The 57,671-nt window shown below is 37.6% G+C and carries 53 protein-coding genes, 1 tRNA gene and 1 pseudogene (1 of these 55 cut by a window edge); 31 read left to right on the top strand and 24 right to left on the bottom strand.

Features of this window, described 5'->3' with window-relative positions; all coding sequences use genetic code 11:
- Positions 1 to 201, top strand: partial view of a GTPase Era gene (gene era / locus G6N06_RS03670; RefSeq protein WP_163514701.1) — the 3' end only. The gene continues 684 nt to the left of window position 1, outside the view; 201 of the gene's 885 nt are visible here — the last part of the coding sequence; the start codon falls outside the window, past its left edge; it ends in the stop codon at positions 199 to 201.
- A gap of 219 nt (positions 202 to 420) precedes the next feature.
- On the opposite strand, the gene G6N06_RS03665 is transcribed toward era, so the two are convergent.
- Positions 421 to 927 (bottom strand): GTP-binding protein, encoded by a 507-nt coding sequence (locus G6N06_RS03665; protein WP_163514700.1) that lies wholly within the window; start codon positions 925 to 927, stop codon positions 421 to 423.
- A gap of 78 nt (positions 928 to 1,005) precedes the next feature.
- On the opposite strand from G6N06_RS03665, the gene der reads away from it, so the two are divergent.
- Both der and G6N06_RS03655 read left to right on the top strand, forming a co-directional pair.
- Complete coding sequence (der, locus tag G6N06_RS03660) at positions 1,006 to 2,310, top strand: ribosome biogenesis GTPase Der (protein WP_163514699.1); 1,305 nt, start codon at positions 1,006 to 1,008, stop codon at positions 2,308 to 2,310.
- Between the two features lie 93 nt (positions 2,311 to 2,403).
- On the top strand, positions 2,404 to 5,181 hold the full coding sequence (locus G6N06_RS03655; RefSeq protein WP_163514698.1) for an outer membrane beta-barrel protein: 2,778 nt from the start codon (positions 2,404 to 2,406) through the stop codon (positions 5,179 to 5,181).
- A gap of 77 nt (positions 5,182 to 5,258) precedes the next feature.
- Here G6N06_RS03655 and G6N06_RS03650 read toward each other — a convergent pair whose 3' ends face one another.
- The gene (locus G6N06_RS03650) at positions 5,259 to 6,848 is read right to left on the bottom strand and encodes a peptide chain release factor 3 (protein ID WP_163514697.1); all 1,590 of its coding nucleotides are present in this window, start codon (positions 6,846 to 6,848) and stop codon (positions 5,259 to 5,261) included.
- Between the two features lie 126 nt (positions 6,849 to 6,974).
- Here G6N06_RS03650 and idi point away from each other — a divergent pair, with 126 nt between their 5' ends.
- From idi to G6N06_RS03620, 6 genes are all read left to right on the top strand, one after another.
- The gene (gene idi, locus G6N06_RS03645) at positions 6,975 to 7,496 is read left to right on the top strand and encodes an isopentenyl-diphosphate Delta-isomerase (RefSeq protein ID WP_163514696.1); all 522 of its coding nucleotides are present in this window, start codon (positions 6,975 to 6,977) and stop codon (positions 7,494 to 7,496) included.
- 2 nt (positions 7,497 to 7,498) lie between these two features.
- Positions 7,499 to 7,909 (top strand): 6-pyruvoyl trahydropterin synthase family protein, encoded by a 411-nt coding sequence (locus tag G6N06_RS03640; protein ID WP_163514695.1) that lies wholly within the window; start codon positions 7,499 to 7,501, stop codon positions 7,907 to 7,909.
- A gap of 70 nt (positions 7,910 to 7,979) precedes the next feature.
- A complete protein-coding gene (locus tag G6N06_RS03635) occupies positions 7,980 to 8,951 on the top strand; it encodes a type I phosphomannose isomerase catalytic subunit (RefSeq protein ID WP_163514694.1) in 972 nt (323 codons plus the stop codon).
- 75 nt (positions 8,952 to 9,026) lie between these two features.
- A complete protein-coding gene (locus G6N06_RS03630) occupies positions 9,027 to 9,296 on the top strand; it encodes a hypothetical protein (protein WP_163514693.1) in 270 nt (89 codons plus the stop codon).
- Between the two features lie 56 nt (positions 9,297 to 9,352).
- Positions 9,353 to 9,426: transfer RNA gene (locus G6N06_RS03625), tRNA-Thr, on the top strand.
- A gap of 121 nt (positions 9,427 to 9,547) precedes the next feature.
- Entirely contained in the window at positions 9,548 to 10,231 is a 684-nt protein-coding gene (locus G6N06_RS03620; RefSeq protein ID WP_163514692.1) for a M15 family metallopeptidase, read from the top strand.
- A gap of 179 nt (positions 10,232 to 10,410) precedes the next feature.
- Here G6N06_RS03620 and G6N06_RS03615 read toward each other — a convergent pair whose 3' ends face one another.
- The 9 genes and pseudogenes from G6N06_RS03615 to G6N06_RS03580 all read right to left on the bottom strand — a co-directional run bounded on the left by G6N06_RS03615 (position 10,411) and on the right by G6N06_RS03580 (position 19,983).
- Entirely contained in the window at positions 10,411 to 12,246 is a 1,836-nt protein-coding gene (locus tag G6N06_RS03615; RefSeq protein ID WP_240337964.1) for a M1 family metallopeptidase, read from the bottom strand.
- 92 nt (positions 12,247 to 12,338) lie between these two features.
- A complete protein-coding gene (locus tag G6N06_RS03610; RefSeq protein WP_163514690.1) occupies positions 12,339 to 12,698 on the bottom strand; it encodes a DoxX family protein in 360 nt (119 codons plus the stop codon).
- A 5-nt stretch (positions 12,699 to 12,703) separates the two neighbouring features.
- Positions 12,704 to 13,645, bottom strand: coding sequence for a hypothetical protein (locus G6N06_RS03605; RefSeq protein WP_240337963.1), 942 nt, complete (start codon positions 13,643 to 13,645; stop codon positions 12,704 to 12,706).
- A gap of 321 nt (positions 13,646 to 13,966) precedes the next feature.
- A pseudogene (locus G6N06_RS19825) lies at positions 13,967 to 14,050 on the bottom strand (QacE family quaternary ammonium compound efflux SMR transporter); the annotation flags it as partial.
- 74 nt (positions 14,051 to 14,124) lie between these two features.
- Positions 14,125 to 15,366 carry a DEAD/DEAH box helicase gene (locus G6N06_RS03600; RefSeq protein WP_163514689.1) on the bottom strand — a complete coding sequence of 414 codons (1,242 nt, stop codon included), beginning with the start codon at positions 15,364 to 15,366 and terminating at the stop codon, positions 14,125 to 14,127.
- A 65-nt stretch (positions 15,367 to 15,431) separates the two neighbouring features.
- Positions 15,432 to 15,584 carry an SsrA-binding protein gene (locus tag G6N06_RS03595; RefSeq protein WP_163514688.1) on the bottom strand — a complete coding sequence of 51 codons (153 nt, stop codon included), beginning with the start codon at positions 15,582 to 15,584 and terminating at the stop codon, positions 15,432 to 15,434.
- An 887-nt stretch (positions 15,585 to 16,471) separates the two neighbouring features.
- Positions 16,472 to 18,403 carry a M56 family metallopeptidase gene (locus tag G6N06_RS03590; protein ID WP_163514687.1) on the bottom strand — a complete coding sequence of 644 codons (1,932 nt, stop codon included), beginning with the start codon at positions 18,401 to 18,403 and terminating at the stop codon, positions 16,472 to 16,474.
- Between the two features lie 11 nt (positions 18,404 to 18,414).
- Entirely contained in the window at positions 18,415 to 18,801 is a 387-nt protein-coding gene (locus G6N06_RS03585; RefSeq protein WP_163514686.1) for a BlaI/MecI/CopY family transcriptional regulator, read from the bottom strand.
- Between the two features lie 294 nt (positions 18,802 to 19,095).
- Positions 19,096 to 19,983 (bottom strand): hypothetical protein, encoded by an 888-nt coding sequence (locus G6N06_RS03580; RefSeq protein ID WP_163514685.1) that lies wholly within the window; start codon positions 19,981 to 19,983, stop codon positions 19,096 to 19,098.
- A gap of 233 nt (positions 19,984 to 20,216) precedes the next feature.
- On the opposite strand from G6N06_RS03580, the gene G6N06_RS03575 reads away from it, so the two are divergent.
- On the top strand, positions 20,217 to 21,341 hold the full coding sequence (locus G6N06_RS03575) for a DNA-methyltransferase (RefSeq protein ID WP_205334714.1): 1,125 nt from the start codon (positions 20,217 to 20,219) through the stop codon (positions 21,339 to 21,341).
- Here the strand turns inward: G6N06_RS03575 and G6N06_RS03570 are convergent.
- A complete protein-coding gene (locus G6N06_RS03570) occupies positions 21,336 to 21,947 on the bottom strand; it encodes an MjaI family restriction endonuclease (protein ID WP_163514684.1) in 612 nt (203 codons plus the stop codon). The two genes, G6N06_RS03575 and G6N06_RS03570, sit on opposite strands and share 6 nt — an antisense overlap.
- 406 nt (positions 21,948 to 22,353) lie before the next feature.
- On the opposite strand from G6N06_RS03570, the gene G6N06_RS03565 reads away from it, so the two are divergent.
- From G6N06_RS03565 to G6N06_RS03535, 7 genes are all read left to right on the top strand, one after another.
- The gene (locus G6N06_RS03565) at positions 22,354 to 23,307 is read left to right on the top strand and encodes a calcium/sodium antiporter (protein ID WP_163514683.1); all 954 of its coding nucleotides are present in this window, start codon (positions 22,354 to 22,356) and stop codon (positions 23,305 to 23,307) included.
- A gap of 122 nt (positions 23,308 to 23,429) precedes the next feature.
- Positions 23,430 to 25,616, top strand: a complete 2,187-nt coding sequence (locus G6N06_RS03560) for a glutamine synthetase III family protein (protein ID WP_163514682.1) — start codon at positions 23,430 to 23,432, stop codon at positions 25,614 to 25,616.
- Positions 25,617 to 25,868: 252 nt separating this feature from the next.
- The gene (locus tag G6N06_RS03555; RefSeq protein ID WP_163514681.1) at positions 25,869 to 26,021 is read left to right on the top strand and encodes a hypothetical protein; all 153 of its coding nucleotides are present in this window, start codon (positions 25,869 to 25,871) and stop codon (positions 26,019 to 26,021) included.
- 201 nt (positions 26,022 to 26,222) lie between these two features.
- Positions 26,223 to 26,900 (top strand): Curli production assembly/transport component CsgG, encoded by a 678-nt coding sequence (locus tag G6N06_RS03550; RefSeq protein ID WP_163514680.1) that lies wholly within the window; start codon positions 26,223 to 26,225, stop codon positions 26,898 to 26,900.
- Positions 26,901 to 26,936: 36 nt separating this feature from the next.
- Positions 26,937 to 28,115, top strand: coding sequence for an AIR synthase related protein (locus tag G6N06_RS03545; protein WP_163514679.1), 1,179 nt, complete (start codon positions 26,937 to 26,939; stop codon positions 28,113 to 28,115).
- 30 nt (positions 28,116 to 28,145) lie between these two features.
- The gene (locus tag G6N06_RS03540; protein ID WP_163514678.1) at positions 28,146 to 29,096 is read left to right on the top strand and encodes a DUF3078 domain-containing protein; all 951 of its coding nucleotides are present in this window, start codon (positions 28,146 to 28,148) and stop codon (positions 29,094 to 29,096) included.
- A gap of 195 nt (positions 29,097 to 29,291) precedes the next feature.
- Positions 29,292 to 31,844, top strand: coding sequence for an adenosylcobalamin-dependent ribonucleoside-diphosphate reductase (locus G6N06_RS03535; RefSeq protein WP_163514677.1), 2,553 nt, complete (start codon positions 29,292 to 29,294; stop codon positions 31,842 to 31,844).
- Positions 31,845 to 31,987: 143 nt separating this feature from the next.
- On the opposite strand, the gene G6N06_RS03530 is transcribed toward G6N06_RS03535, so the two are convergent.
- Together G6N06_RS03530 and G6N06_RS03525 are read right to left on the bottom strand one after the other, a co-directional pair.
- Positions 31,988 to 32,662 (bottom strand): ATP-binding cassette domain-containing protein, encoded by a 675-nt coding sequence (locus G6N06_RS03530; RefSeq protein ID WP_163514676.1) that lies wholly within the window; start codon positions 32,660 to 32,662, stop codon positions 31,988 to 31,990.
- Complete coding sequence (locus G6N06_RS03525) at positions 32,659 to 32,949, bottom strand: hypothetical protein (protein WP_163514675.1); 291 nt, start codon at positions 32,947 to 32,949, stop codon at positions 32,659 to 32,661. Before G6N06_RS03525 ends, G6N06_RS03530 begins: the two co-directional genes overlap by 4 nt.
- A 169-nt stretch (positions 32,950 to 33,118) precedes the next feature.
- On the opposite strand from G6N06_RS03525, the gene prfA reads away from it, so the two are divergent.
- The 3 genes from prfA (at position 33,119) to G6N06_RS03510 (ending at position 35,977) form a co-directional block, all read left to right on the top strand.
- Complete coding sequence (gene prfA / locus G6N06_RS03520; protein WP_163514674.1) at positions 33,119 to 34,195, top strand: peptide chain release factor 1; 1,077 nt, start codon at positions 33,119 to 33,121, stop codon at positions 34,193 to 34,195.
- Positions 34,196 to 34,229: 34 nt separating this feature from the next.
- Positions 34,230 to 35,048, top strand: a complete 819-nt coding sequence (pyrF, locus tag G6N06_RS03515) for an orotidine-5'-phosphate decarboxylase (RefSeq protein WP_163514673.1) — start codon at positions 34,230 to 34,232, stop codon at positions 35,046 to 35,048.
- Between the two features lie 125 nt (positions 35,049 to 35,173).
- Positions 35,174 to 35,977 carry an ABC transporter substrate-binding protein gene (locus tag G6N06_RS03510; protein WP_163514672.1) on the top strand — a complete coding sequence of 268 codons (804 nt, stop codon included), beginning with the start codon at positions 35,174 to 35,176 and terminating at the stop codon, positions 35,975 to 35,977.
- A 275-nt stretch (positions 35,978 to 36,252) separates the two neighbouring features.
- Here the strand turns inward: G6N06_RS03510 and G6N06_RS03505 are convergent, their stop codons facing one another.
- Complete coding sequence (locus tag G6N06_RS03505) at positions 36,253 to 36,453, bottom strand: Lacal_2735 family protein (protein WP_163514671.1); 201 nt, start codon at positions 36,451 to 36,453, stop codon at positions 36,253 to 36,255.
- Positions 36,454 to 36,607: 154 nt separating this feature from the next.
- Positions 36,608 to 37,321 carry a DUF4197 domain-containing protein gene (locus tag G6N06_RS03500; protein WP_163514670.1) on the bottom strand — a complete coding sequence of 238 codons (714 nt, stop codon included), beginning with the start codon at positions 37,319 to 37,321 and terminating at the stop codon, positions 36,608 to 36,610.
- Between the two features lie 283 nt (positions 37,322 to 37,604).
- Here G6N06_RS03500 and G6N06_RS03495 point away from each other — a divergent pair, with 283 nt between their 5' ends.
- From G6N06_RS03495 to G6N06_RS03485, 5 genes are all read left to right on the top strand, one after another.
- Positions 37,605 to 41,027, top strand: a complete 3,423-nt coding sequence (locus tag G6N06_RS03495; protein ID WP_163514669.1) for a methylmalonyl-CoA mutase family protein — start codon at positions 37,605 to 37,607, stop codon at positions 41,025 to 41,027.
- Between the two features lie 605 nt (positions 41,028 to 41,632).
- Positions 41,633 to 41,764, top strand: a complete 132-nt coding sequence (locus tag G6N06_RS20000; RefSeq protein ID WP_262890096.1) for a hypothetical protein — start codon at positions 41,633 to 41,635, stop codon at positions 41,762 to 41,764.
- Positions 41,765 to 42,017: 253 nt separating this feature from the next.
- Entirely contained in the window at positions 42,018 to 42,284 is a 267-nt protein-coding gene (locus G6N06_RS19820; RefSeq protein ID WP_240337962.1) for a hypothetical protein, read from the top strand.
- The gene (locus tag G6N06_RS19815) at positions 42,285 to 42,575 is read left to right on the top strand and encodes a transposase (protein ID WP_240337961.1); all 291 of its coding nucleotides are present in this window, start codon (positions 42,285 to 42,287) and stop codon (positions 42,573 to 42,575) included. It abuts the gene before it with no gap.
- A gap of 352 nt (positions 42,576 to 42,927) precedes the next feature.
- The gene (locus G6N06_RS03485; protein ID WP_163514668.1) at positions 42,928 to 43,467 is read left to right on the top strand and encodes a sigma-70 family RNA polymerase sigma factor; all 540 of its coding nucleotides are present in this window, start codon (positions 42,928 to 42,930) and stop codon (positions 43,465 to 43,467) included.
- 88 nt (positions 43,468 to 43,555) lie between these two features.
- Here G6N06_RS03485 and G6N06_RS03480 read toward each other — a convergent pair whose 3' ends face one another.
- Positions 43,556 to 43,951 (bottom strand): hypothetical protein, encoded by a 396-nt coding sequence (locus tag G6N06_RS03480; RefSeq protein ID WP_163514667.1) that lies wholly within the window; start codon positions 43,949 to 43,951, stop codon positions 43,556 to 43,558.
- A gap of 117 nt (positions 43,952 to 44,068) precedes the next feature.
- Between G6N06_RS03480 and G6N06_RS03475 the strand changes: the two genes are divergently transcribed.
- A complete protein-coding gene (locus G6N06_RS03475; RefSeq protein ID WP_163514666.1) occupies positions 44,069 to 44,512 on the top strand; it encodes an Lrp/AsnC family transcriptional regulator in 444 nt (147 codons plus the stop codon).
- Positions 44,513 to 44,555: 43 nt separating this feature from the next.
- Here G6N06_RS03475 and G6N06_RS03470 read toward each other — a convergent pair whose 3' ends face one another.
- Genes G6N06_RS03470 through G6N06_RS03460 form a run of 3 tightly spaced genes read right to left on the bottom strand, consistent with a single transcriptional unit; the run spans position 44,556 to position 47,282 of the window.
- A complete protein-coding gene (locus G6N06_RS03470) occupies positions 44,556 to 45,065 on the bottom strand; it encodes a hypothetical protein (protein ID WP_163514665.1) in 510 nt (169 codons plus the stop codon).
- Positions 45,066 to 45,068: 3 nt separating this feature from the next.
- Positions 45,069 to 46,049: a YpdA family putative bacillithiol disulfide reductase gene (locus G6N06_RS03465; protein WP_163514664.1), complete on the bottom strand. Its 981-nt coding sequence runs from the start codon at positions 46,047 to 46,049 to the stop codon at positions 45,069 to 45,071.
- A gap of 3 nt (positions 46,050 to 46,052) precedes the next feature.
- Entirely contained in the window at positions 46,053 to 47,282 is a 1,230-nt protein-coding gene (locus G6N06_RS03460) for an MFS transporter (protein WP_163514663.1), read from the bottom strand.
- Between the two features lie 290 nt (positions 47,283 to 47,572).
- Here G6N06_RS03460 and G6N06_RS03455 point away from each other — a divergent pair, with 290 nt between their 5' ends.
- Entirely contained in the window at positions 47,573 to 48,175 is a 603-nt protein-coding gene (locus tag G6N06_RS03455) for a DUF1684 domain-containing protein (protein ID WP_163514662.1), read from the top strand.
- A gap of 392 nt (positions 48,176 to 48,567) precedes the next feature.
- Here the strand turns inward: G6N06_RS03455 and crcB are convergent, their stop codons facing one another.
- Together crcB and G6N06_RS03445 are read right to left on the bottom strand one after the other, a co-directional pair.
- On the bottom strand, positions 48,568 to 48,936 hold the full coding sequence (crcB, locus tag G6N06_RS03450; RefSeq protein ID WP_163514661.1) for a fluoride efflux transporter CrcB: 369 nt from the start codon (positions 48,934 to 48,936) through the stop codon (positions 48,568 to 48,570).
- The gene (locus G6N06_RS03445; RefSeq protein WP_163514660.1) at positions 48,933 to 49,889 is read right to left on the bottom strand and encodes a GyrI-like domain-containing protein; all 957 of its coding nucleotides are present in this window, start codon (positions 49,887 to 49,889) and stop codon (positions 48,933 to 48,935) included. Before G6N06_RS03445 ends, crcB begins: the two co-directional genes overlap by 4 nt.
- Before the next feature lie 95 nt (positions 49,890 to 49,984).
- Here G6N06_RS03445 and G6N06_RS03440 point away from each other — a divergent pair, with 95 nt between their 5' ends.
- A complete protein-coding gene (locus G6N06_RS03440) occupies positions 49,985 to 52,036 on the top strand; it encodes a dipeptidyl-peptidase 3 family protein (protein WP_163514659.1) in 2,052 nt (683 codons plus the stop codon).
- 194 nt (positions 52,037 to 52,230) lie between these two features.
- Here G6N06_RS03440 and G6N06_RS03435 read toward each other — a convergent pair whose 3' ends face one another.
- Positions 52,231 to 53,322 carry a T9SS type A sorting domain-containing protein gene (locus G6N06_RS03435; RefSeq protein WP_163514658.1) on the bottom strand — a complete coding sequence of 364 codons (1,092 nt, stop codon included), beginning with the start codon at positions 53,320 to 53,322 and terminating at the stop codon, positions 52,231 to 52,233.
- Positions 53,323 to 54,280: 958 nt separating this feature from the next.
- On the opposite strand from G6N06_RS03435, the gene G6N06_RS03430 reads away from it, so the two are divergent.
- Entirely contained in the window at positions 54,281 to 54,667 is a 387-nt protein-coding gene (locus G6N06_RS03430; protein ID WP_163514657.1) for a pyrophosphohydrolase domain-containing protein, read from the top strand.
- An 81-nt stretch (positions 54,668 to 54,748) separates the two neighbouring features.
- On the opposite strand, the gene G6N06_RS03425 is transcribed toward G6N06_RS03430, so the two are convergent.
- Entirely contained in the window at positions 54,749 to 55,816 is a 1,068-nt protein-coding gene (locus G6N06_RS03425) for a branched-chain amino acid aminotransferase (protein WP_163514780.1), read from the bottom strand.
- A gap of 114 nt (positions 55,817 to 55,930) precedes the next feature.
- On the opposite strand from G6N06_RS03425, the gene G6N06_RS03420 reads away from it, so the two are divergent.
- Together G6N06_RS03420 and mnmC2 are read left to right on the top strand one after the other, a co-directional pair.
- On the top strand, positions 55,931 to 56,437 hold the full coding sequence (locus tag G6N06_RS03420) for a DUF4920 domain-containing protein (protein WP_163514656.1): 507 nt from the start codon (positions 55,931 to 55,933) through the stop codon (positions 56,435 to 56,437).
- Positions 56,438 to 56,440: 3 nt separating this feature from the next.
- Positions 56,441 to 57,148 (top strand): tRNA (5-methylaminomethyl-2-thiouridine)(34)-methyltransferase MnmC2, encoded by a 708-nt coding sequence (gene mnmC2, locus G6N06_RS03415; RefSeq protein WP_163514655.1) that lies wholly within the window; start codon positions 56,441 to 56,443, stop codon positions 57,146 to 57,148.
- Positions 57,149 to 57,671: the final 523 nt, after the last annotated feature.

The raw sequence follows: 57,671 nt of genomic DNA, 5'->3' as shown, positions 1-57,671 counted from the left end.
ATTATGGTAGAACGCGAAACACAAAAAGGAATCATCATCGGACACAAAGGTGCTGCGTTGAAAAGAGTAGGCGTAGAGGCCAGAAAGGATCTGGAACTGTTCTTCGGAAAACAAGTCCATTTGGAATTGTACGTTAAGGTCAATAAAAACTGGCGAAGTGACCAGAAGCAGTTGAAACGCTTTGGGTATAACCAGAAGTAGTTTTTTAAGTCTGCTGTAGGCAGTCAGCAGAATTCAGTCTGAGTTTATAGTTAACAGTTGGTAGAGGGTAGTCGGTAGTAGCTATTGAATGGTCAACGTCGATCAATATTAAAATTATCTATCATAGATAGATTTCCAAATACTTTCGATCATTTCTCCGTGTAACTCCGTGCACCTCCGTGAAACTCTGCGTCATAACAAAGCTCTGCGTCATAACTTCTATATCAATCCATTCGTTTTTAGAGTCATCTCCATAAAACCATAAAGTCCATGCATTTCATCTTTTCCTTTCGCTCTTCCGTACCGACCAGCAAAATATAGCACAAACCAAGCCACTACCATTAATAGCATCAGCCCCAAGGGGATTCCATATGGATTTTCTAAGGTCCAATTGGTGTAGGTCCAAATCCCAAAGGCAATAAATAGCCCTGCAACCAAAAAATGTAAAAACATAAACATGGTCCAAATAGTTGGATTAGGTCCAAACAGACCATGGAGTGTGGACGTTTTGTCATTTATCTCATTGATTTCCAAATGCAATTGGGGCGACCAGAACTGTTGTTCATGAGTGGGCAATCGTATAAAAACATGATCGTCAACCCTAACTATTTTATAGGTTTTGCTTGTGGACTTTGCGTCCTCAAATGTTTTTAAGATGATCGCATTGCTATGGTTTAATTCCATTTTAAAACGAGGCCTTAGAACAATTTCGTTTGATAATGACATAGATATAATTTAAAGCACTGAAAAATACTCTATTTTTTTCAGAAAGGAAACACTACCTTTGCAAACAATTTAAAAGTCATGAGTAGTATAGTAGCCATAGTAGGTCGTCCAAATGTAGGAAAATCAACGTTATTCAATCGTTTAATCAAACGGAGGGAAGCTATTGTTGACGCAGTAAGTGGTGTGACCAGAGATAGACATTACGGGAAATCGGAGTGGAATGGTCGGGAGTTTTCTGTGATCGATACAGGAGGATATGTTGTTGGTAGTGATGATGTTTTTGAAATTGAAATTGACAAACAGGTGGAGCTTGCTATTGATGAGGCGGATGTAATTATTTTTGTAGTTGATGTCGAAACCGGAGTGACAGGAATGGACGAAGACGTCGCCAAATTGCTAAGAAAAGTCAATAAGCCCGTTTTTTTGGCTGTCAATAAAGTGGATAATAATAAGCGTGCAGAAAATGCTGTAGAATTTTATTCGTTAGGATTAGGAGAGTATTTTACGATTGCCAGCATCAGCGGTAGTGGTACCGGAGATTTGCTTGATGCGGTAGTGGATGCATTGCCAGAACACGTTGAAGAAGAAGAAAGTGATTTGCCAAGATTTGCGGTTGTAGGCCGTCCAAATGCAGGGAAATCATCTTTTATCAATGCCCTGATTGGCGAAGAACGTTATATCGTCACTGATATTGCAGGGACGACAAGAGACGCCATTGACACAAAATACAACCAATTCGGATTTGAATTTAATTTGGTAGATACTGCGGGAATCCGTCGTAAATCAAAGGTAAAGGAAGATTTGGAGTTTTACTCAGTAATGCGTAGCGTTAGAGCCATTGAGCATTGCGATGTAGTGTTGTTGGTCCACGATGCCACACGAGGGTTCGATGGACAGGTTCAAAATATATTTTGGTTGGCTGAGCGCAACAGAAAAGGCATTGTGATTTTAGTCAATAAATGGGATTTGGTAGAAAAGGAAACCAATACTGTGAGAGATTACGAAAGACAAATTCGCAAAGAGATTGAACCTTTTACGGACGTACCAGTTATATTCATTTCTGCGTTAAATAAACAACGAATTTTTAAGGCTATTGAAACTGCCGTAGAAGTTTATAACAATCGCTCCAAGAAAATAAAAACAAGTAAACTCAACGAGGTGTTGTTGCCAATTATTGAGAATAATCCACCGCCGGCATTAAAAGGGAAATACGTCAAAATTAAGTATATCATGCAATTGCCAACACCACAGCCTCAATTTGCTTTTTTCTGTAATTTGCCTCAATATGTAAAGGAGCCTTACAAGCGTTTTTTAGAAAATAAGCTTCGCGAAGAATTCAACTTTCATGGTGTTCCCATCAGTGTTTATATGCGAAAGAAATAGAATTTAGGTTTTATTTATAGTTTTTTTAAGACTTGTGTTGGATTTGTCGGTTATCTTCGGATTCTGAAAAGCTATTAATCGTCAAATTACCTCATGAAGAAACTTCTGTGTACGTTCGCATTATTGTGGACCTGTATGACCTTTTCCCAAGGTAAACCTTTTAAAATTTCAGGCACTTTGATTTCAGAGGTCGATCAGTCACCACTGGAATCGGCAACCGTTTATCTGGAAACGCTTAAAGATTCTACGTTAGTTACCTATACCATTTCTGATAAGAACGGGGCGTTTGTTCTGGACAATAGGACTTATGAAGACTCCTTAAACTTGATTATTTCCTATATAGGGTTTGAAACGTATACCCGAATTCTCAAAATCGGCAAAGACCCTCTCAACCTGAAAATTATTCCGCTAAAAACGGCTAATGTATTAGATGAAGTGGTTGTGAGATCAAGAGCGCCCATTACCATAAAAAAAGACACCTTGGAATTTAACGTGGCGTCTTTTAAAACCAAAAAAGATGCCAATGTCGAAGATTTATTAAAGGAGCTTCCTGGCGTAGAAGTGGATGAGGATGGCGCAATTAAGGTCAATGGCAAGGAGGTCAATCAGATTTTGGTTAATGGCAAGCCGTTTTTTGGCAATGACCCTACGATTACCACCCGAAATCTGACTAAGGAACTAATTGAAAAAGTTCAGATTACGGACACAAAATCCAAAGCAGAAGCGTTTAGCGGTGAGAAAGGGGACAACCAAAATAAAACGATTAACCTGACCATAAAAGAAGAAAACAATAAGGGTGTTTTTGGGAGGCTAGCTGCGGGTGCAGGAACTGACAATCGTTTTGAGTATGCGGGAATGGTCAATATGTTTGATAATGAACAGCGATTGAGCGTTCTATCTGGAGGTAATAATATCAATTCGTCGGGCTTTAGTTTTGGTGAAATTAGAAGGATGTTTGGGGGTGCAAGAAGTATGTCGGTGAGTAGTGGAGGTTCTTTTACTATTGATGGCCGATCTTTTGGAGGAGGCCAAGGAATTACAACCTCAAATACTGCTGGTGTGAATTATGCCGATGAACTTGGTAAAGACAATGATCTTTCTGCAGATTATTTTTTCTCTGGTAGTAATTCAAAGAATGCGACCGTCACTGAACGGGAGAACTTTTTGCCGGATTCAAGATACTATACGAGTTCTACTTCCAATTCTGTTAATGATACCGATAGTCATAGAGCCAACATGGCTTTTGACATAAAGATCGATTCAACTTTAATGGTCAATGTTAGGCCTTCCTTTAACTTTTCTAAATCCACTAATACTTATGAAAAACAAGAAGCTTCGCGAGGTGAGGACGGTGTTCTCACCAACCAGTCAGAGAGTGCTTCATTTGTTGAAACCTTTGGAAAGAATTTTGGTAATAATCTAAATCTCACAAAGAGGTTTGGTGCTGATGGTGCATTTGTAAGAGTGAATATGAACGCCAATGTGAATGCCACAAATTCTGACGATTATTTAGACTCCGAAACCAATATTTTTGGTGATGATCCTAATGATATTGTAAGAAGGCAATTTACAGATGGTGAAAGGAGTTCCAACAGATTAAATATGGGAGTCACATATCGATTGCCTTTGGAAGCGAAAAAATGGTTTCTTGATTTTAAGTATGGTTTTAGTACAGATAAACGCAAAGATCGTAGAAGCACCTTTGATTTTGATGAAATGTCTCAATCGTATGATAATTTTAATACGGAATTGAGCACCGATTTTATCAACAAGAACCAAACGCAATCTCCCAACCTTAGATTAGTCTATAATTCTGATAAAATGACTTTTAGATTGGGGTCTGGATATACCTATAGAACAATGGAAAATGCTGATAGATTGAGACCGGAATTGAGCTTGAAGGAAAGTTTTAATTTTCTGGACCTAGATGCCAATATGAATTACCGTTTCAGTCCAAAATCCTCGTTTAATTTCAGATATGATTATCAAAATGATGCCCCTGAAATATCTCAATTACAGCCTTTTGAAGATGTTTCGGACCCATTGAACACCATCATTGGAAATCCGAATTTGAAACCATCAACAAGGCATAGTTTGAATTTCGGGTATAATAGTTTTGATTTTCAGAAACGAACCGGGTTTTATATGTATGCCAATGCCAATTTAACTGAAGACAGAGTGGTGTCCATGACCACAGTTGATGATAATTTGGTTAGAAATACGACCTATACCAACGTTGATGGTAATTATTCGATGTTTATGGGTTCAAATTTCAGTAAGGATTTTAAGATAGATTCTTTACAAACCATTAAGTTTCGTGTTGGTTTATCGGGAAATTTAAGTCAACAAGTCAATTTCAATAATGATGTGAAATACGCCGCCACAAGCACCAGACTTAACCCAAATCTCGAAGTGACTTATCGATGGAAGAGTCTTTTTGAAATTCGGCCGAACTATCGTCTCTCCTTTACCAAGACACGTTACGACTTGGATGATTTGGACAATCGAAATTTTATGAGTCACAACTTAGGCATTAGAACGGCAACATTTTTTCCTAAAAATCTCGAATGGCGTAATGATATTAATTATATGTACAATCCTAATGTGGCCCAAGGTTTTCAAAAGAGTGCCTGGTTTTGGAATGCTACTTTGGCATACTCTGTTATGAAGGACAATGGTACGGTGACACTAAAGGTTTATGATCTGTTGAATCAAAACACAAATGCGCGACGCACTACAACCGAAAATTATATCCAGGATTCACAAAGTACCGTCTTGGAACAGTACTTTATGTTAAGTTTTAGCTGGAAATTCAATAGCTTGGGTCCAAAGGGAGAAAGTGGACGGGATGAGGTTTTTTATTTTGACTAAAAGCACGAAGCCTGAAGCACCAAGCAGGTCTTTGGATTGTTTTCTTGGAACTTGGTACTTGATTTACTGTAATTTAATTACTTGTATTCCGAAACGAAATGAAACTTAATGCTCGGATAGGTTTGTTGTGTCATTTGCAATGTAAATTGAGAATCGGCTAAAAACACCAATTGGTCTTGTTTATCCTTTGCCAAATACCGATGTTTTACTCTTAAAAAATCTTTGTACTCCTCATTTTTCGGATCGGTCGGTTCTACCCAGCAGGCTTTGTACACATTTAAATTTTCGTAGGTACATTTAGCGCCATACTCATGTTCCAATCGGTATTGGATGACTTCATATTGTAGGGCACCAACGGTTCCGATGACCTTTCTGCCATTGAGCTCCAAGGTAAATAGTTGTGCCACACCTTCATCCATTAACTGATCGATACCTTTATAAAGCTGTTTTGATTTTAATGGATCAGCATTATTGATGTATCTAAAGTGTTCAGGAGAAAAGCTTGGAATACCTTTGTAATTGATGATCTCACCTTCAGTAAGTGTGTCTCCTATCTTAAAATTACCAGTATCATGTATACCTACAATGTCCCCCGGATATGAGACATCCACAATTTCTTTCTTTTCTGCAAAAAAGGCATTCGGACTGGAGAATTTCACTTTTTTATTGTTTCTAACGTGCAGATACGGTTTGTTGCGTTCAAAAGTGCCCGAAACAATTTTTATAAAGGCCAATCGGTCACGATGGTTCGGATCCATATTGGCGTGAATCTTAAATACAAAGCCTGTGAATTCCTTTTCATCCGGTTGCACCAAGCGTTCTTCGCTTTGTTTAGGTCTTGGTTTTGGGGCAATTTCCACAAAACAGTCCAGTAGTTCCCTAACCCCAAAATTATTTAAGGCAGATCCAAAAAACACCGGTTGTTGCGTTCCGTTTAAATATTCATCTCTATCAAATGTAGGGTAGATACCTTCTACAAGTTCAATTTCTTCACGAAGTGTATCCGCTGCTTTTTTTCCAACGAGAGTGTCTATTTCTTTAGATTCCAAATCGGAAATTTCAATGGTTTCTTCAATGTTCTTTCGATTACTGCCACTAAAGAGATTGATGTTTTTTTCCCATAAATTATAAATACCCTTAAAATCATAGCCCATTCCTATTGGAAAGCTCATAGGGACCACTCTTAAACTAAGTTTTTGCTCTACTTCATCCAACAAATCGAACGCATCTCTTCCTTCACGATCGAGTTTATTGATAAACACAATCATAGGGATATTTCGCATTCTACAAACCTCTACTAATTTTTCGGTTTGTTCTTCCACACCTTTAGCAACATCAATAACGACAATAACACTATCTACAGCGGTTAGGGTTCTAAATGTATCTTCGGCAAAGTCCTTGTGCCCAGGCGTATCCAGAATATTTATTTTCTTGCCTTCATATTCAAAAGCCAATACCGAAGTGGCGACAGAAATTCCACGCTGACGTTCAATTTCCATAAAGTCACTCGTCGCCCCTTTTTTGATTTTGTTGCTCTTTACTGCACCAGCCTCTTGAATGGCACCACCAAATAATAATAGTTTCTCGGTCAGTGTTGTTTTTCCAGCATCTGGATGTGCAATAATACCAAACGTGCGTCGTCTTTCTATTTCTTTCTTAAAACTCATATTCTACTTAAAATGGGATGCAAAGATACTATTATTGAAAGCAAATTCTGTAGAAGAATTAGACCGATTTTAATTTTAAGTTAACAATGGTGCTTTTTATAACTTTTGTTGGTATTTTTGTAAGCTATGACTGAAGAAAGAGTAATTCTCGTTAATGAAAAAGACGAGCAAATTGGCCTCATGCCAAAGATGGAGGCCCATGAGAAAGCGCTTTTACACCGTGCTTTTTCCGTGTTTATTTTTAATAACAAAAATGAGCTGATGTTACAGCAGAGGGCGGCACATAAATACCATTCGCCATTGCTATGGGCAAATACCTGTTGTAGCCACCAACGAGAGGGCGAAACCAATATTCAAGCAGGGAAACGCAGATTGCAGGAAGAAATGGGATTTGTGACCGAATTGGAAGACACCGTGTCATTTATTTACAAAGCACCGTTTGACAATGGTTTGACAGAACATGAGTTTGACCATGTCCTTATCGGTAATTATGAAGACGCGCCCATTATTAATCCTGATGAGGTTGCCGCTTGGAAGTGGATGCCATTAGAGGAAGTAAAAGAAGATATGCTGAAACGGCCAGAGATTTATACAGAATGGTTTAAGATCATTTTTGATAAATTCTACGAACATATAAATAGAGGATAATCATGATTGTTACGGTTAGCAGAAAAGCACATTTCAATGCCGCACACCGGCTTTTTAGAAAGGATTGGAGCGATGAGAAGAATGCTGAGGTTTTTGGTAAATGCAGTAACCCCAATTATCATGGCCATAATTATGAATTGACTGTAAGTGTCACGGGTGGCATTGATCATGAGACCGGATTTGTGATGGATATGAAAGTTTTGAAGGACATCATAAAGGAAGAAATTGAAGATTATTTGGACCATAAGAATTTGAATGTTGAGGTGGAAGAATTCAAAACCTTAAATCCAACAGCCGAAAATATAGCGGTTGTGATCTACGACAAAATTAAACCAAGATTGAAGCCATCGCTTGATCTGACCATAACCTTGTACGAAACACCTCGTAATTTCGTCACCTATTCAGGGATCTGACCCATGAAAACCGAAAGAGAACTTTCCAGGGCATAAGTGCTTATTGGTTTTAAATTAAAATTAAATTATTGTGAAAAACACTCTCTACCCCTTAAAATTCCAACCCATTCTTAAAGATAAAATTTGGGGAGGCAAAAAATTAAAATCCTTATTAAATAAAGATTCTCAATTGCCAAATATAGGTGAGAGCTGGGAAATCAGCGATGTGGAAGGAGATACCTCTGTGGTTTCAAATGGAAACTTGGAAAACCAGTCCTTAAAACATTTGTTGAGCACTTACAAGGCCGATTTGATTGGTGAAAAGAACTATAAGCAATTTGGAAATAAATTTCCATTATTGATCAAGTTTATAGATGCTAAAGAAGATTTGTCCATTCAATTGCATCCTAACGATGAATTGGCGGCAAAACGTCACAACTCCTTCGGTAAAACTGAAATGTGGTATGTGATGCAAGCAGATTCTGGGGCCAACTTGATTGTTGATTTTAATCAGAAAATGACGCCTGAGTTATATCTCGAACATTTAAAAAATAAAACGCTTCCTAAGATTCTCAATTTTGACAAGGTGAAGGCGGGCGATACTTATTTTATTGAAGTAGGACGCGTACACGCCATTGGAGCAGGGGTTTTACTTGCAGAAATCCAGCAGACCAGTGACATTACCTATCGTATTTATGATTGGGACCGGAAAGATGACTTCGGAAATGAACGCGAACTCCATACTGATCTGGCCATAGATGCCATTGGATTTGATATGGAAGACAATTTCAGGGTGTCTTATGAAAAGACATCCAATCAATCGAATCCAATGGTGAGCTGTCAATATTTTACGACCAACTTTTTAAAGGTGGATAAAGCGCTTCAAAAAGAAAACACTTACGATTCCTTCGTTATTTATATTTGTGTGGAAGGAGAGGCTGAAATCAAGACAGCCAACCATTCCGAAGTTGTAAAAAAGGGAGAGACTATCTTGCTTCCTGCGGCACTTCGCTCTTATCAAATCCTTTCCCAAGGAGCCACCTTATTGGAGGTTTATGTGTAGTTAAAATATACCCAATCCATTGTAGAGGGGATGTTATAATTGATTACTTTTGTAAAAATTTTAAAAAATATAAAAATGGCAAATGTTAGAGACCTAAAAAAAGATATTAATTATGTTTTAGGCGATATTATTGAAGCGGCTTATGTATGGGAATATGCAAACACTGGCAAAGACACAAAGAAAACTGAAGCTATTGTTGATGAAGCCATCACTACTTTTGATGAATTGATTGCAAAAGTCAATGAGAAAAATGTAGAAAACAAAAAGGCGCATTTCAAAGCTATCAATGCTGAATTGGAAACTAGAGGACAGGCGCTGATTGAAAAAATCAATGCCTTAGATTAATTTTTTTCAAAAGATTTGCAAATATGATTTTCAAGATTATATTTGCAGTCTCTTAGGCCGATGTAGCTCAGCTGGCTAGAGCAGCTGATTTGTAATCAGCAGGTCGTGGGTTCGAGTCCCTCTATCGGCTCTTAGTAAAACCTCTCTTTTTGAGAGGTTTTTTTGTTTCTCATCTTTAGGGCTTAAAATGCGATTTCTTTTTAAACAGGGGGTCTGTCCATAATGTTTATTTTATTTAACTTAGCATCACTATGAGGAAAAAAATCGGATTGCTTTTAGTGTTGGTTGTAGTAGGTTTTGCATTTGTGAAATCACCAGTAGCGCAATTACCGGAAGGATTTGTCTACGTTAAGGATCATATTCCTGATTTGGAAGTTGAATTGCGATATTTCACCAACAATAACTTTATCGGAATGCCCATTGAAGGCTATAATTCCAACCGATTGATTTTTACTGCTGAAGCCACAGAAGCCTTGAAGAAAGTACAGGAAGATCTCCGAAATCAAAACCTGTGTCTAAAAGTTTACGATGCCTATAGGCCACAGCGTGCGGTGGATCACTTTGTTGCCTGGTCAAAAGACTTGGCGGATACCATAAAAAAGCGTGAATTTTACCCAGAGGTTGAGAAGCAGTTTTTGTTTAGGGACGGGTATATTGCTTCAAAATCGGGACATAGTAGAGGAAGTACCATAGATTTGACCATTATTGATGCTGATACCGGGGAACCTTTAGATATGGGTGGTCCTTACGATTTTTTTGGCGAACTATCTTGGTTGGATTATACCGACCTCACGGAAGCCCAACTGCAGAACCGTCAACTCTTACAAGACATGATGCTCAAATATAATTTTAGAAATTACCCTAAGGAATGGTGGCACTTTACCTTAAGATGGGAGCCATTTCCGGATACTTATTTTGATTTTGTGGTGGAATGAATTTGCAGCAGACCCACCTGTCGGCCGGCAGCTTACGCAGATTTTAGCAGAAAATTCCAAAAAGATAAAGCTTTCTGATGGGAGTAAATGTCGATAGGAGCTTTTGGGGGAAATAAAATGAAATCAATAGTATAAGATTCTGCCTTTTATTCCCGACAAATTTGTTGACGTCTTATAAATTATTTGATCACTTCTTCCTCAGGTTCAAAACCCAGAAGATCATCAATCGTTTTTACAGTGACCGAATGATAATTTGGTCGCGATTTTTCGTAGATCTTCAGTGCATCTTCCATTTTGTTATTTCTTTTAAAAGCTTTAAAAATAGTTTCCACATACCAACGTCGTCCTACTGAAGTCAAAAACTCTTCAATTTTCGCGTCCACATTTTTTCCGTGATAATCATGATTTAAAGCTTGTTCGTACCAAACCATCTGAATATAGGAATTTGAAGAATTGGTGAGGTTCAAAATATCGTCCAAGGTCTTCATTTGTTCCACCGTCATGGTCGCTGGAAAATTTCTGATAAAATGCACCCATTCTTGGGGTGTCCAATCTTTTGTGACTTCCTTATCAAATTTGCTTTCCACTATGAATTCTTGAAGGATATGATCGACATTTTTGAATTTTTCAGAAGTAATGACGGCTTGGTTTTGGGGAATTCCTGGCTGGTTGATCCATTCATCCGTATTAAAACTAATCTTATTTTTTTCTAATAAATTGGTGTTGAGGTAAGTCACAAATTTTTCTGTGGTCATGGTTGAGAATGCATGTTCTTTAAAGTACTGTTTGAGAAAGGCGTCAAATTGATCACGCCCAACAGTTTCTTCCAAGGTTCTTAAAAAGAGATAGCCTTTGTCATAAGCAATACTGTTCATTCCATCGTCTGGATTTTTACCTTTCAAATTGAGCTTGAGTTTGGTGGCATTTGGGGTGTCCTTTAAGTTCGTCAATTCGTCATCTAAATCCTGTCTACTTATCAGTGCAAGCATATCCGCATATTCTTTCCCGTAGAGGGCTTCCATGATGCGCATTTCAAAATATACGGTAAAGCCTTCGTTGATCCAAAAGTCATTCCAAGTGGAATTAGTGACCAGATTACCAGACCACGAATGTGCGAGCTCATGTGCAATCAATGAGGTTAAGCTTTTATCGCCGGCAATTACAGTAGGTGTGGCAAATGTCAATCTCGGATTTTCCATCCCGCCAAAAGGAAAGCTCGGTGGAAGAACAATAACATCAAACTGCTCCCATACATAATCGCCATAAAGACTTTCAGCGGCTGAAACCATTTTCTCCATATCAGAGAATTCATCGAATGCTTTATTATGCATCGATTTTTCAGCATAAACACCAGTGCGTTCGCTAATGGCTTTGTAACTTAAATCGCCCACAGCCAATGCAATTAAATAAGCAGGAATGGCTTGTTTCATTCTAAAATGATACAAACCGTTTTCAGTTTTTTCCTTCGGATTTTCAGCGCTCATAACAGCCATCAAGTCTTTAGGCACTTGAACATTGGCCTCATAGGTCAAACGTATTTGTGGGCTATCCTGAATAGGGATCCAAGTTCTCGTCAAAATGGCTTGACCTTGTGTAAATAGAAAAGGCTTGGTTTTATCGGCGGTTTGTTCTGGCTTTAACCATTGTAAAGCTTCCGTGTCTTTTGTGGTTTTATAGGTGATTTCGATTTTTTTGGTGTCTTTTGTTATGGTAATGGTTAGCGGTTGTCCCAATATTTTGTCGTTGGCTCCCAATGAAAATTCAGTTTCTTTGCCATCGGCCATAACAGATTCAATATCTAGGTGTTTTGAATCTAAGATTATTTGGGTACTGTTATTGGTTACAATATCATAAGTTGCTTTTCCCTTTATGATTTCATTATCAAAATCGACCGAAATATCTAAGTTCAAGTGGTTGATAAACGCATTGTTTGGCCTGGCATAAGAATGTGGTTCTTCTACATAACTGTAAACAACTACTTCTTCTTTTTCTTTAGGTTGTGCACAGCCTGACATAATACATAAGATTAAATAAAATAAAATTTTGGGAGTTTTCATTGCGGTTTAATTCGATTAAGTTATCTAAGATAATATGTTCATGGCTGAAATTAGAGTTGAAAATACCAGAATGCCCAATACATTAATGCAAATTGTAAAGGAATTCGAAGTAACAAGATCCAGAGAGGAATGCCAGCACCTGCTTTTTTACTGGTTAACATATAATAATGTACGATTAAAAACACGACGAGCATCGCTATAATACCTGATATGGCGAGGTTTTTTGTTGACGGAAAACAAAGACCAATTCCTAAGGCAATCTCCGCTATCCCACTAAGGAATACCAGGAGTTTAGGTTTGGGTAAGTATCTTGGCATGATTCGTAAATACATTTTAGGTTTGATAAAATGCATGGTGCCGGCGAAAATATAGATTGCAGCCATTAAGTAAAGATGCCAAGGATAGATCATGAATTTCAGTCTTTATAAGCATTAAAAGTGAGTCCGATACCGTAATTATTTAGTCCTGATTGGAGGAGGGTGGATTGAAAGTTGCTGCCTCTCTCAAATCGGGTCCATTTATTGTCATTGACAAAAACGCGTTTGACATAGGTTTTGTTTTCTGAAATTTTGTCCGTAAACGGAAGGAGCGGTCTGAAATTGGTCGGAATCTTTATAATGCTCCCATCATTGGATTTGATTTCCTTGTATTTTTTGTTGGACAATAATTTGCCCTTATCGTCCGTATAGCCCAAAACTTGTAAGGATACAAATACACCCGATTGCGGAATGAAAATATCTTCATCTGAAACGTCCAAAGTAAATTTGTCGCCATCCTTTTCCGTGACTCTGAAAACAATGGTGCGTAAGCTGATTTCTTTTCCGGGGTGACCGTTTTCATTGTTGTAAAATTTTACCTTGAACAATGTAGAAAAGGGTTTCTTATCGGCATTGGAGCGTTTTCGTTTTTCCCAGTCTTTAGACTCTAAGGTTATTGGGAAATGCACTTTGGTGATTTTTTTCAAAGCCTCGTCCGGATTATTGAAGTAAACTGCAATTTCAGATTCTATAGTGGGCAACCAACATTTGTAATAGTCGTCATCTAAATAAGGTTTGATGTCTTCCACCTTGAATTTCCGATCTATTTTAGCCGAAATTAATACTTCGTCCAAAGCATTAACTTCCGGATACATCAGAAGGGTTTCAGGTAAGTTTGCGGTTGCTACTTTGAGGTCTTTAAAGCCTAATGCAGAAATATAGAGTGTATCAATATCTGGATAAAGTCTTTTTGTAAAGATAAATTGGCCTTCATCGTTTGCAAATAAGCCGTTCCCGTTGTTAAAGGAAACCGTTGCATAAGACACTGGGTAATTCGTTTCTGCATCTTTAATAGTGGTTTGAGCAAAATTTATACTCACACAAAGGAATAATAAATAAAACAATATTGATTTATAACTCATAGGGATTATTGTCATTAGTGCGACGTTCGTTTTTCAAAAATCGTAAATCGTAAGCTATGTCTGCCAGGGGCTATGGTTTACTTCTTTAAAAGATGCTTTTTTAAAGTTCAAGACTTTAAAGATACATTTATTAATAAAAAAAACGGCCAACAAAATGTTAACCGTTTAATGATAGCATAAATATTTACAGATAGCTGATTTTATGAGAACTAAAGTTAAGAAGTCCGCGGGTTCATGTTCATGTCTACACAAGGAGACTAAAAATGCGATATACCTCTATGTGGCAGCAGCGCCCGTTGCATATTTTGCTTTTTCTAAACTTGCCGCAAACCCAACTTCAAATAAGCCACCAATAATCAACATGCCCCAATTCGTAAATTGAAACTTTAACTATAAATTGAAACTTCAATCTCCATGCTTCCGACTTCCCACTTTAATTAATACCAACGTTTCTTTTTGCTTTTCGATCCTTGTCCTTTACGCCCTTTCTTATGCTTACTTCCTGTTTTTTTAGAGGTATGAATAATAGGTTTCGCTTTTGGATCCAAAGGGTAGGGATGATCTTCTTCAACCGGAATCTGTATGTTGATCAATTGCTGAATACTCTTGACATAGGCTTTTTCATCGGCAGAACAGAAAGAATAGGAGTTGCCAAAATGCTCTGCACGTCCCGTTCTTCCAATACGATGCACATAGGTTTCTGGCACGTTTGGCATATCAAAATTGACCACGGCATCCAACTCATTGATGTCAATGCCTCTTGCGGCAACGTCTGTTGCAATAAGAATATTGGCTTCACCATGCTTGAATTTGCCAAGAGCAGCTTGTCGGTCACTTTGGGTTTTATCACCATGAAAACTCTCTACCTTATATCCATTTTTAATGAGGGTTTGCTCGAGTTTTTCAACCCCAAATTTGGTTCGTCTAAAAATAAGAATATTGCCTTTGATTGTATTGCGCAACAAATGGAGGCACAATTCTATTTTGTGCTGTTTTGGAACATAATACAATACTTGGCTCACGTTTTTTGCCACAGACGACGTGGGTGTTACTTCCACCCGTTCTGGCGACTTTAAAATGGAGTTCGCCAGTTGTTCTACCTTGAAAGGCATGGTTGCTGAAAATAGTAAAATTTGCTTTTCATCAGGACACAGACGTTCAATTTTTGAAACCTCATCGATGAAACCCATATCGAGCATTAGGTCGGCTTCATCTAAAACCAAAATTTCTATATGGTCCAAATTGATCTGGTCCTGTTTGTGTAAATCAAGCAAGCGCCCGGGCGTGGCAATAACAATGTCGACACCTTTTTTAAGAAGGTCAATTTGTGGATCAATGGAGGCACCACCAAAAATCACCATGGTTTTTAAATTGGTATAGGCACTGTAAATCTTAAAGTTTTGGGCAATTTGTATGGCCAATTCCCGCGTCGGACTGATGATCAAGGCCCTGATTTTTTTTGCTTTTTTTGCTTCATCTTGATGGTCAAAAAGAAGTTGCAAAATGGGAAGTGCAAATGCAGCGGTTTTTCCCGTGCCTGTTTGCGCAGAGGCGATGACATCTTTTTTGGCCAAAACCAATGGGATGGTTTTTTCTTGTACTAAGGTGGGGATTTGGTATCCGGATTCGGCTACTGCTTTTAAGATGGGTTTATTGAGTTGTAAGTCCTTAAATGACATTGATGATTATTTTCTGCAAAGATAGCAGAAAATAGAGTTGGAATTTGGGGATTGGAGCTATGGTTTTAATCTAATGCGTTTTTGGTAACAAATACACGCCAACCAATGATGGCCATTTGAAGTTTGGAAGCTTTGGAAAGATCAAGCTGGCGTTTTGAATAGCTTGGAAGTAGTGTTTTATTGATCTTTGCCAATAACTTGAAAAAACTTCGCTTCATAATGTTCTAATTATAACGTGGATGATTTGTGTCGCATCTGTAACAAATATAGAGATAAAAGTCTTAAAGTAATTAAAATAACCACGATGCTATAAAAACTAAGATCAAAACTCATTCTAGACTGAGTTTTACTTAGTTTTTGCGTTTAGCAAATCGAAAAAATAATAACGATTATAATTTTGGCAATTGTTATCATAATAGCAGTGTTTTAAAGGTTAATACGTTGTTCTTAATTGCAATTGTGATTTCAATATATAGGTTTTAAAAATGATGTTCCTAATGTTTTAGTAGTTTTTAATGAATTTGACTTTGAATTTTAAATTAAAATGATGATTACTATATCATATATGTGTGATATGTCTTGTCTTAAGTTTGTTTTTGTAACAACAATTATGTTATTTTGTTTTAGAATGTTAGTTTTGAAGAATGTTTTTTTTGATCATTTTAAAAAACTTAGATGGATGTTGTGCTAAAAATTTGAAGTTTCAGTGTTTTCATCTTTCTAATGAGCAGCGCTCTTCATTTTATTGAATTTCGGAAATTGTTAAATTCATTGTTTATTAAGTTCCGATGTTTTTCATATGATTTTGATATGTATCTTTATTAAAAACCTCATAATGAAACATATAGCTGTAATTCTTCTTTTATGATCTTTTCAGCAATAACCTCCGCACCAGTGGTTATTAATGAACCAGTGGTTATTAATGAAGGGGATTGATTCTTTTCTCCGATTTTGGATTGTCAATAGGCATTTGTTTGATGCGATTGGAATCGAAAGGAAAAGCCCTGACCAAAAAGATTGTGGTCGAGTAACAATGACGAGTTCAAAAAAACAAAGCCCAAATTCATAATTGAATTTGGGCTTACCTAATAGACTTAAATCGTTGTTATTTCTTTTTCGTGGTAACAATGATCACACCATTTTCACCTTTCTTTCCGTATTGTTTTGTAGCCTGTTCACCTTTTAAAACAAAAACAGATTCAATATTTGTCTCATTAATGGCATCCATCTGTTCTCTTGTGGTTTCTTTTCCGTCCACAATGTATAGTGGAGGGTTTTTGGAGTTTGATAACAAATTCGAAGGTCTTTCATGGATGATTTCAGTATCTTCATCAACTTCAAGTTTTATGATTTTTTGGTTGATTTGATTTTCGAAAATTATTTCTTGGTTTTCAGATTTTGAAAAGCCATCTTTTTTGGAAGTAATAAGAATCACGCCGTTATCACCTTTTTTTCCATACTTTTTAGTGATGGCTTTATCTTTTAAGACTTGAATATTAAGAATAGAGTTTGGATCAATGGTGTCCATTTCATCGTTCTTAATTTTCTTTCCATCTAAAAAAACCAAAGGCGAACTTTCATCATTATTAAAAATATGGGTTTCGCTGTTTGTTTTTTTAACAGTTATGACTTTGTTGTTTTCGTCAATAGTATTTTTATAACTGACTTTTCCAGTTGTGTTTTCAATGAATATGGTGTCCTTATTTGTGGCGTTTTTGTTTATTTTTTTTCCAACAATACGGAAAGAATTCTCTTTAGGATCAGTAGTGGATTCTGAAATTATTACTTGTCCGTCTTCATCCGTTATGATATCAAAAGATTGACTTAATTCTGAAGTTTGTTGCCCTACATTAATTGAGTCGTTAGAAGGATTAATGGAGATTTCAATGGGACTAATGGGCTGTGATAGATTTATGGAGGTGTTTCCACTATTATTTTTGTAATCAAACTTGATCTTAATGGCAGTAATCTCATTTTTTATATTCCGCTTCACATTCTTAAAAGAGATAATGGCACCTTTATCTGCAAGCTTCTCTTTGATGAAATCGAGCTGTTGGTCCTTAGTGTCTTTGGTCACCACAAATTTTAAAATATTTTGTTGATCGCTTTTTGCGGTTTCTTTTTCTGCAACCGTAGTTTGTGCAATAATTTCGGTGTTAAAAGTCATGGCAAAAATGACCAATAAAGGCACGACAATACTGTATTTCCAAGTGTTCATAAGGTTTGATTTTGATTTGTGTAGCATAACGATTCGTTTTTTGACTTGTCCCAAAGTGTTGAAAAGCGTGATTTGCTTTCCAAATAGCTTAAGGCGGATTGATGAATTATAAAAAGTGTTGACGATATTTAAATTTTGTTCGGGCAAACTCGTTTTCAGCAATAGCTTTTGGTATCGTTCATCATTTTTAGACTGTTTTTGTGTGTGTTGATCGGCAATGAATTCTAAATTTTGTTTGAGCACTTTTCTGTATAGCCAGATAAAAGGATTGAACCAAAATAGAGCGGCGGCAAGATCAACTAAAACCGTATCTATGCTGTGTGATTGAGAAGCGTGGATCTTTTCGTGCTGTAAAATGAGTTCCAGTTCTTTCTCATTAAATAGCTTCGGATTAAAAACAATCCATTTGAAAAATGAAAACGGCGATAGGGATTCTGAGGTCCTTATATAGGTGTACTTGCCTGATTTTTCCTTGTCGTTTTTATTGATGAGTTTCATTAATGAAAGGAACTGGATAAGTAATCGGCCCAAAAAGAAGCTTACGCCAATGGCATAAACCCACAGTGTTAAGGTGGTCAAATCAAAAGATGGCTCTGGAGTAGTTTGAGCGGTTGTCGCGATCACGCTAAATCCACCATTAGTCGTCGCCGGCATGTCTACATAGATGGGTATCACTAACAAAGGAAATAGAATGGAAGTGATAAGTCCCAATAATAAAAACCATCGGTTGGCTTCAAAAAAGGTTTCCCGTTGCAAAAACAGAATGTAGCAGATGTAAAAAACGGCAATCAATGCACAGGATTTTAATAAATATTCCATAATTAGTGCGTTTAGGTTATATCAGAATTGGCTTTTTGGGAATTTTTCGATTCAATTAATGCGATGATCTCTTTGAGTTCATCTACACTTATTTTTTCTTCCTTCGCAAAAAACGACACGACATTTTTATAGGAATTATTGAAATAATTTTCGATGGCGGTACTCATAAAACGCTTCTTGTAGGCTTCCTTACTTACAATAGGGTAGTACTGATGGGTTTTTCCGTAAGCGTGATAGCTTACATAACCCTTCTCTTCCAAATTTCTAATGATGGTGGATAAAGTGTTGTAGTGTGGTTGATCTACTGTAATTTCTGCCATGACATCTTTTACGAAGGCTTTTTCGAGCTTCCAAATGATGTGCATGATTTCTTCTTCTTTATTCGTGAGTTTTTGCATAACCAGTGAATTATTCAGTTTTATAAATGGAAAATTTTTTTACTGGATTTCAAATATAACTGTTTTTATAGTTATGCAACTATTTTTATAGTTATTTTAACAAAAATATCTATTACTTATTAGTATTTAATCAAAAAACCTCGGAGCCAGTCTGGGCCCACTGGCGGGCAAGCCTTCGAGGAATAAATAAGTAATTGCCTTTTCGATCCCGGAAAACCACTGGGTATTAAAATCTATTGGTAGGAATAAAAAACACACCATCTTGGGTGTGTTCTACTATATTTTTTTTTGATATTACTGATTGTCCTTGGTGGTAGCTATGACAGCACCATCCTTTGCTTTATCTCCATAAATACTGACGGCAGTATCCGGTTGGAGATGGTCCACGGTTTTTAACTTATCGGATTTGGCCAATTGGTCCAAGGTTTGGAAATCAGATTCCTTTCCGTCAATGATAATTAGCTTATTCGTGTTTGGATCATCCTTGAAGTTGAATTTATTTGACAGCGCTCCATTATCCTGTGTGTCAAAAAACCAAGACAGATTGTTTCCAAAGAAGCCACTGGATTCCATTTGTTTTTTCATCTGTTCTCTTAATTCCTCCAAATTCAACGTTTGTCCGTTCAAAAAGAATGCATGATCCTCATCATTAAAGAAATCATCAAAATTGAAATTCCCAAAGTGAGGCATTGTTGGAGACCCTAATGAATCATTTCCAAAACCAAAAGGAGCCATGTTTGGGCGATTAAAAAAAGCCATTGCACCTTGTTCCTTACTGCTTCGCGTGATGTAAAGCGTACCATCTTTTTTCCCGAACACAATTTGTGGGATCGGAACATTACTAGACATCTGGCTCACCGCCTGATTTCCGTTGGCATCGGTAAGTTCGATTTTAATACTAATGATTTGTCCAGCATCGTTGCGTTCTATATGAGTGAAGGATGCGGTAATCTGTTGTTCCTTAAGAATTGCTTGAATATCTTCAAATTCTGAATCTGAAGTATTGCTGTCAATGGTAATAGATGTGTTTTCATTAAGAAGGACATCTTCATTAATGGAGGTCTCGCTTTTCACGACAGCAGAAGCTTCTGTTTTGTGGGCGAAACTTTTTAAGGAAATAAGGCCAATGATAGCCACTAAAATCACGCCCATTCCGATTTTAATAAATTTAGAAGTTTTCATTTTTTTCTCGTTTTACTCAAAATTATTATATAATTAAATATGATGAAAAAGTTTAACGAAACTTTTGTTCAGAATGTTAAAGACTGTGAAAATCAGTAGGGTATATGGAGAAGAGACAATCTTTAAGCAAGGAGAATGCGTAAATGTCTCGTCCCAATCTTTATAAAAGTTGAAATATCTTGGCCGGAAATAACTTTCAATCCGGCTATAGGTAACTTTCTTATATTTGCTAAATGGATTTAAAGAACACCACACATAAAACTATCATAGGTGCCGCTCAAAACATGCATCAAATTGACTCCAATTCAATTGATCTTGTAGTTACTTCACCTCCGTATCCAATGATTGAAATGTGGGATGATATCATGGCTCTACAAAATCCAAAAATAGCAACCGCATTAACAAACAACGAGCCTCATTTGGCTTTTGAATTAATGCATCTTGAATTGGATAAAATATGGAAAGAGGTGGCTCGTGTGTTAAAAGATGGCGGGTTTGCCTGTATCAATATTGGTGATGCTACTCGAACTATAAATTCAAATTTCGCTTTATATCCAAATCACGCCCGAATTATCTCCGCTTTTCAAAAATTGGATATTCCAAATTTACCAAACATCATCTGGCGCAAACAAACAAACGCCCCAAATAAATTTATGGGTTCTGGAATGCTGCCTGCGGGAGCCTACGTTACCCTGGAACATGAATGGGTGCTGATATTTAGAAAAGGAGGAAAACGTGAATTTAAAAAACCTGAGGACAAATTAAGAAGACAAGAAAGTTCGTTTTTTTGGGAAGAAAGAAATATTTGGTTTTCCGACCTCTGGGATTTAAAAGGCACAAAACAGAAAATCGATAACTCTAAATCCCGCAAAAGAAGCGCTGCATATCCTTTTGAACTGCCTTATCGATTGATTAATATGTATTCACTACAAAACGATGTGGTTCTGGATCCGTTTTTAGGAACAGGAACAACAGCTTTGGCTGCCATGACCGCTCAGCGCAATAGTATTGGGTATGAAATAGATCCAAAGTTTTTGGAAGTGATAAATGAAAATATCCAAACGACATCACTTGCCGATTTAAATTCTAATATCGACAATAGAATCAACAGCCATCGTGAATTTATTATCAACAGGCAGAAAGATCCTAAAAAGAAGGACATCAAACATTTTAATGCTCATTTAAACTTGCCGGTGGTAACAAGCCAGGAAAAGAACATCAGATTACATTATCTGAATGAAATTATAAATGAAGACGATCAATTCCGCGCGACCTATGTCGAATATTCGCCATCCGAGGATGGCTTGCCACATGTACTAAAGAAATCGATAAATCAAGCAGCGCTTTCCAAACTATAAGTTTCGTATTTCAAGAACGATATTGTCCATATTGATAAAGTTTTCCTCTTTATCGTAAAACAAGTAAAAAACAGGCTTTGTCCATTTCTGATTCGCCATCGTATTAAACGATATCACTTCTGGTCGCATTAGCTTAAATGTTACTGGCTTGACCTGTATGCCACCTACTTCTACGGTGTTTTTTTTGATAATGATGTCTATTCTCAATTCTTCATCTAAAAAACCTTCAGCTTCTTCAAGCCTAAAATCGGTTAATGATTGATTCAATCTGTGGATTGCTTTTTTTTCAATGACTCCACCTTTCAATGACTGAACTACAAATAAATCATATTCCCATTGAATGCATTCTTTTAGAGAATATCGATATTCTTTCCAATAGAGAAGTTGTGATTCGTAGAGATTTCTTCCAAACATTTCGACAGTGCCTTGGCTCTTTATGCCACACGGACAATCATTTTTGTAGTGATATTCTATTAATTGGACCAAGGCATCTTTACTTAAAGGGTTATAGGTTCTGATCAATTTCATCACTGGCACGCTTCTAAAAGGTGCAGAAATTCCCATTTTGCCGTTCAATTCATTCAGAGGTCCACCGGTATAAGCCATGTTATTTCGAATTTAGAGTCGCCACCCTTCACGACGATTTTAAAGGTGCGCTCATCATAATAGCATCTTCTGATTGCTGTTTTCTGAATTGGCCAAACTTAGATAGGATTCAAATTGTAATAACTATCCTGCAATCCCAATTCAAAAAACCACTTAAACATAATTGCTTTTGCTAATTTCTCCAAATTAATGATGGTCCTATTAGCTTGACGCATTTTCTCCTATCATTTTTTGGCCTCTAACTTGGTGTTTATAACAATATAGTTGATTCATTACAGGTTAAAACTCAACCTCTACACAGTGTATCTTGTTTTTGGACATATAATCATTGAATTTTTATGAAATTCGTAAACCTCAAAGCTTTCCTCATAATATGAATGTAGTATCTTCGCAAAAAAAATAATTTATGAGTTTAGTTTGGGTGATTTTAGGTTTGATTTTGTTAGTTGTGGGTGGCGAGTTTTTAGTGCGCTCCTCAGTGGCATTATCCTTTAAATTTAATATTTCCAAACTGGTTATCGGTATGACGGTGGTGTCTTTTGCTACCTCTGCGCCCGAGCTTTTAGTCAGTTTACAGGCGGCTTTGGCCGGATCATCGGATATAGCCTTGGGTAATGTTATTGGCTCCAACATTGCCAATATAGGTTTGGTGTTGGGGATTACCGTCCTTATTTCGCCAATGACGGTTGACAAGAATTTTTACAAACTCAATTGGCCAATGATGATGTTGCTGTCTGTTGTGCTCTATTTTATGTTGCAGAGCGGTGATATTTTGGATCGATGGGAAGGAGCTGCATTGCTGCTTTCGTTAATTATATTTCTTGTTGTTTTGATTAAACGATCTAAAAGTGAGCCTGAAACGCATATTGAAGATCTGGATGAAACCCTTCAAATTACTTCTGGATTTAAAATTACTGTTTGGTTGCTTATCGGGGCATTTGCACTTTATTTTGGAAGTGAGTGGTTGGTTTTTGGAGCCAAAGAAATGGCGGTGTCATTAGGTGTCAGTGAACGGGTTATATCCGTTACTATGGTTGCAATCGGGACCAGTGTGCCGGAGTTGGCAGCATCGGTAATTGCCGCCTTGAAAAAAGAGAAAGCCATTTCCTTGGGGAATCTGATAGGTTCCAATATTTTCAATATTGCTTCCGTCTTAGGTCTTACCGCAATTATTCAGCCTATTTCTGTAAATAGTCCAAAAATCTTAAGTAGTGACATGATCTGGATGATGGCATTTGCGTTTATTTTGATACCCATGATCTTTTTGCCAAAAAAGATGGAATTGGGCCGATTCAAGGGATTTATATTATTAGCATCTTATCTTATTTTTATCTTTTTGGCATTCTACATCGAAAAATAGAGGGGTTAATGTTGCGAATCTCATAAAATTTGCATTCACACCCTATTTTTTTAGGGGTGTAAATGTATTTGTGTTCATTTTTTTTTATTTTTGTGACATAATCTTCATCAAATAATAAAAATATGTCCACATTACGATTTTACGCAATTAAAAAATCTCTTAACCGTAAACCTATTCTGATTGAAGAAAAAGAAAGGCGCTCGGAAATATTTGGTTCCAATGTGTTTAATGAAGCTACGATGCGCCAATTTCTCACGAAAGAGGCTTTTAATAGCGTTATGGCGGCTGTTGAAACCGGAGCAAAAATAGACCGTTCTGTGGCCGATCATATATCGACAGGAATGAAAGAATGGGCTATTTCAAAAGGGGCCACACATTATTCACATTGGTTTCAACCTTTAACTGGTTCTACTGCTGAAAAACACGATGCCTTTTTTGAAACTATTGGAAACGGATTGGCCATCGAAAAATTTGGAGGCTCACAATTGGTCCAACAAGAACCTGATGCATCCAGTTTTCCTAATGGCGGAATCAGAAATACGTTTGAAGCTCGTGGATACACGGCTTGGGACCCAACTTCTCCAGCATTTATATATGGAACCACTTTATGTATTCCGACGGTATTTGTGGCCTATACGGGAGAGGCCTTGGATTATAAGACGCCATTGTTAAGAGCTTTGTATGCCATGGACACTGCTGCAGTGGCAGTTTGTAAATATTTTGACAAAAATGTAAAGAAAGTAAACACCTCGTTAGGGTGGGAACAAGAATACTTCTTGGTTGATAGTGCCTTGGCGGCCTCAAGACCCGATATCGTTCAGACAGGGCGCACCTTATTGGGACATTCTGCGGCCAAGGGACAGCAGTTGGATGATCATTATTTTGGTTCTATTCCGGCAAGAGCTTTAGCTTATATGATGGATCTGGAAGTTGAATGTATGCGATTGGGGATTCCGGTTAAAACCAGACATAACGAAGTGGCCCCAAATCAGTTTGAATTGGCACCTATTTTCGATGAGGCCAATTTAGCAGTAGATCATAACTCGTTATTAATGGATGTTATGCATAAGGTTGCAGAGCGACATAACTTTAAGGTGTTGTTCCATGAAAAACCATTTGCTGGTGTCAATGGATCCGGAAAGCACAATAATTGGAGTCTGAGTACTGATACGGGCATCAATTTATTGGGTCCTGGGAAAACTCCAATGAGCAATTTGCAGTTCCTCACATTTTTCATCAACACTATCAAAGCCGTTAATGATAACGAAGAGCTTTTAAGAGCGGCAATAGCCTCAGCCAGTAATGATCACCGTTTGGGAGCAAATGAGGCCCCACCGGCCATTATGTCGGTTTTTATAGGAGAACAATTGACCAATGTCCTTAATGAACTGGAAAATGTTACCAATGGGAAATTGTCGCCGGAAGAAAAAACGGAATTGAAATTAAATGTTGTAGGGAAAATTCCAGATGTATTATTGGATAATACTGACAGAAATAGGACCTCTCCTTTTGCCTTTACAGGGAACAAGTTCGAGTTCAGGGCGGTAGGGTCTACTGCCAATTGCGCCAATCCGATGACTGTTTTAAATACAATTGTTGCAAAACAATTGCGTGATTTCAAGATAGAGGTAGACAAGTTGATCAAGAAAAAAGAAATGAAAAAGGATGATGCCATTTTCAACGTCTTGAGAGACTATATAAAAAAATCAAAGAACATCCTTTTCGAAGGAAACGGTTATGGTGAAGCTTGGGAAAAAGAGGCTGCGAAGCGAGGCCTTAGCAATCACAGAACGACTCCCGAAGCTTTGAAAGTGAAAGTTTCGGACAAATCGATTAAACTTTTCGAAGAAATGGGCGTTATGAACAAAATTGAATCTGAAGCGAGATATGAGATTGAAATGGAAGAGTATATATTGCGCATCCAAATTGAAGGTCGGGTTCTTGGCGACATAGCGCGTAACCATATTGTGCCAATTGCTGTCCAGTACCAAAATAGATTGATAGAAAATGTAAAAGGCCTAAAAGAAATCTACGGGAAAGACTTTAAAAAATTCGCCCAAGAACAATTGAACTTGATTGAAGATATTTCAGGACATATCTCTTCAATTAATTCTGATGTCACCAGAATGACCGATGAGCGAAGAACAGCTAATCTTATAGAGGATTTTGAAATTAGGGCCAACGATTATTGCTTCAAGGTAAAGCCGTTGTTTGATAGTATTCGTTACCACTGTGATAAACTGGAATTATTGGTTGATGATGAGTTATGGCCGATGACAAAATACCGTGAGTTGTTGTTTACCTGTTAGTCTTGATCGCAAATTGTTTAGATAATTTAAAAGAACCTCTTTCAATAGAGGTTTTTTTTGTTTCAACATAGCTTCAAAACGGTCTTTTCGTACGTAGGTCTACGTATTCCAACCCGTTAAAAAATGTATTTCATCTTGATAAATTGCAACTAGTCGAAATTATTGCCAATCTGTAATAATAGATGCTTTAAAGCTCGTTTTCAGCCACTTGATTTCTTATATTTGTGATGCTATTAATCAATAATTATTAAAATGAAAAAACTAATACTTAGCCTCGCGGCTTTGGCATTTGCGACCTATTTGTTTTCTCAGGGTGATTCGAATGATGATGCTCCGGTTATGAAGCAGGATACTGTAGTAATCGTGCATGATGGAATTCAGAAAAATGCTCAACTTGGATTTTAGTTGAGTTTAGATTCAAAAAACATCATTATTAATCATATAGTGAAAACATTAAAAGACAGCCAATTCATTTCGAATTGGCTGTCTTTTTTTTTGCTTCTAAACCTCTCTAAACATTGTATTATTTTGCTACAATTGAGTATATTGCAAATCAATTTAGGTTGAACCCAAAAGGTTCAAGATTTTGATCCAATTTAAAGACTTATGAAAGCTTTTTCCTTTTTGTTTAAAATCGTTTCTGTTTTGACCTTAACACTAGTTAGTTTTAAATCGGTTGCACAAAATCAAGAATTGGTGGTGGACGAGGATTATAATAAGAAAGTTTTTTTCTTCGAAAATAGAGGGATGAATGTTGTGGAAGCGGCGGTTGGAACCTCAATTATCAATGGCGATTTGCCAAATCCAATTTTCGAGATCGCATTTCGGGCCGGTTATAAACGAAGTCTTATACCGCATTTAAATGTAGGTTTGACCTACAGTAAATTCAATCTCGCTTTTGAGGATATCTATAACGAGGGTTTTATGTCCTTTGATTTAAACTTGGAATACCTGATGTCTCCTTATCGAAAGTTCTCTCCATTTATATTTGCTGGTGGTGGTTTAAATGCATCCAATTATTTCACACAGTCTGCTGCCAAATTTCAAGGAGGAGGAGGCTTTGAAATTATTGCCTCTGAGGGTTTAGGCTTAAGGATTCTGGCAGATTACAATTACGCTTTTAGCGATACTCTTGACGGATTAGTATTTGGGTCGTCTGATGATTCATATTGGCGTATTATGGTCGGAGCCAATATTTATTTTAGTGGCCAGAATAAAAAAGACCGAATTTTAAAAGGCGCCCCTTCCATTATGAATTCAAATCCGATTATCAAGGAAAACTAAGATGCAATCCTTATTTTTGCATTTCCAATAAATATTATGAGTCAAGACATAAGTAAAAGATATGCCGAAAGAGGCGTCTCCGCATCTAAGGAGGATGTGCACAATGCCATTAAAAATATAGATAAGGGCCTGTTTCCACAAGCCTTTTGTAAGATTGTTCCAGATTATCTCACTAATGATGAGGACTACTGTTTGATTATGCATGCCGATGGTGCGGGTACTAAATCCTCATTGGCATATATGTACTGGAAGGAAACTGGTGACATTTCCGTTTGGAAAGGTATCGCACAAGATGCGTTGATCATGAATATTGACGACTTGCTTTGCGTTGGTGCTACTAACAATATTATGTTGTCTTCTACCATTGGAAGAAATAAAAACTTAATTCCAGGTGAGGTAATTTCTGCTATAATAAATGGATCGGAAGAATTGATCGCAGAATTAAGATCTTTCGGAGTTACTATTCATTCTTCCGGAGGCGAAACTGCTGACGTAGGTGATTTGGTGCGGACGATTATTGTCGACTCAACGGTTACTGCGCGCATGAGACGTAGTGATGTCATTGACAATGCCAATATTCAGGCGGGAGATGTTATTGTAGGCCTGTCCTCTTCAGGACAAGCGAGTTATGAAACCGAATATAATGGTGGAATGGGCAGCAATGGATTAACTTCCGCCCGACATGATGTGTTTCACAAATACTTGGCCGAAAAATTTCCAGAAAGTTTTGATGCCTCAGTCCCTGAACATTTAGTTTATGCAGGAAATATGAGGTTAACCGATGCCGTGGAAGGCTCTCCTTTGGATGCCGGAAAGTTGGTGCTTTCGCCGACACGGACTTATGCGCCGATAATCAAAAAGATCCTGTCTAAATACAATTCAGACGAAATCCATGGTATGGTGCATTGCAGTGGTGGTGCCCAAACTAAGGTTCTACATTTTATAAATGACCTTCATGTCATAAAAGATAATTTATTTCCAATTCCTCCGTTGTTTAAGTTGATTCAGGAGCAATCCAATACCAATTGGAAAGAAATGTATCAAGTGTTCAACTGTGGCCACCGTATGGAACTATATGTGTCTCCTTCAATCGCTGAGGATCTGATTGCGATATCAAGATCTTTTAACGTGGAAGCGCAAATTGTGGGAAGGGTGGAAAATGCCGCTAAAAAGCAGTTGACCATTAAAAGTGAATTTGGCGTATTTGAATATTAAATTGGTCTTAAACCATTAAACCCCTACTTAATGAGAAAGATTTTATGTATTAGCATAGTGCTGCTATGTCAATTTTTAAACGGTCAAACAGCGGATAAGGATTCTGTACCTCCAATAGAGAAATCGAAATGGGTTCAAAAAAACAGAGTCAGTCTTGATATCAGTGAGGTGACCTTTGTCAATTGGAGTTCAGGAGGTAGTAATTCCATCTCCGGCCTTTTGGGCTTAAATTCATCCTTAAATTACGATCGTCAAAATTTCTATTGGAAAAATAGTGGTAAAGTTCGCTATGGCGTGAATAAGCAAGAATCTCAAAAACTGAGAAAGACAGAAGACATTCTCGAGATTGACTCGAAAATTGGCTATAGGAAGGATTCCTTGACTAATTGGTTCTTCTCTGGACATCTTAATTTTAAGTCGCAATTTACCAATGGATATAAATATCCGAATAAAGATCAGGCCATTTCCAAATTTATGGCGCCCGGCTATATGTTTTTAGGCGTCGGTGCAGAGTATGGAAAGGACTTCGATAAATTTTCATTTTATTTTTCGCCCTTAACCCTTAAAACAACCTTTGTTCTTGATGACGATTTGGCCAATTCGGGGGCGTTTGGTGTTGATCCTGCTATATATGATGACAACGACAACATGATAAGATCTGGTCAAAAGATCAGGAATGAAGTAGGTATTTTGGTGTCTCATTTTTTTGAGACTGAAATGTATGAAAATATAAAGATTTCAACCAAGCTCAGTTTGTATACTGACTATATTGACAGTTTTGGAAATGTGGATGTAGATTGGTTGGTTGTTTTTGATTTTAAGGTTAACCAGTTCGTAAAAGCTTCTCTAAGCTCCCATTTGAAATACGATGATGATATCAAAATAACGAAGCCAACTGGGATAGATAATGAATATGTCGAAGGGGGTGCAAAGGTGCAATGGAAGCAGCTTTTAGGTATTGGTGTGGCGTTCAATTTTTAAAATTGAGAAACCTTTGCGCATTTGATTATTTGTTAACTTTTTAATGTTGATAAGTTTTCAATGAACTCATTATCAATATTTTATCTAATTTTGCTTGTAAACATTGTGATCCCGATCATAGCTTAAGTTGATTATTTTTTGTTTCTTTATCCTTTTATAAATCCATTTATTTAACTGATAAAAGTATATTGATCCATGAAAGTTGACACGCTTACCTCCCCAACCCTGACGTACACACAGGAAGAAGCATTTAATGCTGCTTTAGACTATTTTAAAGGCGATGATTTGGCTGCACGAGTGTGGCTGAATAAATATGCCCTTAAAGATTCCGCTGGACATATTTATGAATTGACACCAGATGATATGCACAGGCGTATTGCAAGAGAAATTGCACGCGTTGAGTCAAAATATCAAAATCCAATGTCAGAACAGGAAGTCTTTGATCTTATCAAAGATTTCAAATATATTGTGCCACAGGGGAGCCCGATGGCGGGTATTGGTAATCCATTTCAAATTGCCTCACTTTCAAATTGTTTTGTCATTGGTAATTCCGGCGATTCTGATTCTTACGGTGGCATTATGAAGATCGACCAAGAGCAGGTTCAATTGATGAAGCGTCGTGGCGGGGTGGGTCATGACTTGTCACATATTCGTCCAAAAAGCTCACCCGTAAAGAATTCGGCTTTAACCTCAACAGGGATTGTCCCATTTATGGAGCGTTATTCCAATTCTACCAGAGAGGTGGCGCAAGATGGACGTAGAGGTGCCTTGATGTTGTCAGTTTCCATAAACCATCCAGATGCTGAGGACTTTATTGACGCCAAATTGGAGCAGGGTAAAGTTACTGGAGCTAATGTCTCTGTAAGGATAGATGACGAATTCATGAAAGCTGTGAAATCCAACAGCACTTACACACAGAAATACCCGATTTTCAGTAATGAACCAAAATTCTCAAAAACGATTGAGGCGAATGCTATTTGGAAAAAAATTGTCCACAATGCATGGAAATCCGCTGAACCTGGAATTTTGTTTTGGGATACTATAATAAATGAATCACTTCCCGATTGTTACGCCGATTTGGGCTATAAAACAGTGTCTACCAATCCATGTGGAGAAATTCCATTGTGTCCTTACGATTCTTGCCGCTTATTGGCCATCAATCTGTTTTCATATGTTGATAAACCTTTTACTAAAGAGGCTAAATTTGACTTTGAGCTTTTCAAGCAACACGTTGCGGCAGCCCAGCGTATTATGGATGATATTATCGATTTGGAGTTGGAGAAGATTGATGTCATCTTACAGAAGATTGATGCTGATCCTGAAAATGATGAGGTCAAGGCTACCGAAAGAAATTTATGGGTCAACATTCGAACCAAAGCTAAAGAAGGCCGAAGAACTGGAGTTGGTATTACGGCAGAGGGCGATATGCTTGCCGCTTTGGGTATCAAATACGGTAGTAAAAAAGGAAATGAATTCTCCGTAGAAGTCCATAAAACCTTAGCCTTGGCAGCTTATCGAGCGTCGGTTTATTTGGCTAAAGAGCGCGGTGCTTTTGCATTTTTTGATATGGAGCGTGAAAAGAACAACCCGTTTATACAGCGCTTAAAATCGGCAGACGAGAAATTGTATTATGATATGACGGAATATGGTCGTCGTAATATTGCTTTATTGACAATTGCTCCAACAGGAACTACAAGTCTAATGACTCAAACTTCCTCCGGAATTGAACCGGTTTTTATGCCAGTTTATAAACGACGCCGAAAAGTAAACCCTAACGACAAGGAAGCTCGTGTGGATTTTGTGGATGAGGTAGGTGATTCTTGGGAAGAATATGTGGTGTTCCATCATAGGTTTAAACAATGGATGGAGGTGAACGGTTACGATATCGCCAAAAACTACGATCAAAAGGAATTGGATAGTTTGGTCAAAAAGTCACCGTATTACAAAGCTACCTCCAATGATGTGGATTGGATGAGTAAAGTTTCCATGCAGGGTGCCGTTCAGAAATGGGTAGATCATTCTATTAGCGTGACTATTAACTTGCCTAATGATGCCACTGAGGAATTGGTTGGTCAACTTTATATGGAGGCTTGGGAGAAGGGATGTAAAGGAGTAACAGTTTATCGAGATGGATCGCGTTCTGGTGTTTTGATTTCAAATGAAGAAAAGAAAGAAGAGCCACAAGAAACCTTGACGACATTTCCAACCAAACGTCCGCAAACCTTGGAAGCGGATGTGGTGAGATTTCAAAACAACAAAGAAAAGTGGATTGCATTTATCGGTTTGATTGATGGCAAGCCTTATGAGATTTTTACAGGTCTTGCTGACGATGAGGATGGTATTTTGATTCCGCGCTGGGCAAACGAAGGTTTGATCATCAAAAACAGAAATGAAGATGGAACCTCCCGCTATGATTTTCAGTATAAAAACATGAGAGGTTATAAAACAACCATTGAAGGTTTGTCGCACAAGTTTAATCCTGAATATTGGAACTATGCCAAAATGATCTCAAGTACTTTGCGTCACGGCATGCCAATTGATAAAGTTGTGGACTTGATCAACAGTCTCCAATTGGACACTGAGTCTATCAATACCTGGAAAAACGGTGTTGCTAGGGCCTTGAAACGTTATGTGGAAGATGGTACTCAGGTAAAAGGTCAATCGTGCAGCAGTTGTAAATCAGAAAACCTAATTTATCAGGAAGGTTGTTTGACCTGCAAAGATTGTGGGTCTTCAAAATGCGGATAAAAATTAAGTGAATTGGAAAAGGAGGTTGATAGCCTCCTTTTTTTATTTCCCCAAGTGAGTTTTATGTGCCGCGGCTTGTCTCTTTCGAAAAGGCAATCTCTATTCATTTTTCGTGAGCTTGCTGCTCGTGCTGGTCAGATGTGTCACCGGGTTCCTGATTTCAATTTTCCAGGATTAAGATAGTTGTAGTCCTCAATGTCTTCCAATTTGTCGGTTTTTCTGGTACAACCATTATTTAAAAGGTAAAGGGCATCGGAAATATCAATAACATCCCGATAATAATGATCGGTGATAATTATGATTTTGTGAGCTTTTTCAGTCGTTATCAAATTTTTGATGTTATCCAAATACAAAGGTGAGATGTTGGAGAACGGCTCATCCAAAAGGACAATATCGCCTTTTTGTTTTAGAACCGCATAAGTTTCAACAACACGACGCTCACCGCCCGACAATCTATTTATTTTTGAATTGTGATGGACTTGGAAATTTTCAAAATGACCAATAAACTCTCCCCAATCCAACTTCAAAATCTGAAATAAGGTCTGGACTCTTAAATGATCTGGAGCCAAATGATGCTGGGGGAGATAAGAAGCTATATTTAAAGTATAAAGCGGTTTTATAAGTGGTTGGCCATCAAGTTTGATGAACTTGTATTTTGGTTGCAATGAACCAAAAAGGACTTGGAGCAAACAACTTTTTCCAGAACCATTTCTCCCCAAAAGTCCTACGACTTGGCCTGTTTCAGCTTTTAAATAGATGCCGTACAAGATGCGTCGTTTCTTAAAATTCAGCTCAACGTTATCCAGTTCAATAATCATATAAACGCCTTCATTAACATGATAAAGCTGATGGTTATGGCCAGGTCAATCACAAAGAGGGTTGAAAATAATTGCCAGGTTGAAATACCCAAATTCTTATAAAATATCAATTTGCGCTTGGCATTGGTTTCGCGTACCAAAAACCAAACAAAACATGTAAGAAGTAATTTGGTGATGATACTCGGTAAAATGTGCGGTGCAAAAATAACGATCAAAATATTGATCGCCATGGACCATGAAAAGAATGGTTTGTAAAACAGCAATATGGCCCCTAAGCGGTGTGTCATAAAAATAAAACGAAATTTTCAGAAACTTATTTTTCAAAAATATTCCGACCCTGTTTGTTTGTGTGTGGCCAAATCATTCTTCGGTTGTCGTTATTCTTTAGGCTATAATGAAAATTCCCAATTCAAAATTAAGAAATTATTGTACTTTTGCATCACAATTAAACCATTTATGTTAGACAAGTTACAAATAGTAAAACAACGATTTGATGAGGTTAGTGATTTAATCATCCAGCCCAATATCATGACCGATCAGAAGCGTTATATAGAACTCAATAAAGAATATAAGGAATTGCGCAAGTTGATGGATAAGCGCGAGCAGTATTTAGAATTGACTAACAATTTGGCTGAGGCCGAAGAGATCATAAATGATGGCAGCGATCCTGAAATGGTGGAAATGGCCAAGATGCAATATGATGAGGCGAAGGAGGGAATTCCAAAGCTGGAGGAAGAAATCCGTATGATGTTGATACCGAAAGATCCTGAAGATGCCAAAAATGCTGTGGTCGAGCTGCGTGCGGGTACGGGCGGTGATGAGGCGAGTATTTTTGCAGGCGATCTATTTAGGATGTACAGCAAATATTGCGAAAGCAAAGGTTGGAAAGTAGATGTTATAGATTATAGTGAAGGCACCAACGGAGGTTATAAGGAGATTCAGTTTGCAATTTCTGGTGAAGATGTTTATGGAACTATGAAGTTTGAAGCTGGTGTACACCGTGTTCAGCGGGTACCTCAGACAGAAACCCAGGGACGGGTACATACCAGTGCCGCTACGGTGATGGTTTTTCCGGAAGCGGAAGAATTTGATGTGGAGATAAACCCAAAAGATGTGAGAATTGATTTTTTCTGTTCTTCTGGTCCAGGAGGTCAATCGGTAAATACAACCTATTCTGCTGTGCGTTTAACGCACATTCCAACGGGATTGGTGGCACAGTGTCAGGATCAGAAATCGCAACATAAGAATAAAGAGAAGGCCTTTACGGTACTTCGCTCGCGTTTATATGAGATGGAATTGGCAAAGAAAAATGCTGAAGATGCCGAAAAGAGAGGTTCGATGGTGACATCTGGTGATAGAAGTGCAAAAATCCGGACTTATAATTACTCCCAAGGGCGTGTCACAGACCATAGAATTGGTTTGACACTTTACGATTTGGGGAATATTGTCAATGGTGATATTCAGCGCATTATTGACGAGCTGCAATTGGCAGAAAATACTCAGAAGTTAAAGGCAAATACAGACGTAATTTAATATCAAGCCTCATTTTGAGGCTTTTTTTTAATCTATGACAACACAACAACTTATTGATCAAATCAAAATAAAAAAATCTTTTCTGTGTATTGGATTAGATGTCGATTTGGACAAAATTCCACAATATCTTCTCAAGGAAGAAGATCCTATTTTTGCATTTAATAGAGCCATCATTGACGCTACCCATCATTTGTGTGTAGCTTATAAGCCTAATACGGCGTTTTATGAAGCTAATGGGTTAACGGGTTGGAAGTCGCTCGAAAAAACAATTCAATACCTCAATCAAAACCATCCTGAAATTTTTACCATTGCCGATGCCAAGCGGGGCGATATTGGGAATACAAGCAAGATGTATGCAAAAGCGTTTTTTGAGGACCTAGGCTTTGACAGTGTTACCGTTGCGCCTTATATGGGAAAGGATTCTGTTGAACCTTTCTTGGAATTTAGTGAAAAGCATACCATTCTTTTGGCCTTAACCTCCAATGAAGGGGCTTTTGATTTTCAAACGAAAACAATTGACGGCAAAGAAGTGTATAAATGTATTCTGGAAACCTCAAAAAATTGGAAAAATTCTGATAACCTCATGTATGTTGTAGGGGCCACTAAAGCGGAATATTTGGCCGATATCCGAAAAATTATTCCGAACAGTTTCTTGCTGGTTCCTGGCGTTGGTGCCCAAGGGGGCAATATACAGGACGTTTGCAAATACGGAATGAATGATTCGGTAGGCTTATTGATCAACTCATCAAGAGGAATCATCTATGCATCAAACGGAGTGGATTTTGCTGAGGCTGCTGCCGAGAAGGCTAAGGAATTACAACAGGAAATGGCTGCTATTTTAGAAGTGTTTTGATGTTTTAGTTTCTGTGACGTGAGTATCTAAAAAGTCGATAACAGATGAAATTTTATAGTGAATTTTACTTGGCACCCCCAGTGCCTCTGTGAGAACGCTCTACGAAAAAGCTCTTCGAATACCAAATGAAAGATCAACTCCATAGACATATTTTAATAGAGAAAACTCCAAAACGGATCATCTCCTTGGTCCCATCACAAACTGAGCTGTTGGTCGATTTAGGTTTGGAGTCATCAATTGTGGGGATTACCAAATTCTGTGTGCATCCTATTCGTCTAAAAGAAGACAAGGTTATCGTTGGTGGGACAAAACAAGTCCATTTTGATAAAATAAAAGATTTGAATCCTGACATTATCTTGTGCAATAAAGAGGAGAATACCAAAGAGATGATTCAAGAATTGGAAAAAATAGCCACCGTGCATCTCAGTGATATTTATACAATTGAAGATGCTCTGGAATTAATCGAATTATATGGAGAGCTATTTGATAAAGAAAACGAGGCCAGTGCTATGGTCAAGGAGATATCGAACAAGAAGTTTGAGTTCGAGGATTTCATAAAAGACCAACCCAAAAGAAGTGTCGCTTATTTCATTTGGAAACAACCTTGGATGGTCGCAGCAAGACATAATTTTATAGATGAATTACTGCGTTTAAATGGGTTTGATAATTATTATGGAAATTTAAACCGATACCCAGAAGTTGCACTCAAAGAATATTTACCGGAAAATGCAGAGATTGTGATGCTGTCCAGTGAGCCATTTCCATTCAAAAATGAGCACAAACAAGAAGTTAGACCTTTCTTTCCCAATGCGACCATTCTTGTCGTTGATGGTGAAATGTTCTCATGGTATGGATCACGATTATTAAAAGCGTTTGATTATTTTAAAACGCTGCATCAACATCAGTTGTCTCGGAATTTTTTAGGTTGAGGATTATTTTTCTCAATTTGGAAGCTTCATGATACAAAAAATCACTCAAACTTGCGTCCAATTGTAACATGTTATAGGCTTCTTCAGTAAATCTGATGTAGTTTTTCTCTACCTCCTTAAGGTTTAAAACATCGTTGAGGCTAAACTTAACTTTTCCGACTTTGCAATTATGTGTATTCATAGCGTACTTTTATTCATAGGTTAATATCTTAAACTATAAATACGCAAGATAACCCCTTAAGGATGTGGTGATAAAGTTAAAGTTTTGGTAATATTTAATTTAACCTTTTCACGGTAGTGTCTCTGTTTAAATACTTCAAGCGATTCAGCTTGTTTAAAAGCTTGATCGCTTTATACTCTGAAATATCACTTAGAGCATGATCTGTTTGACGAACATTGTAGGCTTGTTCAATAAGCTGCTTATACCGCGCTTGTAGTTTGAGTTGGTGCGTTTTGATTTCCATTGAAGTTTTCATGACTACAAGAGTTTGATAGTTAAATATATCTAAAAAACAGATAGCGAGCAAGTTAAATTTTTAATAATATTCAAAAAAAAAGTCAGAGGTCATTGTCCACTGACTTTTGTTTGAAATCAACCTGATCAAAAACTGGATTTTAATCCTTCAATATTTATTTTTGATCTTGTAGTGCGAAAACTCTTCTCAAAAGGTCTGTACTTCTCGCGCCTACCTTATTTCTAATTTCTTTTTCTTCAACTGCAATCATGGTATACACTCCTTTTAATGCTTGTTCGGTTACATAATCTGTCAAGTCTGGATTTACATTATTAGTGAATGGGATGGCGTTGTATCTGTTGATCAGATTTTGCCAAATCTGATCCGCACCAACTTTGGAGAACGAATTATTGATTACAGGATGAAATTTATCGTATAAGGACGTTTGGGTCTTGCTAGTAAGATATTGCGTTGCGGCATCATCGGCACCTAAAAGAATATTCCTTGCATCGGCAAAGGTAATTTCCTTAACGGCATCCACGAAAATAGGAGTGGCTTCCTTAACGGCATCCTCAGCAGCTCTGTTGAGTGCTTTTAGACCTTCATCGGCCAGACTTCCCAATCCGATATCACGTAAACCTTTATCTACTTTTTGTAATTCTGCCGGTAAGAGAATTTTAACAAGTTCATTTTTATAAAAACCATCAGTTTTGGTCAGTTTGGTTACCTGCTTTTCAATACCCAAATCCAAAGCTTGCCTTAAGCCTGATGCAATATCGGTATTGCTCAAAACCCCACCTCCTTGTGGTAATGAATCGACAACGCCCTGTAATTCTGCACAGGAGTGCACTGTGAAAAATGTAAGTAAAACGACTATTGATTTTTTCATATACGTCAAATTTTAGTGTGTCCAAAAATATACGAAAAAGTTTAGATTATCTGTTTTTAGGAAAGATATTGCCTTAAAGACCAAGTTTTATGCATAACTGCGTTTATTTATACCTTCAGTTTCTTTATTCCACTTGGGGTCCTCAGCATTATTAAAAACATTTCTAAATATTGAAAGCTAACCCTGCCTATCCCAATTTGCAAGTTTAAACTATTCATAATATGAGGCGACTTCTTTTATAAAATCTGTAAATTTGCAGGACCTATAATTTCAATTTTTAACAATGATACAAGCAACACCATACAAACCGAAACATAAAGTCAGAATAGTAACTGCTGCTTCTCTTTTTGATGGACACGATGCAGCGATTAACATCATGCGTCGCATCATCCAATCTACAGGCGTCGAAGTGATTCATTTGGGCCATGATAGAAGTGTAGAGGAGGTGGTCAATACGGCCATTCAGGAAGATGTCAATGCCATTGCAATAACATCCTATCAAGGTGGACATAATGAGTATTTTAAATACATGTATGATCTATTAAAGGAAAAAGGCGCAGGGCATATAAAGATTTTTGGCGGCGGCGGCGGTGTCATTCTTCCTTCAGAAATCAAAGAATTGATGGATTATGGCATTACCAGAATTTATGCCCCAGATGATGGTAGAGAAATGGGATTGCAGGGTATGATCAATGATCTTGTGAAAACATCTGATTATGCGATAGGGGATGAACTGGACGTTGAATTGGATGATTTAAAGAAAAAAAATGCAAAGGCCATTGCAAGAATCATTTCTTCGGCTGAAAATTTTCCTGAGGTTGCAGAAGATATATTGGATAAAATTCATGTAAAAAATAAAACTTCAAAAACACCGGTTCTTGGTATAACTGGAACCGGAGGTGCTGGAAAATCATCATTGGTGGATGAATTGGTGCGTCGGTTTTTAATCGATTTTCCTGAGAAAACAGTAGGTTTAGTCTCAGTCGATCCGTCAAAACGGAAAACTGGTGGGGCCTTGCTTGGAGATCGTATTCGGATGAATGCCATTAACAATCCTCGTGTATATATGCGAAGTTTGGCGACGCGTCAATCTAATCTCGCACTTTCAAAATATGTCAATGAGGCCATTCAAGTTTTAAAAGCTGCTGAATATGATTTGATCATCATCGAAACCTCAGGAATAGGTCAGTCAGATACGGAAATTATTGAACATTCTGACGTGTCGTTATATGTGATGACGCCTGAATTTGGTGCTGCTACACAATTGGAAAAGATTGACATGCTCGATTTTGCCGATTTGGTGGCCATCAACAAATTTGACAAACGTGGCTCTTTGGATGCTTTGCGAGATGTGAAAAAACAGTACGTTCGAAACCATCTCTTATGGGATGTGGATCCGAAGGATTTACCGGTTTTCGGGACGATAGCCTCTCAATTTAACGATCCGGGAATGAATACGCTATATAAGGCGATCATGGATAAAATTGTTGACAAAACGAAGGCCGATTTAAAATCAACTTTTACCATTTCTGATGAAATGAGCGAGAAGATTTTTGTAATTCCTCCAGCAAGAACACGCTACCTCTCTGAAATAGGGGAAAGTAATCGCGCTTATGATAAAATGGCAACTGAACAAGTTGAAGTGGCACAAAAGCTTTATGGGATTTATAAAACCATCGAATCGGTTATTGGACTAACCCCAAAATTGGACAAAGCGGGAATAGATGATCAATGGATCAATTCAAGTGGTGTCGAAAATAAGGATTTTGTAAAGCTACTGGTGGCCGAATTTGATCGTGTCAAGTTGAACCTTGATCCCTACAATTGGGAAGTTATTACTGGTTGGGATGAAAAAGTCAATACCTACAAAAATCCAATTTATGCTTTTAAGGTCAGGGGTAAGGAAATAAAAATTGAGACCCATACTGAGACACTTTCCCATTTGAAAATACCTAAAGTTGCCCTACCAAAGTACCAAGCTTGGGGTGATATTTTAAGATGGATTTTGCAAGAGAATGTTCCAGGTGAATTTCCTTTTACCGCTGGGCTATATCCTTTTAAAAGAACAGGAGAAGATCCAGCACGTATGTTTGCTGGCGAAGGTGGCCCAGAAAGAACCAATCGTCGTTTTCATTATGTGAGCATGGGTTTACCGGCCAAGCGATTGTCCACCGCTTTTGATAGCGTCACACTTTATGGAAATGATCCCGATTACCGTCCTGATATTTATGGAAAAATTGGAAATGCTGGGGTAAGCATCTGTTGTTTGGACGATGCCAAAAAACTGTATTCAGGTTTTAATCTTTCGCATCCAATGACCTCGGTAAGTATGACCATAAACGGTCCTGCTCCAATGCTGTTGGGCTTCTTTATGAATGCAGCCATTGACCAGCAATGTGAGCTTTATATCAAAGAGAACGGTTTGGAAAAGGAAGTAGAGACCAAGATTGCCAAAATCTACAAAGATAAGGGTGTAGAACGCCCAAGCTACAAAGGCGAATTGCCAGAAAGTAATGACGGCTTGGGGTTAATGCTTTTAGGCGTGACGGGCGATCAGGTATTGCCGAAGGAGGTTTATCAGGACATCAAGACCAAGACCATTGGCCAAGTGCGTGGTACCGTTCAGGCCGATATCTTAAAAGAAGACCAAGCACAAAACACTTGCATTTTTTCCACAGAATTTGCTTTACGACTGATGGGTGATGTACAGGAGTATTTTATTGAGAACAATGTGCGAAACTTCTACTCTGTGTCTATTTCAGGATATCATATTGCAGAAGCTGGTGCAAACCCAATTACGCAGTTGGCATTGACCTTGTCCAACGGGTTTACCTACGTGGAGTATTATTTGAGTAGAGGGATGGACATCAATAAATTTGGTCCAAACCTATCATTCTTTTTTTCCAATGGGATTGATCCTGAATATGCGGTAATTGGTCGCGTGGCACGTAAAATATGGGCGAAAGCCATGAAAAATAAATATGGTGCCGACCCGAGAGCACAAATGTTGAAATACCATATCCAAACTTCAGGGCGTAGTCTGCATGCGCAGGAGATTGATTTTAATGATATCCGGACGACACTTCAAGCTTTGTATGCCATATATGACAATTGCAACTCACTTCATACAAATGCCTATGACGAAGCCATTACAACACCAACAGAGGAATCGGTGAGACGTGCCATGGCGATACAATTGATCATCAATAAGGAATTGGGATTAGCGAAGAATGAAAACCCAATCCAAGGCTCGTTTATCATTGAAGAATTGACCGATCTGGTAGAAGAAGCGGTGTTGTTGGAGTTTGACCGTATTACCGAAAGGGGAGGTGTTCTTGGTGCTATGGAAACCATGTACCAACGCAGTAAAATACAAGAAGAAAGCTTGTATTACGAGACTTTAAAACATAATGGCGAATTTCCAATTATTGGCGTGAATACTTTTTTAAGCAGTAAAGGGTCTCCAACGATTATTCCGAAAGAAGTCATTAGGGCCACCGAGGAAGAGAAACAGTTTCAAATTAAAACGCTGGAAAATCTTCACAAAGGAAATGATACAAAAGACTTGCTAAAAGACTTGCAGCATAAAGCCATTCATAATGAAAATATTTTTGAGGCTTTAATGGAGGTCTGCAAAGTGGCTTCATTGGGCCAGATTACGGAAGCTTTATTTGAGGTAGGAGGACAGTACAGACGAAATATGTAAGCAGCGAACCACATTTTCCTTTTAGAGAAAATGTGTGTGAGTCGCTTATCCCGCTTTTGGGCGGGATCTTCTGATGTCAAGCCGACACTTGCTGAACCACATTTTCCTTTTAGGGAAAATGTGTGTGAGTCGCTTATCCCGCTTTTGGGCGGGATCTTCTGATGTCAAGCCGATACTTGCTGAACCACATTTTCCTTTTAGGGAAAATGTGTGTGAGTCGCTTATCCCGCTTTTGGGTGGGATCTTCTGATGATAAGCCGACACTTGCTGAACCACATTTTCATTTTAATAAAATGATTGTGAAGGGCTCATCCTGAGCGCAATAGAAGGGCTTATCTCGCTTTTGGATTTTTAATGATTTAAGTCATTCGTTTTTTCTCACATTTCTCAATCAAATAAAAAAATCCTGAACATAAAAAGTTCAGGATTTTTGTTTATAGTCTTCACCATTCATCGTCGATTTTTGTAAGTCCGTGCTTATTAGGTAGTTAAAAATGCAAAACAACTAATATGTGTTTGGAAATTGTGCTGTTATCAGCTTTCAGGACTAATTTTGTAGGGTCGCTATTTACCTATTTAAGTATAACCTATAAAATGATTCGATTATGGAAACTACAATACGTTACAAGTTCACGAGAAAATCAAAAAATTATTTTGATTGGTTGATCTACACTATTAAATCTGAAAAATATTATTTGGCAGAAAGCCAGATTGAGGGCTGGAATGGTTACGACTAGTTAATTTTGATCAAAGATTTTTACTGAATATTTTTTATTCAGACCTGGCAAGTTTCCGAAACCTGTCAGGTCTTTTTGTATTTAATAATCCACAAAAAAGTGCCAATGATGCAAAATTGAGGTTTTTCATGAGATGTTTGTTGTGTTGTGTTGTATTGGATTGCGTAGGGACAGCTCGCGAGCTGTCCTCTCCGTACGGAGATTGGAAAATATTTCATAATTTTCGATATCCATATTATTTTATAGCATCAAAATGAAAAATCGTAAGAGAAATCGGTTAAAAGGATATGATTATTCGCGCGATAATTTATATTTCGTCACAATTTGTGTGCAAAATATGGTCTGCTGTTTTGGGGAATTTGTGGAAGGGACAGGTCGTAACCTGTCCGTAAGCGCGCAATCTGTGGCGAATTATGATAAATTGGTTTCGAAAGAATACAATTTGAAAGAATCGAATCCATCCAATCAAAAAATGGAATTGAATGCTTATGGATTGATTGTCCAAAATCAAATCAATTGATTGAAGGGCCAATATCCATATGTTTTGGTACATCATTATGTAGTCATGCCAAATCATGTCCACCTTATAATAGAAATTGATCGTTTAAGAATAGAGCATCTTTCAATTAAAATCAAATCGCTTTCAAGTTTAATTGGGGCCTTTAAAACAACGTCTTCTAAAATAATCCATAGTATTGGTTTTAAAGATTTCGCTTGGAAAAGATCATTTCATGATCATATTATTAGACATCAAAAATCTTATGAAGACATTTCAAATTATATCGATGCAAATCCTGACATATGGCATTAGAATAGTTCCTGTTCTCATGTTTAAACAATTCCCATTACTACGTTATTTTAGGAAAAACCTGGTTTAGCAATGGGTTTCGGTTCGTTATTGACCTAAGTTTATAAAAAAGTTTGAAAAAATGCATCTTTATCCATCTTTTCACGTCTATTAGATGAACCTTAAAATTATAGATCATGAATAATAAAGAATGTTTCTGCGATTGTGACAGTTGTCAAAAAGGAAATTGTGCTGCATGTACTTGCGAAAACTGTTCCTGTAAAAATTGCAACTGTTAAGCTTAATTTAAAATGTTAATTAAAAGAGTCTGTTTTAGTAATTTTATACTAGGAGGACTCTTTTTTAATGGTCTTATATGAAAACGAAAACAGTTTGGGATTTATATGCGCAAGATATCAGACACTTTATACTAAGTAAAGTGAATGATGAGGTTATAACTGATGATTTACTACAGGAAACGTTTATAAAAGTCCATGTAAAATTGGATACTTTAAAAAACGAAAATAAAATTAAAGCCTGGGTATTCTCTATTGCCCGTTATACGGTGATGGATTATTTTAGGCAAAACAATCTCAACTATTCAATAGAAGAAAAGCACATTGTTGAAGAGTATACCCATTCTGACCATACCAAAGAAGATTGTTTGCGAGGTATCATTAAGGCCTTGCCTAAAAAGTATAGAAAACCCTTAATTTTGGCTGATATCCAAGGTTTGAAACAAACTCAAATCTCAGAGAGATTGGATTTACCTCTACCAACCGTGAAATCGCAGATCCAACGTGCAAGAAAACTCATTGCGCAAGGTTTTGTAGAATGTTGTGATTTTAAAATCAATGACGATGGCTATTTGGTTGGAGAGTTGCAGGAAAAAGAACACTGCAAAGTCTGCAACTAAGCAGCTATAGGGTTTTCAATTTTCCTTATTGGAATAGATCGGTTTGATTGTAGTCCGGGAATTTGGAATTTGTTTTAAATTAAATAACTTACAAAGTCAACATCCAAGTGTGTTGCAATCTTCTAAACTTTCTTAACTCTCTTCTCAAAATGGGAAGGTAGTCCCTACCGTTACTATGGCTTTTTTCTAGACGCTTGCAGTTTTTATAAAGCAGATTGGTCAGTCGTTCCAAAGAAGCAATATGCTTGTATTTTTTATCGGAATGACGCTCCATCTCCGCATTGACAATTTCGGGAGCCAATGAAGTGGACTGTTGAACAATATCACCAGAAAAATAAATATCCGTATCTTCAGAACCATCTGGTTTTAAGTAAGCTAAGTCTTGATTTAAATATGTTGAAATACTTCGAGAAAGAATAATGATTTCTATCGCCTTTTTATACAGCGGCATTTCAGGTAGGTAGGATGGAATTGGGTTCGACATGTTAATATAGCATTTTTATCAAATTTAGTGACAAATTCATTGGTATTATAATTGGTTTTAAAGTAAAAGACTATATTTGCTTTAATAATTAAAGTTTTATAGTTAATTTTCTTTAATATGAGCATTGATAGCCTTAATTGGAAGATCTTAAAGAGTTTACAGCATAACGCGCGACAGTCCAATGCTGAAATAGGCAGACAAATTGGAATCAGTTCTCCGGCAGTTTCTGAACGTATTAGAAAGATGGAAGATGCGGGAATTATTCAAGGGTATCATGCCTTTGTCTCCCCTTTTGAGGCAGGTTATCAGCTAAAGGCAATAATAACTTTAAGAGCTTTTATGGGCATGCTGAAACCGTTTCTGGAAAAGGTAAAAACTTATGATGAGGTTTTGAATTGCTACAGAATAACTGGAAATGAAAATATTGTCATGGAAGTGGTCCTAAAAAATCAAAAGCATTTAGAAAGTTTTATTGACCAGCTGATTGTTTATGGAGAAACCAAAACGCAGATTGTATTATCGCATGTGGTCAAATACAATGAGGTAAGACCTATAAAATAGCGATTTTTATTTACGCAGTGTTATCATGCCTCGAGGTTCTTGATTAAAGGTCGTCAAACCCATCAAAATCATCAAAATTAAAAGGTATATCGTCGTCAGGATCGACATCATCATAATTGACTCCGGGAGGATTGAAAAGTCCCCAACGATCAATAGTATAGTTCCAACAATCGAAGGTTTTGACCCATTCAGCAAACAATACCCTAAATTCATCTATTTCATTTCGTAAGATATCAAGATACTCGGTATCCGGATAGCCATGCATTTGCAAGCCCCTTGCATCCGTAATCAGCTCCATTGCAGCCTTTCTGATAATGGCGGCATTTTCCATTCTGATGTCATAAAGCATATCTTCAGACGAGGCACCTGCTATTTTGGCGGGTATAATAGAAGCATTCATCCCCATGTATTTGAGATTGTGTTGCATCATCTCGGCCTCAATCGGATCCTCAAATTCTATATCGGTCTTTTCAACGGAATCTATGATAGAGCCAACAAGATCCATGATTTCACGTGCCTTTTGAAATACAGGCAGTTTTTCCCATTGTTCCATGACTTATTCGGTTTTAGTACTTAATGCTTCTATATGTTCGGTGATTATTTTGGCATGAATCCTTGAATTTTCGATAAACCACTTGTGGGTTTCCATCCCACCACAAATAACACCAGCTAAATATAGTCCAGAAATATTGGTTTCCATAGTGTCGGGATCATATTGTGGTAAGCGGGCATTATCATTGGAGAGTTTAATTCCTGAATTTATTAAGAACTCAAAGTTAGGGCGATACCCCGTAAGGGCCACTACAAAATCATTGGCTAAAGTCATCTCTCCATTTGGTGTTTTGATGGTTAATTCTGTTTCTTCAATTTCAACGACTTCTGAATTAAAATAGGCCTTAATGCTTCCTTCCTTAATGCGATTGATGATATCTGGTTTTACCCAATACTTTACACGTTCACCTATTTCCGAACCTCTTATGACCATGGTTACATTTCCACCTTTCCGCCAAATCTCGAGGGCTGCATCTACGGAAGAATTGCTTGCCCCAACCACAACCACATTTTGCATGGCATATGGATGCGCTTCATTATAATAATGGGTGACTTTTGGAAAATCTTCTCCCGGAACATCCAATAGCGTTGGGATGTCGTAAAAACCAGAAGCGATAATTACTTTGTCGACACGATATTGTGTTTTGGAAGTTGTGACTTCAAAATGTTCATTTGATTTCTTTATTGTTAAAACCTCCTCGTATAGGTGAATGTTCAATTCGTTTGAGGTCGCCACACGTCTATAATATTCGAGGGCTTCATCTCTATTGGGTTTTGGGTTGATGCTGATAAATGGGATCTCATCAATTTCGAGCTTTTCAGAAGTTGAAAAAAAGGTCATGTTTTTTGGATAATTGAACAACGAGTTGGTCAATGCACCTTTTTCAATAACCACATAGTTCCAATTTTTCTTTTTGCATTCCAATGCGCAGGCAATGCCAATAGGTCCTGCACCAATAATTAATACTTTATAAGTTGTTGTCATCGTTTAATAGTTGTTTTGGGATTTCATTTGGCTTTTTAAATAGATCAGGAGGCCTAATCCAAACAAGCCCAAAATAATCATAAAACTCCAAGTTTTAAGAAATCCATAGGCATCAATTAAATGAAAGCCTAGATTATGTGCAAAAATATGGGAAATAGAGAAAGCAATACTGTAAAGTGCCATATATTCTCCTTTAAGCCCACGTTTTGCGCGGACCAATGCGAAAGAATTTGAAAAAGGAAAAACAATCATTTCTCCAAAGGTCAGTAAAACCATGCCTATTACGACAAACCCAAGCCACGGATCCAGGATCAAAAATATAAAACTTAAACATGTTAAACCTAATCCGAAGGCCAACAATCCTATTTTCGTGTGTGTTTTGTTTTCTAACCAGTATATTAAGGGCATTTCGAAGGTAAATATGAGGATGCCATTCAAAGCCATTAAAAGACCGATCTCAAATTCTGAGAGACCAACACCTTCCTTGTAGAAATAGGGAATCGTCGAAATTAGCTGTAAGAAAACAATGCCAAAAATAACCATGGTCAAAAGAAAAATAATAAAGAATTTATCGGTGTATGCAGATTTTGGATTTAAACTGATCTCATTATCCAATGTTTTTGATTTCTTAGGATGCAGTACATTCAATAATACAACTCCGGCAATCATACAGCTAATGCCATCTATCCAAAAAAGACCATTATAATCCATTGTGGTAATAATGAGACCGCCAATGGCTGGACCAGCAGAAAAACCTAGATTGATGGCCAGCCTGATCAGAGTGATGCTTCTTGTCTTGTTTTCTGGTTTACTGTACGCATTTAGCGCTACAAACATGGCAGGTCTAAACATGTCGGCTACAGCCATCAAGACGAAAATACCAATGGAAATCAAAGCGAATGTTTCCAAGTATTGCATCCCAATAAATAGTAGGCCACTTAGAATAAGGCTGACATACATTACTTTATAGTATCCAATTTTATCAGTCAGTTTCCCACCAAACCAGGAACCTACTAAAGAGCCAAAACCAAAGGCGCTCATGATCCATGCCACATCATCCAAAGAGAAATTCAAATCGGTGGTAAGATAAAGTGACAAAAACGGAATGACCATTGTGCCTGCTCTGTTGATAAGCGTAATGAGGGACAGCCACCAGACTTCTTTAGATAGGCCCTTAAACGTATTGAGATAAGTTTGGCCTAAGGTAGAATTAAAGGAATTGAAAATTTTCATACAAAAGGCTATTAACTGAAACATTCGATCATCAGATCGAATTCAAGAAAGCGTCATTGGGAAAAACTATTGTAATGGTAAAAAACAAAAAATCCGACATTTAGGTCGGACTTGCTTACTCACTGAAAACACATCAAATTCATATTACAGCGCAAGTCCAATCAAAGAAAGTAGAGGTCCTAATTTGATTGTCGGAAATGATGCTGTGATACATGATTTTAGTGTTAATTGTTGCTCAAAGCTATGGAAAATAAGTTAAAATTGTATGTTTGTAAATCAATTATTTTTTTATGAAAACACTTTATTCATTTTTGTTGGCATTCATTTTTTTATGGAGTTGTGCTCAAGACAAACAACCAATTCAAGGGGAGACAGAGTTTCAAAGAAATCTTAATGCAGAATTTAAAGATGCCTCACGGTCGCCCTTAAAACAGAAAGATAGAAGAGAGTTTACAGGGCTGGATTTTTTTAAATTTGATTCTTTGTATGTTGTAGAAGCAACTTTCACGAAATCAGTAGATGAAAAGCCGTTCCAAATGAAAACTACAACGGATAGGCTTCCCACGTATTTAAAATATGGTGAAGTTACCTTTGATTTAAAAGGTGAATCGTATACATTAAATGTTTATCAAGATCAGGATTTAATGAACGAAGATGGTTTTGAGGACTACTTGTTTTTACCATTTTTAGATGACACCAATGGTGATGAAACTTATGGCGGCGGACGCTATATCGATTTGAGCATCCCAGAAGGTGAAGTCATGAACATCGATTTCAATACAGCCTATAATCCTTATTGTGCCTACGACGAAAAGTACTCATGCCCGATCGTTCCACGCGAAAATTATGTTGATGCCGAGGTCAGAGCAGGTGTTATGGCGTTTAAACACTAAGTTTATAGAGGGTAGTTGGTGGTTTGCAGTCAGCCGTGTTCAGTAGACAGTTGGCAGTCAACAATTTTCAGATATCTGTATTCAGTTTGGTAATTGTTTTGGGCTTTAAATTTTGATATTGATTTTTCGCCATCATTTCTGCGAAAATCTGTGAGAGATTTTGATAGTCAGAAACTAATCAATATTGAAAAATCTCTGCGGCTCTCTCAGCCCTCTGTGTAACTCTGCGAAAGAACTCAAATTTCAACTAAGACATTGAGCGTATAGTCAGCAGTCGGCAGTCAGAAGTGTTCGGTTGGGGGATTGCTTAAGTTTTTAATAGAACAATTGCTGCGAAAATCTGGGATAGCTGGTGGAAATGAAACTTGTCCAATTCTGTGAAGCAGCTCTAATCAACTTTTCACCAAATACATACCGAAAAAAACAGCTAAAAACCCAAGCACGAAACTCGCTATTGTATAAATAGCAAAACTCATAAAATCACCCGATTTTAGAAAGACATGATTCTCATAAGCAAAGGTAGAGAAGGTTGTGAAGCCGCCACAAAAGCCCGTGGCCAGAAATAAGATTTGGTTTTGGGATAGGGCATTGTTCTTTAAGGCCAATCCTAAAATAATGCCAATCAAGAAACTTCCTAAAATGTTGGCCACGAATGTGCCGTACGGAATACCGGTTTCAGGACTGTTGAGGAGTTTCGCGACAATAAATCTCAAGACGCTACCAAGTCCACCTCCAACAAAAACTAATAAGAGTTGTTTCACAAGACTTCAAGGGTTTCTTTAATAGGAATATAGATTTCAGTAACCCAATGTGCAGGATTGGGAAGTTTGGCAGGATCATTTTTATAAACCTCAAACGGACTCATATCCGAAGCTTCCAAATTCTGATCTTTTAAATATTTGTTGGCTATGGTCCATGCTTCTTTTAGATTGGTATAATTGCCTTTTAAGGTCACTTTAATAGCTTTGGTACGTTCCATAAATCCACTGAGCACATTGCTGTCTTCTGCAATGATGACTCTTTCGCTTACGGGGATGGCATTGCTCATAATCACATTCCCATTTTCCAGATTCATTTCAATATAAATGGTGAATGGCATGCCACTGGCTGTGATGTTATGGGTAGTCATAAAGGTTTTAATATCATCAAATTGGGCTCTCATGGCAGTATTCTTATTGCTTCCAGTAGAAGAAATTGTTTGGTACAAATAAAATCCGCCGCCATATTCCGTTATGCCGTCAATATTAATGGAATAGGTAGCCATGCTTTGTGCTACTTTTTTATCGATACTTTCCAAGTCTGCTTTAAATTGCTCTGTAAGTTCCTCTTCATTATCACCAAACAATGCGAATTTTGCTTTGGTCATAAATGCTAAATTATCTGCATCAAGGGTTCTTGTGACGGTGGTTGAGCCATCATCATTGGACATGAAATGCCATTTTAATTCTGATTTTTTTATTCGCTTACTTGTAAACGTTTGGAGAATGGAGTCGTTAGGAGTGGCTATAGTGTTCTGCATTGTTTCAGAACTTTTCCAAAATGAAGACCAATCCATATCAGTGGTATCTGAGACGATATCGAAAACTACTGCTTTAGGTGCGTTAATTGTAGTGCTTTCCGTCACTTCAAAATCATTGGGTTGAACTGCGACGTAAATAGCCATTCCGATAAGAGCAATTAAAAGTAGAAATAAGAGGTATTTTAGAAATTTCATTGGGTGATTTTGTAGAGTTTATCAAAGATAGACAATTTTATAGTATCTTAATAAATATTACATTTGTAACACAACAATTAAAAAATAAATTATTAATGAACTTAAAATCAATTTTCGGGATTGCATTGGCAATGAGTTTAACCATTGCTTGTAAAAATGAACCCAAAGCAACTACTGATCCGAATGCCGCCACAGTAGAAGCCCAAAAAGCTGATGTGCCGTTTGACTATACCGTTGAGCAGTTCGCTGACGTAAAGATTCTTCGGTATCAAATACCAGGATGGGACAATTTGACCTTAAAGGAGCAAAAATTAGTGTATTACCTAACCCAAGCAGGATTGGCCGGTCGTGACATTATGTGGGATCAAAATTACCGTCATAACCTTAAAATCAGGAAAGCTTTGGAATCTATCTATAGTACTTATGACGGTGATAAATCTTCTGAAGATTGGAAAGCGTTTGAGACTTATTTAAAACGTGTTTGGTTTAGTAATGGAATCCATCACCATTATTCCAATGATAAATTAAAAGCAGAGTATTCTAAAGACTATTTGAAATCTTTATTGACGGCTACCAATACGCAGTTGGAAGGCGAAGCTTTTGATGTGATTTTTAATGATCAAGATTCAAAGAAAATCAATCAAGCGAAAGGAGCGGATAACGTGGCACAATCGGCTGTTAACTTCTATGGAACTGATGTCACCACGGCCGATGTAATTCAATTCTACAAGAATAAAAAGTCGCCCAATCCGGACAAACCCTTGTCTTTTGGACTGAATTCCAAGTTGGTAAAGGAAAATGGTGAATTAAAGGAATTGGTTTATAAATCGGGAGGCTTATACGGTTCAGCTATTGATGAAATTGTGAGATGGTTGGAGTTAGCTAAGGGTGTGGCTGAAAACCAGGCCCAAGGAGATGCCTTAGGTCTCTTGATCCAGTACTATAAAACTGGTGACCTACAAACTTGGGATGACTACAATGTGGCGTGGACAGCTGCCACTGCGGGAAATGTAGATTATATCAATGGTTTTATTGAAGTTTATAATGATCCTATAGGCTATAGAGGTTCTTATGAGAGCATCGTGCAGATCAATGATTTTGACATGTCAGAAAAGATGAAGGTACTTGCTGATAACGCACAGTGGTTTGAAGATAATTCTCCTTTAATGGATGCTCACAAAAAGAAAAATGTGGTTGGAGTTACATATAAGGTTGTGAATGTGGCAGGTGAAGCTGGAGATGCTTCGCCGAGCACACCGATTGGAGTGAACTTACCAAATGCCAATTGGATTAGAGCCGCAGTTGGGAGTAAATCGGTTTCTCTTGGAAATATTATAGAAGCTTATAATAATGCAGGCAGCGCGGGCAGATTAAAAGAGTTTGTCAACGATGAAGAAGAATTGAAACTGGAGCAAGAATACGGTCAGGTAGCAAGCAAGTTGCACACCGCCTTACATGAAGTGGTTGGTCATGCTTCAGGACAATTGAATCCTGGTGTCGGTGAAACCAAAGAAACACTTAAAAACTATGCGTCCACTTTAGAAGAAGGTCGTGCTGACTTGGTGGGCCTTTATTATTTGTACAGTCCAAAACTGCAAGAACTTGGTTTAGTGGATGATTGGAAAAAAGTGGGGATGGCTGCTTATGATCGCTATATCCGCAACGGATTAATGACCCAATTGATCCGATTGAATTTGGGTGATAATGTTGAACAGGCCCATATGAGAAATAGACAATGGGTGAGTGCATGGGTTTTTGACAAAGGCAAAAAAGACAATGTCATCGAAAAAATCACCCGTGACGGTAAAACTTATTACAATATCAATGATTATGATAAATTGCATGAACTATTTGGACAGTTACTTCGGGAAACCCAACGTATCAAATCGGAAGGCGATTTCAAGGCGGTTGAAAATTTGGTAGAAACCTACGGGGTTAAGGTAGATCAAGAATTGCATAAAGAGATTTTAGAAAGAAATGCGCAATTTCCTGATGCCCCTTATAGCGGATTTGTAAATCCTGTTTTGGTGCCAGAAAGAGATGATAACGGTGAGATCACGGCAATAAAAGTAACCCAACCAGTGTCTTTTCCGAGCCAAATGCTGGATTATAGTAAAGCACATAGTTTTTTGAAAGAAGAGAATTGAATCTTATTTCAAAGCACATTTAATAGAAAACGGGGAACTATATTTTAGTTTCCCGTTTTCTTATTGACGCTAAATTTCAATAATAAGAGATTGAGAACGATAAGCGTGATGATTGAAATGATTACAGTCATAATAGTATTGTTTTTAATACATCTTAAGAAATAAAAGATGTCATCATTTTTTTGCAAAATTGATCAGTTTACAAGTAATCTCAATGTTTGTGAACCGCCATTGCTGTTGCTTATTTGTATAAAATATATGCCTGGATCTTCAACACTAAGATTTTCAACACGCTCAACTGAAGTATAGGATCTGGATAGTACAACTTGCCCCAGCATGTTGAATATTTTGAGGTTTAAAGTCTCTGCCTGATGTCCTAAGCTTAAGCTAAAATTGCCATTAGTCGGATTCGGAAATAGGGTTATTTTCGAAAACTTCTTGTCCTCGAGTGATAGGGGTTGACTGATGCGATAAACAAACGCTGTTGCTTTTGAAGGCGCTTGCGCAACCACATAAGTGTTGCCGTCTGATGACAATGCCAGTGCTGAACCTAACTTATCAAAATTAACATTGCCTGTAACAACTTGGCCAGCCTGATTCCAATCGGTTCCATCAAATTGGTTCACCGTAACGGTACCTGCTTGTAGTGTGCCGGTCACGTTAACATCGGTAGCTCCAATTGCGAGAATAGTACCATTTGCACTCATGCTTATTTTGGTTCCAAATAAACCATTGTCATTCTCTCCGTCCATAGCGCTGCCTATTTGTATCCAATCTGTGCCATTGAACGTGAAAGCCTTTACTTGTCCTGTTCTTGCCGTGCTATAAGCACTATAGGCAATTATATTTCCGTCTGCACTTATGGCCACTTCCCTGCCTATGCCTTCAGTGCCCACTCCTAAAAATCCTTGACCTTTTTGCACCCAATCTGTGCCATTAAAAGCATATACTATGACGGCGCCTACACCATTGATCGTTTTATTGGCACCTGATGTGATGATAGTGTTGCCAGTGGCATCCATATCGAGCGTTACGCCCAAACTTCTATCGGCTTTGGGAACTATTGGGCTGCCCTTTTGGATCCAATTGGTTTCGTTGTAGCCATAAACACGAACATGTCCAACGTCGGAATTGCCATTATAATCAGCTTTTGGTGCGGAAGCTGCAAATATGTTTCCATCAGATGAAATAGCAACTTTGGATTCGAAAGAATCTCCAGTACTATCTCCTATAACATCGAATCCCGTCTGTTGCCAGTCGGTACTATAAAATTGATATACTTGCACCAAACCTGAGTTGGACCCGTTATAACTACCTGATTGTTAGCGTCAATACAAACTATTTTTCCATTTGCGCTTAAGCTTACCGAGTCACCCCACCCCAAGCAAGAGAGGATGGTATTGCCTTTTTGAGTCCAACCTGAACCGTTAAGATTAAAAATCTGTACTCGACTTCCCATACTCGTGCCTCCTTTTGGTAGGCCAAAGGAAACCGTATTACCATTAGCACTAATACTGACTGCTTTTGCGAAATCAACATAGGATGGACCTATAAAATCAGGGCCTAGTGGATCCCAAGTTTGTGCTGATACTATACTTGAAAAAAGTTAAAAGAGAGCGAAAGGTAAAAGAGCAAGCAATACATGATTTTGAATGTGTAATTGAGTTCTCATCTATTGGAATGTTTTGGTTATGAGATGACATCGGAGAACAATTGAAATGTCATCATAAAAAACTAAAACTTAATTAGAAAGCGTCTATGATTCTATCATGGCGGCTTGGGCACAGTGAAGATTTTTTCAAAGTTCTACATTATTCGAAGCTGCTATTTAACTTTGACTCATGACAAATTTTCAAAATAACGTTTTGATAGATAGTGTTTTTAAATCAGTATATGTCAAGTAAACAAATACTTAACCGCCAAAATCATTAAAATAAAAGCGATAAAGGCAATAAGAATCCAAATGCTGCCTTTGTAGAACTTTTTGTGAAGTTTTAAATCTTTACGATAAGTATAAATCAAGATTATAGCAAAAGCAATTGCAAATAAAATCCCGAAAATCAATTGACCATTTGTTAACATATCGCTATTTTTATGCAAAATTAATCAAACCTTTTTAGAATCTGAACAAGCTTCTCTTGAAAATGGCAAGTTGTTATGTATATCAGGTTCCATTTTATTAGTTTATGGCCATTTTGGTGTGTTCAACTCTTAAAATATACGACATTATAAAATTTATTTGATATGAAAGAAAAACTGGATGCGGTAAAAGCATTTCATACGGCATTTAAAATTGGCCATAGGGAAAGTCCAAAGGCTGATTTGGGAATGGAGAAAAATATGCTCCGTTATAAATTGATGAGAGAAGAAAATGAGGAATATCTCGAAGCTGCAAATGACAATGACCTTGTTGAGGTGGGCGATGCCTTAGGCGATATGCTCTATATTTTATGTGGAACTATCATAGAACATGGTTTTCAGCATAAAATTGAAGAAATTTTTGATGAAATCCAAAGAAGTAATATGAGTAAGTTGGGTGCCGATGGAAAACCTATATTTCGCGATAACGGAAAGGTGTTAAAAGGCCCAAATTATTTTCAGCCAAATATTGAGAAAATACTTGATTCTTAAAACAAAAGCAGCAAATAAAAAAACTCCAAATTCCAATGTCTAATTATTGGAATTTGGAATTTGAAAAATTGTTGTTGGTATTTAAACTTGGTATCTCCAACCGTGCTTGTCCTCAGCCATATTGTGCTGAATGTTGAGCATTTTATCTTTTAAAGTGTCGGCGTACGAGTTCTCAATGGTTGGTAATTCAAAAAGCTCATCTGCATGTTCGAATGCTGAGATAGGACTGATTACTACAGCGGTTCCTGCGCCAAAAATCTCTTTTAACGAACCATTTTTAGAGGCCTCCTTGATTTCAGTCACTGTTATAGGTCTCACTTGGACCTCAATCCCGTTATCTTCCGCAAGTTGAATGATGCTTCTTCTGGTAACTCCATCCAAAATACGATCGCTTAGGGGGGCGGTAATCAAGGTGTCATTTATTCTAAAAAACACGTTCATGGTGCCAGCTTCTTCCAGTCTTTCATGGGTATCAGCATCCGTCCAAATCACCTGTTGGAATCCTTTCTTTTGTGCAAGACTTGTAGGATAAAACTGTGCTGCATAATTGCCCGCTGCCTTAGCGAAACCTACACCTCCATTGGCAGATCTACTGTACTCCTCGGCAATCAATACGCGAATTTTACCTGTGTAATAAGCTTTTGCCGGAGCACAAATAATCATAAATCTATAATTACTTGATGGAGAGGCTGAGATTGCTGGATCGGTAGCAATTATAAAAGGTCTAATATATAGTGAGTTTCCTTTTCCAGGCTTTACCCAAGCACTATCCATTTTCAACAAGGTGGTCAATCCTTTCATAAAATATTCTTGTGGGAATTCAGGCATTGCCAATCTTGTCGCCGATTTGTTGATACGGTTAAAGTTATCGATAGGTCTGAAAAGCCATACTTTGCCATCATTATCCTTATAGGCCTTCATGCCTTCAAAAACGGCCTGACCATAATGGAACACCCGTGCAGACGGATCCATGGTCATAGGTTGATAAGGAATTATTTTTGGCGTTTGCCATTCACCATTTTCATAGTCACAGATAAACATGTGATCGGTAAAAGTTCTACCAAATATTAAGTTGTCAAAATCAACAGCGTCAATTTTGGTAGTATCTGATTTTACGATATCGATTTCGTGTGAAGTGTGTTTTATCATCATATTTTTTTTGATGCTGCAAATTTAGTCATTTCTTGCAGTATAAAAAATCAAATATTTGTTTTAAAAAAACTTATATTTGTCTCTATTAATTTCTCATTAAGCAAAGAAAATATGAAAAAAAATCTTATCGTTTTTATAATTGCCTTGACTGTGATGGCGTGTAAAACTGAAGATAAAAAACATGAAGTTCAGGAAGTAGAAAAGGAAGTTGTGACCTATACGTCAATTGGTGAAGAGATTACTGCCGATGCTGCAAAATCAACAGCAGATATGGCTGAAGCCTATAGATCGATGAGTGTTGGAGATACCATAAACGCCAAAATGATTGGGAAAGTAGATGAGGTTTGCCAGTCTAAGGGCTGTTGGATGAAAGTGAATCTTGAAGATGGCAATCAGATCATGGTGAAATTCAAGGATTACGGATTTTTCATGCCAAAAGATATCGCTGGAAGCGAAGTCGTGATCAATGGAAAGGCGTATGTCAATGAAGTTCCGGTTGACGAATTGCAACATTATGCAGAAGATGCGGGTAAATCTGCTGAAGAAATTGCAGCAATCACTGAGCCTAAAACAACGTTTTCGTTTGAGGCAGACGGCGTGTTGTTGAAAGGTATATAACACTTGCAACGCAAAATTATTACCACGGCTGATGGTTCCAAGACCATCCAAATAGAAGAATGGAATGAGCAGTACCATTCCCTACATGGCGCCATACAAGAAGCAAACCACGTGTATATCAAACATGGTTTGCTTTTTTGCTATGATCAGAAAAGTCTTTCCAATGAAACTTTGGAGGGTTCAGTTCAAAATATTTCCATTTTGGAAATTGGCCTTGGCACAGGTCTTAATGCATTTCTGACCTTGTTGCAGGCCGATGAGCATCAAATTGACATATATTATACAGGGGTAGAGGCATTTCCGATTTCGTCCAATGAGATGGCGGCTTTAAATTATCCAGAAACGCTTCGTGTTCCAGAGAAAACCGCACTTTTTGAAGAGATGCATAAAATCCCGTGGGAAACGGACAAACGCCTAACATCTTACTTTATACTTCATAAGCAACAGAAGTTATTCAAGGATATCACAGATAAAGATCGATTTGATTTGATCTATTTTGATGCCTTTGGGGCGCGAGTACAACCCGAGCTTTGGACGACATCTATTTTTAAAATCATGTTTGATGCTTTAAAATCAGGCGGTGTTTTAGTAACCTATGCTGCCAAAGGGAGCGTGCGTCGAGCCATGCAATCCGTTGGTTTCGGTGTTGAAAAACTACCAGGTCCACCTGGTAAAAGGGAAATGCTTCGTGCAACGAAGCATTCGACCTAGTTCAAATGCTAAGAGCCAGGAAAGGCTCTTAGCATTCAGCGAGGCACGAGCTAAATGCGTCCTTTTGCAGGAAAGGCTCTTGGCATTCAGCGAGGCACGAGCTAAATGCGTCCTTTTGCAGGAAGGGCTCTTAGCATTCAGCGAGGCACGAGCTAAATGCGTCCTTTTGCAGGAAAGGCTCTTAGCATTCAGCGAGGCACGAGCTAAATGCGTCCTTTTGCAGGAAAGGCTCTTAGCATTCAGCGAGGCACGAGCTAAATGCATCCTTTTGCAGGAAAGGCTCTTAGCATTCAGCGAGGCACGAGCTAAATGCGTCCTTTAGCAGGAAAGGCTCTTAGCATTCAGCGAGGCACGAGCTAAATGCGTCCTTTTGCAGGAAAGGCTCTTAGCATTCAGCGAGGCACGAGCTAAATGCGTCCTTTAGCAGAATAAATTATTAATCACTCAGTGGGTTCGCGACTAAATACGTCTATTTGCAAAAGACCTTGAATAAGCGATTAAGGTACATGCTAATGTCTTCTTC

It is taken from the genome of Gelidibacter japonicus, from assembly GCF_010725055.1.
Lineage (GTDB): Bacteria > Bacteroidota > Bacteroidia > Flavobacteriales > Flavobacteriaceae > Gelidibacter > Gelidibacter japonicus.
This window is presented reverse-complemented; position numbering and strand designations above follow the sequence as displayed.

Coding starts and splice junctions, on each gene's coding strand:
- G6N06_RS03665 (WP_163514700.1), bottom strand. CDS start 927: ATGTCATTATCAAACGAAATTGTTCTAAGGCCTCGTTTTAAAATGGAA.
- der (WP_163514699.1), top strand. CDS start 1,006: ATGAGTAGTATAGTAGCCATAGTAGGTCGTCCAAATGTAGGAAAATCA.
- G6N06_RS03655 (WP_163514698.1), top strand. CDS start 2,404: ATGAAGAAACTTCTGTGTACGTTCGCATTATTGTGGACCTGTATGACC.
- G6N06_RS03650 (WP_163514697.1), bottom strand. CDS start 6,848: ATGAGTTTTAAGAAAGAAATAGAAAGACGACGCACGTTTGGTATTATT.
- idi (WP_163514696.1), top strand. CDS start 6,975: ATGACTGAAGAAAGAGTAATTCTCGTTAATGAAAAAGACGAGCAAATT.
- G6N06_RS03640 (WP_163514695.1), top strand. CDS start 7,499: ATGATTGTTACGGTTAGCAGAAAAGCACATTTCAATGCCGCACACCGG.
- G6N06_RS03630 (WP_163514693.1), top strand. CDS start 9,027: ATGGCAAATGTTAGAGACCTAAAAAAAGATATTAATTATGTTTTAGGC.
- G6N06_RS03620 (WP_163514692.1), top strand. CDS start 9,548: ATGAGGAAAAAAATCGGATTGCTTTTAGTGTTGGTTGTAGTAGGTTTT.
- G6N06_RS03615 (WP_240337964.1), bottom strand. CDS start 12,246: ATGTCAGGCTGTGCACAACCTAAAGAAAAAGAAGAAGTAGTTGTTTAC.
- G6N06_RS03610 (WP_163514690.1), bottom strand. CDS start 12,698: ATGATCTATCCTTGGCATCTTTACTTAATGGCTGCAATCTATATTTTC.
- G6N06_RS03600 (WP_163514689.1), bottom strand. CDS start 15,366: ATGTCATTTAAGGACTTACAACTCAATAAACCCATCTTAAAAGCAGTA.
- G6N06_RS03595 (WP_163514688.1), bottom strand. CDS start 15,584: ATGAAGCGAAGTTTTTTCAAGTTATTGGCAAAGATCAATAAAACACTA.
- G6N06_RS03590 (WP_163514687.1), bottom strand. CDS start 18,403: ATGGAATATTTATTAAAATCCTGTGCATTGATTGCCGTTTTTTACATC.
- G6N06_RS03585 (WP_163514686.1), bottom strand. CDS start 18,801: ATGCAAAAACTCACGAATAAAGAAGAAGAAATCATGCACATCATTTGG.
- G6N06_RS03580 (WP_163514685.1), bottom strand. CDS start 19,983: ATGAAAACTTCTAAATTTATTAAAATCGGAATGGGCGTGATTTTAGTG.
- G6N06_RS03575 (WP_205334714.1), top strand. CDS start 20,217: ATGGATTTAAAGAACACCACACATAAAACTATCATAGGTGCCGCTCAA.
- G6N06_RS03570 (WP_163514684.1), bottom strand. CDS start 21,947: ATGGCTTATACCGGTGGACCTCTGAATGAATTGAACGGCAAAATGGGA.
- G6N06_RS03565 (WP_163514683.1), top strand. CDS start 22,354: ATGAGTTTAGTTTGGGTGATTTTAGGTTTGATTTTGTTAGTTGTGGGT.
- G6N06_RS03560 (WP_163514682.1), top strand. CDS start 23,430: ATGTCCACATTACGATTTTACGCAATTAAAAAATCTCTTAACCGTAAA.
- G6N06_RS03555 (WP_163514681.1), top strand. CDS start 25,869: ATGAAAAAACTAATACTTAGCCTCGCGGCTTTGGCATTTGCGACCTAT.
- G6N06_RS03550 (WP_163514680.1), top strand. CDS start 26,223: ATGAAAGCTTTTTCCTTTTTGTTTAAAATCGTTTCTGTTTTGACCTTA.
- G6N06_RS03545 (WP_163514679.1), top strand. CDS start 26,937: ATGAGTCAAGACATAAGTAAAAGATATGCCGAAAGAGGCGTCTCCGCA.
- G6N06_RS03540 (WP_163514678.1), top strand. CDS start 28,146: ATGAGAAAGATTTTATGTATTAGCATAGTGCTGCTATGTCAATTTTTA.
- G6N06_RS03535 (WP_163514677.1), top strand. CDS start 29,292: ATGAAAGTTGACACGCTTACCTCCCCAACCCTGACGTACACACAGGAA.
- G6N06_RS03530 (WP_163514676.1), bottom strand. CDS start 32,662: ATGATTATTGAACTGGATAACGTTGAGCTGAATTTTAAGAAACGACGC.
- G6N06_RS03525 (WP_163514675.1), bottom strand. CDS start 32,949: ATGACACACCGCTTAGGGGCCATATTGCTGTTTTACAAACCATTCTTT.
- prfA (WP_163514674.1), top strand. CDS start 33,119: ATGTTAGACAAGTTACAAATAGTAAAACAACGATTTGATGAGGTTAGT.
- pyrF (WP_163514673.1), top strand. CDS start 34,230: ATGACAACACAACAACTTATTGATCAAATCAAAATAAAAAAATCTTTT.
- G6N06_RS03510 (WP_163514672.1), top strand. CDS start 35,174: ATGAAAGATCAACTCCATAGACATATTTTAATAGAGAAAACTCCAAAA.
- G6N06_RS03505 (WP_163514671.1), bottom strand. CDS start 36,453: ATGAAAACTTCAATGGAAATCAAAACGCACCAACTCAAACTACAAGCG.
- G6N06_RS03500 (WP_163514670.1), bottom strand. CDS start 37,321: ATGAAAAAATCAATAGTCGTTTTACTTACATTTTTCACAGTGCACTCC.
- G6N06_RS03495 (WP_163514669.1), top strand. CDS start 37,605: ATGATACAAGCAACACCATACAAACCGAAACATAAAGTCAGAATAGTA.
- G6N06_RS20000 (WP_262890096.1), top strand. CDS start 41,633: ATGGAAACTACAATACGTTACAAGTTCACGAGAAAATCAAAAAATTAT.
- G6N06_RS19820 (WP_240337962.1), top strand. CDS start 42,018: ATGAAAAATCGTAAGAGAAATCGGTTAAAAGGATATGATTATTCGCGC.
- G6N06_RS03485 (WP_163514668.1), top strand. CDS start 42,928: ATGAAAACGAAAACAGTTTGGGATTTATATGCGCAAGATATCAGACAC.
- G6N06_RS03480 (WP_163514667.1), bottom strand. CDS start 43,951: ATGTCGAACCCAATTCCATCCTACCTACCTGAAATGCCGCTGTATAAA.
- G6N06_RS03475 (WP_163514666.1), top strand. CDS start 44,069: ATGAGCATTGATAGCCTTAATTGGAAGATCTTAAAGAGTTTACAGCAT.
- G6N06_RS03470 (WP_163514665.1), bottom strand. CDS start 45,065: ATGGAACAATGGGAAAAACTGCCTGTATTTCAAAAGGCACGTGAAATC.
- G6N06_RS03465 (WP_163514664.1), bottom strand. CDS start 46,049: ATGACAACAACTTATAAAGTATTAATTATTGGTGCAGGACCTATTGGC.
- G6N06_RS03460 (WP_163514663.1), bottom strand. CDS start 47,282: ATGAAAATTTTCAATTCCTTTAATTCTACCTTAGGCCAAACTTATCTC.
- G6N06_RS03455 (WP_163514662.1), top strand. CDS start 47,573: ATGAAAACACTTTATTCATTTTTGTTGGCATTCATTTTTTTATGGAGT.
- G6N06_RS03445 (WP_163514660.1), bottom strand. CDS start 49,889: ATGAAATTTCTAAAATACCTCTTATTTCTACTTTTAATTGCTCTTATC.
- G6N06_RS03440 (WP_163514659.1), top strand. CDS start 49,985: ATGAACTTAAAATCAATTTTCGGGATTGCATTGGCAATGAGTTTAACC.
- G6N06_RS03430 (WP_163514657.1), top strand. CDS start 54,281: ATGAAAGAAAAACTGGATGCGGTAAAAGCATTTCATACGGCATTTAAA.
- G6N06_RS03425 (WP_163514780.1), bottom strand. CDS start 55,816: ATGATAAAACACACTTCACACGAAATCGATATCGTAAAATCAGATACT.
- G6N06_RS03420 (WP_163514656.1), top strand. CDS start 55,931: ATGAAAAAAAATCTTATCGTTTTTATAATTGCCTTGACTGTGATGGCG.